52 protein-coding genes and 1 tRNA gene (2 of these 53 running past the window's edge) are annotated in these 56,176 nt (G+C 66.1%); 29 read left to right on the top strand and 24 right to left on the bottom strand.

Translation table 11 applies throughout. The features are described 5' to 3' along the window. Positions 1-441 carry the 3' portion of a protein-export chaperone SecB gene (secB, locus tag BGO82_RS17315; protein WP_291306873.1) on the top strand. Its footprint begins 60 nt before the window's first position, so only the last 441 of its 501 coding nucleotides appear in the window; its start codon lies off the left edge, out of view; its stop codon occupies positions 439-441. A 337-nt stretch (positions 442-778) separates the two neighbouring features. Here secB and dnaQ read toward each other — a convergent pair whose 3' ends face one another. From dnaQ to BGO82_RS17300, 3 genes are read right to left on the bottom strand one after another with little or no spacing between them, the layout of a single operon-like run. Further along, positions 779-1,483: a DNA polymerase III subunit epsilon gene (gene dnaQ / locus BGO82_RS17310; RefSeq protein ID WP_291306872.1), complete on the bottom strand. Its 705-nt coding sequence runs from the start codon at positions 1,481-1,483 to the stop codon at positions 779-781. Next, entirely contained in the window at positions 1,480-2,091 is a 612-nt protein-coding gene (coaE, locus tag BGO82_RS17305) for a dephospho-CoA kinase (RefSeq protein ID WP_291306871.1), read from the bottom strand. The genes dnaQ and coaE overlap by 4 nt, the downstream gene beginning before the upstream one ends. Beyond that, positions 2,091-2,912 (bottom strand): shikimate dehydrogenase, encoded by an 822-nt coding sequence (locus BGO82_RS17300; protein ID WP_291306870.1) that lies wholly within the window; start codon positions 2,910-2,912, stop codon positions 2,091-2,093. The genes coaE and BGO82_RS17300 overlap by 1 nt, the downstream gene beginning before the upstream one ends. A 550-nt stretch (positions 2,913-3,462) precedes the next feature. On the opposite strand from BGO82_RS17300, the gene hemE reads away from it, so the two are divergent. The 8 genes from hemE to BGO82_RS17260 all read left to right on the top strand — a co-directional run bounded on the left by hemE (position 3,463) and on the right by BGO82_RS17260 (position 12,164). Beyond that, positions 3,463-4,485, top strand: a complete 1,023-nt coding sequence (gene hemE / locus BGO82_RS17295) for a uroporphyrinogen decarboxylase (RefSeq protein ID WP_291307568.1) — start codon at positions 3,463-3,465, stop codon at positions 4,483-4,485. A gap of 3 nt (positions 4,486-4,488) precedes the next feature. Next, the gene (gene hemJ, locus BGO82_RS17290; protein ID WP_291306869.1) at positions 4,489-4,935 is read left to right on the top strand and encodes a protoporphyrinogen oxidase HemJ; all 447 of its coding nucleotides are present in this window, start codon (positions 4,489-4,491) and stop codon (positions 4,933-4,935) included. 248 nt (positions 4,936-5,183) lie between these two features. Continuing rightward, positions 5,184-6,449, top strand: coding sequence for a transcription termination factor Rho (gene rho / locus BGO82_RS17285; protein WP_291306868.1), 1,266 nt, complete (start codon positions 5,184-5,186; stop codon positions 6,447-6,449). A gap of 188 nt (positions 6,450-6,637) precedes the next feature. After that, positions 6,638-7,939, top strand: a complete 1,302-nt coding sequence (gene mnmE / locus BGO82_RS17280) for a tRNA uridine-5-carboxymethylaminomethyl(34) synthesis GTPase MnmE (RefSeq protein WP_291306867.1) — start codon at positions 6,638-6,640, stop codon at positions 7,937-7,939. A gap of 68 nt (positions 7,940-8,007) precedes the next feature. Continuing rightward, complete coding sequence (mnmG, locus tag BGO82_RS17275; RefSeq protein WP_291306866.1) at positions 8,008-9,879, top strand: tRNA uridine-5-carboxymethylaminomethyl(34) synthesis enzyme MnmG; 1,872 nt, start codon at positions 8,008-8,010, stop codon at positions 9,877-9,879. After that, positions 9,876-10,463, top strand: a complete 588-nt coding sequence (rsmG, locus tag BGO82_RS17270; protein WP_291306865.1) for a 16S rRNA (guanine(527)-N(7))-methyltransferase RsmG — start codon at positions 9,876-9,878, stop codon at positions 10,461-10,463. The genes mnmG and rsmG overlap by 4 nt, the downstream gene beginning before the upstream one ends. 10 nt (positions 10,464-10,473) lie before the next feature. After that, positions 10,474-11,274, top strand: a complete 801-nt coding sequence (locus BGO82_RS17265; protein ID WP_291306864.1) for a ParA family protein — start codon at positions 10,474-10,476, stop codon at positions 11,272-11,274. An 8-nt stretch (positions 11,275-11,282) separates the two neighbouring features. Further along, positions 11,283-12,164 carry a ParB/RepB/Spo0J family partition protein gene (locus tag BGO82_RS17260; protein ID WP_291306863.1) on the top strand — a complete coding sequence of 294 codons (882 nt, stop codon included), beginning with the start codon at positions 11,283-11,285 and terminating at the stop codon, positions 12,162-12,164. On the opposite strand, the gene holA is transcribed toward BGO82_RS17260, so the two are convergent. From holA to leuS, 3 genes are read right to left on the bottom strand one after another with little or no spacing between them, the layout of a single operon-like run. Next, on the bottom strand, positions 12,165-13,187 hold the full coding sequence (gene holA / locus BGO82_RS17255) for a DNA polymerase III subunit delta (RefSeq protein WP_291306862.1): 1,023 nt from the start codon (positions 13,185-13,187) through the stop codon (positions 12,165-12,167). A 10-nt stretch (positions 13,188-13,197) separates the two neighbouring features. Further along, positions 13,198-13,707, bottom strand: coding sequence for an LPS assembly lipoprotein LptE (gene lptE, locus BGO82_RS17250; protein WP_291306861.1), 510 nt, complete (start codon positions 13,705-13,707; stop codon positions 13,198-13,200). Then, positions 13,694-16,312 (bottom strand): leucine--tRNA ligase, encoded by a 2,619-nt coding sequence (gene leuS / locus BGO82_RS17245; RefSeq protein WP_291306860.1) that lies wholly within the window; start codon positions 16,310-16,312, stop codon positions 13,694-13,696. Before leuS ends, lptE begins: the two co-directional genes overlap by 14 nt. Positions 16,313-16,413: 101 nt before the next feature. Here leuS and BGO82_RS17240 point away from each other — a divergent pair, with 101 nt between their 5' ends. The 3 genes from BGO82_RS17240 (at position 16,414) to BGO82_RS17230 (ending at position 18,589) form a co-directional block, all read left to right on the top strand. Continuing rightward, complete coding sequence (locus tag BGO82_RS17240) at positions 16,414-17,079, top strand: YggS family pyridoxal phosphate-dependent enzyme (protein WP_291306859.1); 666 nt, start codon at positions 16,414-16,416, stop codon at positions 17,077-17,079. A 124-nt stretch (positions 17,080-17,203) separates the two neighbouring features. After that, complete coding sequence (locus BGO82_RS17235; RefSeq protein WP_291306858.1) at positions 17,204-17,887, top strand: response regulator transcription factor; 684 nt, start codon at positions 17,204-17,206, stop codon at positions 17,885-17,887. A gap of 246 nt (positions 17,888-18,133) precedes the next feature. Continuing rightward, entirely contained in the window at positions 18,134-18,589 is a 456-nt protein-coding gene (locus BGO82_RS17230) for a cyclic nucleotide-binding domain-containing protein (RefSeq protein WP_291306857.1), read from the top strand. 23 nt (positions 18,590-18,612) lie between these two features. Here the strand turns inward: BGO82_RS17230 and BGO82_RS17225 are convergent, their stop codons facing one another. Beyond that, the gene (locus BGO82_RS17225) at positions 18,613-19,416 is read right to left on the bottom strand and encodes an exodeoxyribonuclease III (protein ID WP_291306856.1); all 804 of its coding nucleotides are present in this window, start codon (positions 19,414-19,416) and stop codon (positions 18,613-18,615) included. A gap of 81 nt (positions 19,417-19,497) precedes the next feature. Next, a complete protein-coding gene (locus BGO82_RS17220; RefSeq protein WP_291306855.1) occupies positions 19,498-20,139 on the bottom strand; it encodes an outer membrane lipoprotein carrier protein LolA in 642 nt (213 codons plus the stop codon). Positions 20,140-20,250: 111 nt separating this feature from the next. Between BGO82_RS17220 and BGO82_RS17215 the strand changes: the two genes are divergently transcribed. Next, complete coding sequence (locus BGO82_RS17215) at positions 20,251-21,123, top strand: hypothetical protein (protein ID WP_291306854.1); 873 nt, start codon at positions 20,251-20,253, stop codon at positions 21,121-21,123. 77 nt (positions 21,124-21,200) lie between these two features. On the opposite strand, the gene BGO82_RS17210 is transcribed toward BGO82_RS17215, so the two are convergent. From BGO82_RS17210 to BGO82_RS17195, 4 genes are all read right to left on the bottom strand, one after another. Then, on the bottom strand, positions 21,201-23,750 hold the full coding sequence (locus BGO82_RS17210; protein WP_291306853.1) for a DNA translocase FtsK: 2,550 nt from the start codon (positions 23,748-23,750) through the stop codon (positions 21,201-21,203). 138 nt (positions 23,751-23,888) lie between these two features. Then, positions 23,889-25,097, bottom strand: a complete 1,209-nt coding sequence (locus BGO82_RS17205; RefSeq protein WP_291306852.1) for an ammonium transporter — start codon at positions 25,095-25,097, stop codon at positions 23,889-23,891. 510 nt (positions 25,098-25,607) lie between these two features. Next, positions 25,608-26,921: an ammonium transporter gene (locus tag BGO82_RS17200; protein ID WP_291306851.1), complete on the bottom strand. Its 1,314-nt coding sequence runs from the start codon at positions 26,919-26,921 to the stop codon at positions 25,608-25,610. Between the two features lie 24 nt (positions 26,922-26,945). After that, positions 26,946-27,284 carry a P-II family nitrogen regulator gene (locus tag BGO82_RS17195; RefSeq protein ID WP_291306850.1) on the bottom strand — a complete coding sequence of 113 codons (339 nt, stop codon included), beginning with the start codon at positions 27,282-27,284 and terminating at the stop codon, positions 26,946-26,948. Between the two features lie 273 nt (positions 27,285-27,557). Here BGO82_RS17195 and BGO82_RS17190 point away from each other — a divergent pair, with 273 nt between their 5' ends. Both BGO82_RS17190 and BGO82_RS17185 read left to right on the top strand, forming a co-directional pair. Then, complete coding sequence (locus tag BGO82_RS17190) at positions 27,558-28,775, top strand: FAD-dependent monooxygenase (protein WP_291306849.1); 1,218 nt, start codon at positions 27,558-27,560, stop codon at positions 28,773-28,775. Between the two features lie 33 nt (positions 28,776-28,808). Next, positions 28,809-29,204, top strand: coding sequence for a tautomerase family protein (locus tag BGO82_RS17185; protein ID WP_291306848.1), 396 nt, complete (start codon positions 28,809-28,811; stop codon positions 29,202-29,204). Positions 29,205-29,314: 110 nt separating this feature from the next. Here BGO82_RS17185 and BGO82_RS17180 read toward each other — a convergent pair whose 3' ends face one another. From BGO82_RS17180 to BGO82_RS17170, 3 genes are read right to left on the bottom strand one after another with little or no spacing between them, the layout of a single operon-like run. After that, positions 29,315-29,554 (bottom strand): Trm112 family protein, encoded by a 240-nt coding sequence (locus BGO82_RS17180; RefSeq protein WP_291306847.1) that lies wholly within the window; start codon positions 29,552-29,554, stop codon positions 29,315-29,317. 5 nt (positions 29,555-29,559) lie between these two features. Next, positions 29,560-30,225: an LON peptidase substrate-binding domain-containing protein gene (locus BGO82_RS17175; RefSeq protein WP_291306846.1), complete on the bottom strand. Its 666-nt coding sequence runs from the start codon at positions 30,223-30,225 to the stop codon at positions 29,560-29,562. Further along, entirely contained in the window at positions 30,226-31,164 is a 939-nt protein-coding gene (locus BGO82_RS17170) for a co-chaperone YbbN (RefSeq protein WP_291306845.1), read from the bottom strand. A 180-nt stretch (positions 31,165-31,344) separates the two neighbouring features. Between BGO82_RS17170 and BGO82_RS17165 the strand changes: the two genes are divergently transcribed. Further along, positions 31,345-31,419 (top strand) — tRNA-Gly (locus BGO82_RS17165). A 220-nt stretch (positions 31,420-31,639) separates the two neighbouring features. Here BGO82_RS17165 and BGO82_RS17160 read toward each other — a convergent pair. Next, the gene (locus BGO82_RS17160) at positions 31,640-31,789 is read right to left on the bottom strand and encodes a hypothetical protein (protein WP_291307591.1); all 150 of its coding nucleotides are present in this window, start codon (positions 31,787-31,789) and stop codon (positions 31,640-31,642) included. Positions 31,790-31,960: 171 nt separating this feature from the next. Between BGO82_RS17160 and BGO82_RS17155 the strand changes: the two genes are divergently transcribed. Further along, positions 31,961-32,209 carry a cyclic nucleotide-binding protein gene (locus BGO82_RS17155; RefSeq protein ID WP_291306844.1) on the top strand — a complete coding sequence of 83 codons (249 nt, stop codon included), beginning with the start codon at positions 31,961-31,963 and terminating at the stop codon, positions 32,207-32,209. 3 nt (positions 32,210-32,212) lie between these two features. On the opposite strand, the gene BGO82_RS17150 is transcribed toward BGO82_RS17155, so the two are convergent. Then, positions 32,213-33,103, bottom strand: coding sequence for a LysR family transcriptional regulator (locus BGO82_RS17150; protein ID WP_291306843.1), 891 nt, complete (start codon positions 33,101-33,103; stop codon positions 32,213-32,215). 219 nt (positions 33,104-33,322) lie between these two features. On the opposite strand from BGO82_RS17150, the gene BGO82_RS17145 reads away from it, so the two are divergent. The 9 genes from BGO82_RS17145 to BGO82_RS17105 all read left to right on the top strand — a co-directional run bounded on the left by BGO82_RS17145 (position 33,323) and on the right by BGO82_RS17105 (position 43,027). Next, positions 33,323-34,102 (top strand): IclR family transcriptional regulator, encoded by a 780-nt coding sequence (locus tag BGO82_RS17145; protein WP_291306842.1) that lies wholly within the window; start codon positions 33,323-33,325, stop codon positions 34,100-34,102. Between the two features lie 97 nt (positions 34,103-34,199). After that, a complete protein-coding gene (locus tag BGO82_RS17140) occupies positions 34,200-35,456 on the top strand; it encodes an extracellular solute-binding protein (protein ID WP_291306841.1) in 1,257 nt (418 codons plus the stop codon). A 119-nt stretch (positions 35,457-35,575) separates the two neighbouring features. Further along, complete coding sequence (locus BGO82_RS17135; RefSeq protein WP_291306840.1) at positions 35,576-36,385, top strand: sugar ABC transporter permease; 810 nt, start codon at positions 35,576-35,578, stop codon at positions 36,383-36,385. Further along, complete coding sequence (locus BGO82_RS17130) at positions 36,385-37,212, top strand: carbohydrate ABC transporter permease (protein WP_291306839.1); 828 nt, start codon at positions 36,385-36,387, stop codon at positions 37,210-37,212. The genes BGO82_RS17135 and BGO82_RS17130 overlap by 1 nt, the downstream gene beginning before the upstream one ends. 50 nt (positions 37,213-37,262) lie before the next feature. Then, entirely contained in the window at positions 37,263-38,201 is a 939-nt protein-coding gene (locus BGO82_RS17125) for an ROK family protein (protein WP_291306838.1), read from the top strand. Between the two features lie 4 nt (positions 38,202-38,205). Continuing rightward, the gene (locus BGO82_RS17120) at positions 38,206-39,204 is read left to right on the top strand and encodes a Gfo/Idh/MocA family oxidoreductase (RefSeq protein WP_291306837.1); all 999 of its coding nucleotides are present in this window, start codon (positions 38,206-38,208) and stop codon (positions 39,202-39,204) included. Next, entirely contained in the window at positions 39,201-40,226 is a 1,026-nt protein-coding gene (locus BGO82_RS17115; RefSeq protein WP_291306836.1) for a Gfo/Idh/MocA family oxidoreductase, read from the top strand. The genes BGO82_RS17120 and BGO82_RS17115 overlap by 4 nt, the downstream gene beginning before the upstream one ends. Beyond that, positions 40,219-41,370 (top strand): N-acetylglucosamine-6-phosphate deacetylase, encoded by a 1,152-nt coding sequence (gene nagA, locus BGO82_RS17110; RefSeq protein WP_291306835.1) that lies wholly within the window; start codon positions 40,219-40,221, stop codon positions 41,368-41,370. The genes BGO82_RS17115 and nagA overlap by 8 nt, the downstream gene beginning before the upstream one ends. A gap of 40 nt (positions 41,371-41,410) precedes the next feature. Continuing rightward, a complete protein-coding gene (locus BGO82_RS17105; protein ID WP_291306834.1) occupies positions 41,411-43,027 on the top strand; it encodes an amidohydrolase in 1,617 nt (538 codons plus the stop codon). A gap of 265 nt (positions 43,028-43,292) precedes the next feature. Here BGO82_RS17105 and BGO82_RS17100 read toward each other — a convergent pair whose 3' ends face one another. The 6 genes from BGO82_RS17100 to BGO82_RS17075 all read right to left on the bottom strand — a co-directional run bounded on the left by BGO82_RS17100 (position 43,293) and on the right by BGO82_RS17075 (position 50,742). Then, positions 43,293-44,453 carry an ROK family transcriptional regulator gene (locus tag BGO82_RS17100; protein WP_291306833.1) on the bottom strand — a complete coding sequence of 387 codons (1,161 nt, stop codon included), beginning with the start codon at positions 44,451-44,453 and terminating at the stop codon, positions 43,293-43,295. 375 nt (positions 44,454-44,828) lie between these two features. Beyond that, on the bottom strand, positions 44,829-45,608 hold the full coding sequence (locus BGO82_RS17095) for a sugar phosphate isomerase/epimerase (protein WP_291306832.1): 780 nt from the start codon (positions 45,606-45,608) through the stop codon (positions 44,829-44,831). An 8-nt stretch (positions 45,609-45,616) separates the two neighbouring features. After that, complete coding sequence (locus tag BGO82_RS17090) at positions 45,617-47,674, bottom strand: GMC family oxidoreductase (RefSeq protein WP_291306831.1); 2,058 nt, start codon at positions 47,672-47,674, stop codon at positions 45,617-45,619. Continuing rightward, positions 47,671-48,489 carry a carbohydrate ABC transporter permease gene (locus BGO82_RS17085; protein WP_291306830.1) on the bottom strand — a complete coding sequence of 273 codons (819 nt, stop codon included), beginning with the start codon at positions 48,487-48,489 and terminating at the stop codon, positions 47,671-47,673. Before BGO82_RS17085 ends, BGO82_RS17090 begins: the two co-directional genes overlap by 4 nt. Next, positions 48,489-49,406: a sugar ABC transporter permease gene (locus BGO82_RS17080; protein WP_291306829.1), complete on the bottom strand. Its 918-nt coding sequence runs from the start codon at positions 49,404-49,406 to the stop codon at positions 48,489-48,491. Before BGO82_RS17080 ends, BGO82_RS17085 begins: the two co-directional genes overlap by 1 nt. A 58-nt stretch (positions 49,407-49,464) precedes the next feature. Then, positions 49,465-50,742 carry an ABC transporter substrate-binding protein gene (locus BGO82_RS17075; protein ID WP_291306828.1) on the bottom strand — a complete coding sequence of 426 codons (1,278 nt, stop codon included), beginning with the start codon at positions 50,740-50,742 and terminating at the stop codon, positions 49,465-49,467. Between the two features lie 366 nt (positions 50,743-51,108). On the opposite strand from BGO82_RS17075, the gene BGO82_RS17070 reads away from it, so the two are divergent. The 3 genes from BGO82_RS17070 to ugpC are packed head-to-tail and all read left to right on the top strand — an operon-like array spanning position 51,109 to position 55,111. Beyond that, the gene (locus BGO82_RS17070; protein ID WP_291306827.1) at positions 51,109-52,602 is read left to right on the top strand and encodes a M81 family metallopeptidase; all 1,494 of its coding nucleotides are present in this window, start codon (positions 51,109-51,111) and stop codon (positions 52,600-52,602) included. A gap of 10 nt (positions 52,603-52,612) precedes the next feature. Continuing rightward, the gene (locus BGO82_RS17065; RefSeq protein WP_291306826.1) at positions 52,613-53,977 is read left to right on the top strand and encodes a Xaa-Pro aminopeptidase; all 1,365 of its coding nucleotides are present in this window, start codon (positions 52,613-52,615) and stop codon (positions 53,975-53,977) included. 33 nt (positions 53,978-54,010) lie between these two features. Next, positions 54,011-55,111, top strand: coding sequence for a sn-glycerol-3-phosphate ABC transporter ATP-binding protein UgpC (gene ugpC, locus BGO82_RS17060; RefSeq protein WP_291306825.1), 1,101 nt, complete (start codon positions 54,011-54,013; stop codon positions 55,109-55,111). Positions 55,112-55,331: 220 nt separating this feature from the next. Here the strand turns inward: ugpC and BGO82_RS17055 are convergent, their stop codons facing one another. Then, positions 55,332-56,176, bottom strand: partial view of a Gfo/Idh/MocA family oxidoreductase gene (locus BGO82_RS17055; protein WP_291306824.1) — the 3' portion only. Its footprint extends 4 nt past the window's final position; the window shows 845 of its 849 coding nt (coding positions 5-849); the start codon falls outside the window, past its right edge — the gene reads right to left on this strand; it ends in the stop codon at positions 55,332-55,334.

The following is a 56,176-nucleotide window of genomic DNA, read 5'->3' as shown; positions in this document are numbered from 1 at the left end:
ATCCGCGACATGAGCTTCGAGAACCCGGGCGCCCCGGCTTCGATCATGCTGGGCGGACCCAACCCGAACTTTCAGGTTGGCATCAATGTCGGCGTCAAGAAGCAGGCCGACAACCTCTACGCCGTCGAGATCACCCTCAACGCCAAGGCCGACCGCGAAAAGAACGTGCTGTTCAACGTCGAGCTGATCTATGGCGGCGTGTTCCGGATGAACAACATCCCGGAAGCCAGTCTGGCCGAGCTGCTCCTGGTCGAATGCCCGCGGCTGATCTTCCCGTTCGCCCGCCAGGTGCTCGCCACCATCACCCAGCAGGGCGGCTTCCCGCCGCTGATGATGGAGCCGGTCGATTTCCGCGCCATCTACGTGCAGAACCTCAAGGCCCTGCAGGACGCGCAAGCCGCGTCGCCCGACGGCACCCCGACCCCGACCGTCACCAACTGATTTTCGCCAGACGCGAACGAAAAGGCCGCCCCTCGAGGCGGCCTTTTGTTTTGGCAGTCGGGATTCCTCTCCCGTTTACGGGGGAGGGGGTGCCGCCGGCGCGGTGCCAGACAAATGCGCCGGACGACGACGCGGCAAGCAAGACCCTGTCCAACCACCGGGTCATCCCCGCGTAAGCGGGGACCTCTGTTGGCCGGGCAGCGTGCCGGAACTGGATGGATCGGGCCGGGCGTTGCCCGGCTCGTCCCCGCACCGCCGACTGCACCAGGGCAAACGGAGGTCCCCGCTTGCGCGGGGATGACCCGGTGAAAAATGGGATTTCCGGGGGGAAATCTGCCTACGCCGCTTCGTCCTGGTAATACCCCCACAGCGCCGCCTCGCCCATGGTCTTGATCAGGCCCAGATGCGCGGCGAGCTGGTCGGCGTCGAGCCGGGGCGGCAGCGGGGTCGGGCGCTGCGGGGCGTGGTGCGCGACCAGCGCGGCGCCGGCGGTGGCCACCCGGGTCTCCTCGACCAGCGCCAGCGTCACCTGGCGGCCGCCGATCAGCTCCAGATAGACGTCGGCGAGGATTTCGCTGTCGAGCAGCGCCCCATGCAGGGCGCGGCGGGAATTGTCGATGCCGTAATGCTTGCACAGCGCATCGAGGCTGACGCGGGCGCCCGGATGCTTTTCGCGCGCCAGCACCACGGTGTCGACGATGGCGTTGCCGAGGCTCGGCCGGCGTGCCTTTTCCAGCTCGAAATTGAGGAACTGCACGTCGAAGGGGGCATTGTGGGCGATCAGCGTGGCGTCGCCGAAGAACTCCAGCATCTCGTCGATGATCTCGGCGAAGCGCGGCTTGTCGGCGAGGAACTCGTCGGAAAGCCCGTGCACCTGGAAGGCTTCCTCGGTCATGCGCCGTTCCGGGTTGATGTATTTGTGGAAGTGCCGGCCGGTCGGGACGTGGTTGAACAGCTCGACGGCGCCGATCTCGACCACCCGGTCCCCGGTCAGCGGGTTGAGCCCAGTGGTTTCGGTGTCCATCACGATTTCGCGGCTCATCTCGTCGTCCTCGCACCGGTCTTCGGCGTTGCGCGCAGCTCCTCGACCAGCGCCGCCACGTCGGCGCGGGTCTGCGCCAGCGGCCGGTCGGTGTCGAAGATATAGTCGGCGCGGCGTTTTTTCTCGGCCTGGGGCAGCTGCCGGGCAAGGATGGCGTCCAGCTTTTCCACACTCATGCCCGGTCGCGCCAGCGCCCGCGCGCGGATGGTGGCGTCGGCGGCGACGGCCACCGCCACGCGGTCGAGCCCATAGGGATGGCCGCCCTCGAACAACAGCGGGATATCGACCACCGCCAGCGGCGCGCCGCCCGCCTCGGCCGCGGCGAGGAAATCGGCGATCTTCGCCCGGACCAGCGGATGGACGATGGCCTCGAGCTCGGCCAGCCGGCGGGGCTCGGCGAGCAGGCGGGCGCTGAGGGCGGTGCGGTCCACCTCGCTTTTGCGGGTGGTTCCGGGAAACGCCGCCTCGATCGGCGCAACGGCCGCGCCGCGATAGAGCGCATGCACCGCCGCATCGGCGGAAAACACCGGCACGCCCAGCTCCTCGAACATCCGGCCGACGGTGGATTTGCCCGAGGCGATGGAGCCGGTGAGCCCGAGCCGCCACATCAGAGCGTTGCCTCGACCAGCGCCCGCAGCTCCGGCGTCACCTCGGGCCTGACCCCGAACCACGCCTCGAACCCGGGCACCGCCTGGTGCAGCAGCATGCCGAGCCCGTCCACGGTGCGCAGGCCGCGCTGCCGTGCATCGGCCAGCAGCGGGGTGACGAGCGGCACGTAGACGAGATCGGTCACCACCGCATCGGCGGGCACGACCGACAGGTCGAGGCCCTCGAAGCGCGTGTCCTTCATGCCGACCGAGCTGGTGTTGACGATGAGCCTGGCGCCGCCGGCCCGGGCGGCGAATTCGTCGAGCCCGCCGCAGGCGATGGGCCCGCCGAGCTCGATCGCCAGGTCCTCGGCCTTGCCGACGGTGCGGTTGAGCAGGTGGATCTTGCCGACGGCGCGCGATTTGAGCGCCACGAGGATGGCGCGCGACGCGCCGCCCGCGCCCAGCACCACCACCTCGTCGAGCCCCAGGTCCCAGCCGGGGGCGTTCTGGTCGAGATTGCCAAGAAAGCCCATATAGTCGGTGTTGAACCCCCGGACCCCGGCGTCGCGGAGCACCAGCGTGTTGACCGCGCCGATCTCCTCGGCCAGCGGGTCGAGCTCGTCGACCAGCGCCACCACCTGTTCCTTGTGCGGGATGGTGACGTTGCCGCCGACGAACTCGCCGCCCTTCAGACGCTCGAAGAAATCGGGCAGCGCCGCCGGCGCCACGTCGATCGCCTCGTAGCTGCCGCCGACCCGGTAGGTGTCGATCCAGTGGCCGTGGATCAGCGGCGAGCGCGAATGGGCGATCGGGTGGCCGATGACGAAGGCGCGTTTCACGTGAATCCTTTCCACAGGGTGCAGGCGGCGCGCGGCGCCGACTCGACACGACTCGCAATTTCGAGTCCGCCCCGCAATCCCTTCCCCCCGCGATCGTGGCGGCCGATCTCGCAGCCGGGCGGGGCGGCCAATCCACAGAGTCGTTGCTGGCGGATAATCCGGCCAGGGGAAATCCGGCGGCGGCCGGGGGCGCTGGCGGGTTGTCCCCCTCCCCGGGATCGGCGTCCACACCCTGACCCGCCGGGACGGTTAACAAAAGCTTAACGGCGGAATCGGGGATAACATGATTCCAGGCGGGCCCTGCCGTCCCCAGCTTATCCCCAGCCGCCCGGGGCGGATGGAAATGGTTAACGCTTCGTTAATCCGCCCGAGTCCGGCGATGTTCTTCGCCCTCAACCGCCGGCAATCCCCAGCTTGCGGATGCGACTCTTGGTATCTGCCGGCTGGCGCCCTTCCGGCTATCCGGCGCCGAAGAATTCCTGCAAAACACGGCTATGATACTGATGATAAAAGAATCTTATCTCTTTGAGGGAACCCGGTCGTGAGCCCGGTGGCCAAACCGCTGCTCGACACGATCCGCGGTGCGCGCCAGGCCCGGCCGCCGCTCTGGATCATGCGGCAGGCCGGCCGCTATCTGCCGGAATATCGCGAGCTACGGGCTCGCGCCGGCAGCTTCCTCGAGCTCTGCTACACCCCGGCGCTCGCCGCCGAAGTCACCCTGCAGCCGCTCCGCCGTTTCGACCTCGATGCGGCGATCCTGTTCTCCGATATCCTGGTGATCCCGGACGCGCTGGGTCAGGAGGTGCGGTTCGAGGCCGGGGAGGGTCCACGGCTCGAACCGATCACTCCGGAAGGGCTGGGGAAGCTCAGGCCGGATGCGGTGCTCGAGCGGCTGGCTCCGGTGTTCGAGACGTTGGAGCGGATCAGGGGCGCCCTGCCCCCCGGCAAGACGCTGATCGGCTTTTGCGGCTCGCCCTGGACGGTCGCCACCTACATGATCGCCGGCGCGGGCTCCACCGACCAGGCCGCGGCACGCATCTTCGCCCTCACCCAGCCGCAGGCGTTCGCGGCGCTCATTGATATCCTGGTCGAGGCCTCGATCGCCTATCTGGTCCGCCAGTTCGAGGCCGGTGCCGACGTGGTGCAGCTGTTCGAGAGCTGGGCCATGAACCTCGACGAGCAGCAGTTCCGCGATTACGTCATCGCGCCAAACCGGAAAATCGTCGAGGGCGTGCGGGCCCGCATCCCGGACGCCGCTTTCATCGGTTTTCCCCGCGGCGCCGCGGCGATGCTGCCGGCCTATGCCGCCGCCGTCCGCCCGGATGCGCTCGGACTCGATTACGGAACGCCGCCGGATTTCGCCGACAGGGCCTTGCCCAGATCGCTGCCGGTGCAAGGCAATCTCGACCCGATCCGGCTGCTCGCCGGCGGCCCCCAGCTCGATCTGGCGATCGACGGCATCATCGCGGCCTTCGGCAATCGGCCGCATATCTTCAATCTCGGGCATGGGATATTGCCGCAAACGCCGATCGCCAACGTCGAGCGGCTGGTCAGGCGCGTCAAAGGGGGCTGAGCGATGGATTGGGTGCTGTTTGCGACGACGTGGGTCAAGGCCCTGCACGTCATTTCGGTGATCGCCTGGATCGCCGGCATGATGTATCTGCCGCGGCTCTTCGTCTATCACAGCGCCGCCGAGAAGGGCTCGATCCAGTCGGAAACCTTCAAGATCATGGAGCGGCGGCTGTATCGCGGCATCATCCGGCCGGCGATGGTGCTGACCTTCGTGTTCGGGCTGATGATGGTGTTCACCCCGGGCCTCGTCGACTGGTCGCAGGGCTGGCCCTGGGTCAAGGCGGCGGCGGTGCTGCTCCTTACCGCCATCCACGGCTTTTACGGCACCCAGATCCGCAAATTCGCCGCCGACCGGAACGACCGCCCCACCCGCTTCTGGCGCATCGTCAACGAGCTGCCCTTCGTTCTGGTCATCATCATCGTGATCATGGTGATCGTGAAGCCGTTCTGAGGCGGCGAATGGGAAGTGGTGAACGGTCGCGCGGACCGGCGGCGCCGTTCGACCATTCACCATTTTGCCATTCACCATTCACCACGGGCGTTTCACGTGAATCCGTCCCGAGACCAGCCGGCTCTTGAATACGACACCGCTTCGGGCTATCTGAGGCGCGTCGCACCGACAAACGCGCGCCGCCCGGCGAAAGCGCGGTGCAAACCCCCCTCACACATCTCCAGTCTATCTCCAGGGTCATTCGCCGCATGGAAAATCTGAAGCTCAGCGAGCTCAAGGCCAAATCTCCCGCTGAATTGCTCACCTTCGCTGAGGAATACGAGGTCGAGAACGCCTCGACCATGCGCAAGCAGGAGCTGATGTTCGCCATCCTCAAGGAGCTGGCGGCACGCGAGGTGGAGATCACCGGCGAAGGCGTGGTCGAGGTGTTGCCCGACGGCTTCGGCTTCCTGCGCTCGCCGGATGCCAACTACCTGCCCGGCCCCGACGATATCTACGTCTCGCCCAGCCAGATCCGGCGCTTTTCGCTGCGCACCGGCGATACGGTCGAAGGCGAGATTCGCTCGCCCAAGGAAGGCGAGCGCTATTTTGCGCTGCTCAAGGTCGCGACCATCAATTTCGAGGATCCCGAAAAGGTCCGGCACAAGGTCAATTTCGACAACCTCACCCCGCTCTATCCAGACGAGCGGCTGAAGCTCGAGCTGCCCGACCCGACCAACAAGGACAAGTCGGCGCGGGTCATGGACCTCGTCGCGCCCATCGGCAAGGGCCAGCGCGCGCTGATCGTGGCGCCGCCGCGCACCGGCAAGACCGTGCTGCTGCAGAACATCGCGCAGTCGATCGCGGTCAATCACCCCGAATGCTACCTCATCGTGCTGCTGATCGACGAGCGCCCCGAGGAAGTCACCGACATGCAGCGCTCGGTGCGCGGCGAGGTGATCTCCTCCACCTTCGACGAGCCGGCGAGCCGCCACGTGCAGGTGGCCGAAATGGTCATCGAGAAGGCCAAGCGCCTGGTCGAGCACAAGCGCGACGTGGTGATCCTGCTCGATTCGATCACCCGGCTGGGGCGCGCCTACAACACCGTGGTGCCGAGCTCGGGCAAGGTGCTGACCGGCGGCGTCGACGCCAACGCGCTGCAGCGGCCGAAGCGCTTCTTCGGCGCGGCGCGCAACATCGAGGACGGCGGTTCGCTCACCATCATTTCGACGGCGCTGATTGATACCGGCAGCCGCATGGACGAGGTGATCTTCGAAGAGTTCAAGGGCACCGGCAACAGCGAAATCGTGCTCGACCGCAAGGTTTCCGACAAGCGCATCTTCCCGGCGATGGACGTCACCAAATCCGGCACCCGCAAGGAAGAGCTGCTGGTCGAGCCGGATATCCTGAGGAAGATGTACGTCCTCCGCCGCATCCTCAACCCGATGGGCACGGTCGACGCCATGGAGTTCCTGATGGACAAGATCCGCCAGACCAAGACGAACTCCGACTTCTTCGATTCGATGAATACCTAACGGGGAAAGGGCGTGTCCTGCGCGGCCCCTCACCCGGCCGCTGCGCGGCCACCCTCTCCCCAAAGGGGCGAGGGGGGTCCCGACTGCAAGACCCGCGGCTCCGCCCTCCCCTCTCCCCTCTGGGGAGAGGGTGCCTCGCGTAGCGAGGCGGGTGAGGGGCGGCCATGCAAGCCCCGCGCCGTCACCCCATGACCGCCCCCGCTGCCGACACCATCGTCGCCCTTTCTTCCGGCGCCCTTCCGTCCGGCGTGGCCATCGTTCGCATTTCCGGCCCGCACACGAGCGCCGTTCTGGAACATCTTTCCATAGCGCGTCCGCCACCGCGCCACCTTACCCTCGCCGCCATCCGTCTCGACAACCAGCTCATCGATACCGGCCTCGTCGCCTGGATGCCCGCGCCGCATTCCTTCACTGGCGAGGACACCGCCGAGCTGCAGGTGCATGGTTCGCCTGCCGTGGTTAGAACGCTGCTCCGAACCATCGCCGCACTTCCCGGCGTGCGCCTCGCGGAGGCGGGCGAGTTCACCCGCCGCGCTTTCCTCAACGGCAAGCTCGATCTGACCGAGGTCGAAGGGCTTGGCGATCTCATCGAGGCCGAAACCGAAACGCAGCGGCAGCAGGCGGTGGCGCGGCTCGCCGGCGGCGTATCGGCCGAGATCGGCCGCTGGCGCGAGACGCTGCTCGACGCGCGTGCCGAGATCGAGGCACGACTCGACTTCTCCGACGAGAGCGATGTGTCCGACGTGCTGCCGGACTCGGTGCTGCGCAATATGGAGCGGCTTTCCAGCGAGCTGACTTCCGCCATCGACGCGGTCGGCCGCGGCCGTATCGTGCGCGAGGGGTTGCGCGTCGCGCTGGCCGGCCCGCCCAATGTCGGCAAGTCGTCGCTGCTCAATGCGCTCAGCCGCTCGGACCTCGCCATCGTCTCGGACGAGCCGGGCACCACGCGCGACGTGCGCGAGGTGGCGCTTGATCTTGGCGGGCGGCTGGTGGTGCTGGTCGACATGGCGGGCCTCAGGCCCACCGATAGCCGCGCAGAGGCGGAGGGCGTGCGGCGCGCCGAGGTGGAGATCGCCCGCGCCGATCTGGTGCTGTGGCTCGTTGCCCCCGATGTGCCGCCGCTCGATCCGCCGCCGCAGCCGGCGCTGTGGACGGTGGGGACCAAAGCCGATCTGGGGCCGGTGCCGGCGCAGTACTCGCTGTCGGTGCAGAGCGATGTCGGCGTCGACGAACTGCTGGCGGCGCTGGCCGGGTTTGCCGCCGCTGCTGCGGGGTCCGGTCCCCCTGCCCTCGTCAGCCGCGAGCGCGACCTGGCGGCGCTGCAATCGGCACAGGCGGCGCTCGATCGCTTCCTCTCCGAAGGCGCCACCGACGAGATCGCCGCCGAGCATCTGCGCCAGGCCTCGCTGGCGCTCGAGCGCCTGCTCGGCCGCATCGATACCGAGCACGTACTTGACCGGCTGTTCGCGAGCTTCTGCATCGGCAAATGATTCACGTGAAACAGTGCCGCCGCGCGCACCATTGAACTTGCCCGCCGCCTCCACTACACCCGCCGGCCATGAGTAACTCACGCGATTTCGGCGTCATCATCGTCGGCGGCGGCCATGCTGGTTCGGAAGCGGCGGCGGCCGCGGCGCGGCTCGGCGTGCCGACGGCGCTGATCACGCACCGCTTCGCCACCATCGGCGAGATGAGCTGCAACCCGGCGATCGGTGGGCTGGGCAAGGGACATCTGGTTCGCGAGATCGACGCGCTGGACGGTTTGATGGGCCGCGTCGCCGATGCAGCGGGCATCCAGTTCCGCGTGCTCAACCGGCGCAAGGGGCCGGCGGTGCGCGGACCGCGCGCCCAGGCCGACCGCAAGCTCTATCGCCAGGCGATGCAGGCGGCCCTGGCGGCGCAGCCGAACCTCACCATCATCGAGGGCGAGGTCGACGACCTGGTCGTCGACGCCGGTAATATAACAGGAGTCATCCTGCTGGACGGCCGCCGCTTCAGTACGCATTCGGTCGTCTTGACCACCGGCACCTTCCTGCGCGGGCTGATCCATCGCGGCGAGGAGACCATTCCGGCCGGGCGGGTCGGCGAAGCGCCGGTGCTCGGCCTGTCGACGCGGCTGGAGGCCCTGGGATTGCGGCTCGGTCGCCTGAAAACCGGGACGCCGGCGCGACTCGATCGGTCGTCAATCGACTTTACCGTGCTCGAGGCACAGCCCGGCGACGATCCGCCGGAGCCGTTCTCGTCGCTGACGACGGCGATCACGACGCCCCAGATCAGTTGCTATATCACGCATACGACGGGCGAGACGCACCGCATCATCGCCGACAATCTGCATCGCTCGGCCATGTACTCCGGCCGCATCCAGAGCCGTGGGCCGCGCTATTGCCCGTCGATCGAAGACAAGATCGTGCGCTTCGCCGACCGCGACAGCCACCAGATCTTCCTCGAGCCGGAGGGGCTCGACGATCCCACCATCTACCCCAACGGGCTCTCCACCTCGTTGCCGGCCGAGGTGCAGGAGGCGTTCCTCAAGACCATGCCGGGGCTCGGCGCGGTGCGCATCCTCAGGCCGGGCTATGCCATCGAATACGACTATGTCGATCCCCGCGAGCTGAAGGCGACGCTGGAGCTAAAGCGGCTGCCGGGACTGTTCCTCGCCGGCCAGATCAACGGCACCACCGGCTATGAGGAGGCGGCGGCGCAGGGGCTGCTGGCCGGCGCCAATGCGGCGCTCCGGGCCAGAGGCGACGAGCAGATCATCCTCTCGCGCACCGACTCCTATCTCGGCGTCATGGTCGACGACCTAGTCACGCGCGGCGTGGCCGAGCCTTATCGCATGTTCACCTCGCGCGCCGAGTTCCGGCTGCATTTGCGCAGCGACAATGCCGACCAGCGGCTGACGCCGCTCGGCATCGCCAGGGGCCTCGTCGGCCGTAATCGTCAAGATGCTTTCCGAACAAAGGTCAAGGCACTTGATGACGCCAAAACGCTGCTCCACGGGCTGCGCGCCACGCCATCGGTCGCCCGCAAAGCGGGGATTGTCGTCAATGCCGACGGGCAACACCGCAGCGCCTTCGATCTACTGGCCTATCCCAATGTCGGGCCCGCCGAGATCACGGCGCTATGGCCGGAGATCGGCAATATTGGAACGCCGATTCTGGAACAGCTCTCCATCGACGCCCAATATGCCGTCTATCTCGAGCGGCAGCGGGCCGATGTCGAGGCGCTGCGGCGTGACGAGAGCGTCGCCATTCCGGATTGGCTCGATTACGCCCAAATTCCAGGGCTTTCCAACGAGATCCGGCAGAAGCTGATGGCGGCGCGTCCGGCCACTCTGGCGCAGGCGCAGGCGCTCGAAGGCATGACGCCGGCGGCCGCGACGTTGTTGCTCGCCATCATCCGCCGCGGGGCGCTGCGCAAAGCCGGATGAGCCAGCGCGACGATCTCGAAGCCTTCGCCGCGCTGCTGCGCAAATGGAATGCCGTCCAGAATCTCGTTTCACGTGAAACAGTGGACACGCTGTGGCCCCGTCACATCGAGGACAGTCTGCAGCTTCTGCCGCTGCTCCGGCCCGAGGATCGCGACATCATCGATCTCGGCTCCGGCGGCGGCTTTCCCGCGATTCCGCTGGCCATCGCCTCACGCGGAACGGAACGGCGATTCACCCTGGTCGAGCCCATCGCCAAGAAGGCCGCGTTCCTGCGGACCGTGGCGCGGGAGCTGCGGCTGCCGGTCATTGTAGAGGTCTGCCGCGCCGAGCAGATTGATTCACGTGAAACATTCGATCTGGTGACGTCGCGGGCGCTGGCGGCGCTGCCCGACCTCCTCGCTCTCGCGGCTCGTTTCCTCCGTCCGAATGGCCATCTTTTGCTGCACAAGGGCCAGACATATCGTGAAGAAGTGTCACGGGCCGCTGCCCATTTCGACTTCGATATGCTAGTCCACCCCAGCGAGACCGACTCCTCCGGCGTCATTCTCGAGATTTCACATCTGCGTGCGAAGTCAGTCGCTTAGGAGGCCCTTATTGGCGCCGCGCATCATCACTCTCGCCAATCAGAAGGGCGGCGTGGGCAAGACCACCACCGCCATCAACCTCGCCACGGCGCTGGCCGCCATCGGCGAGCGGGTGCTTATCGTCGACCTCGACCCGCAGGGAAATGCGTCGACGGGGCTTGGGGTTAGCCGCACCGACCGCGAGGTCTCGTCCTACGATCTGATGGTCGGCGATGCCACCGTGGCGCGCGCCGCGATCATGACCGACGTGCCGCGGGTGGCCATCGTGCCGTCGACGCTGGACCTGCTCGGGGTGGAGCAGGTAATTTCGCAGCAGCCCGACCGCGCCTTCAAATTGCGCAACGCCTTCAAGGCCCTGGGCGAGCTCGCCATCGAAGAGCAGCCGATCTCCTATGTCATCATCGACTGCCCGCCCTCGCTGAACCTGCTGACGGTGAACGCGCTGGTTGCGGCCGACGCGGTGCTGGTCCCGATGCAGTGCGAGTTCTTCGCGCTCGAGGGCCTCAGCCAATTGCTGCAGACCATCGAGCAGATCCGCACCAATCTCAACCCGCGCCTCGCCATCCAGGGCGTGGTGATGACCATGTTCGACCGCCGCAATTCGCTCAGCGAACAGGTGCTGAACGATGTGCGCGGGACCATGGGCAATTTGGTCTATGATACTGTTATTCCACGCAATGTCCGGCTGAGCGAGGCGCCGTCCTACGGCAAGCCGGCGCTGCTCTACGATCTCAAATGCGCGGGGAGCCAGGCGTATTTGCGGCTGGCGACCGAAGTGATCCGCCGCGAACGCCAATTGAATGCCGCGTGAGGCCGACCATGAATGAAAAATCGAGACTTGGCAGGGGGTTGGCGGCGCTGATCGGCGACATGGCGCCGATCGAGGCGCCGCGCCTGGCCGAGAACGTGCAGGCTGGACAGCGGCGTTTACCGGTCGAATTCCTGATTGCGAACCGCGCCAATCCGCGCCGCGATTTCGACAGCGACCAGCTCGACGAGCTGACCAGCTCGATCCGCGAGAAGGGCGTGATGCAGCCGCTGCTGGTGCGGCCGACCAGCGACCCCGACCAGTTCGAGATCATCGCCGGCGAGCGGCGCTGGCGGGCGGCGCAGCGGGCCGGGCTGCACGACGTGCCGGTGGTGGTGCGCGAGGTCGACGACAAGGAAGCGCTCGAGCTCGCAATCATCGAGAACGTGCAGCGGGTGGACCTCAATCCGCTGGAAGAAGCACAGGGTTATGAACAGCTTATTGAGCAGTTTTCCTATACGCAGCAAGACCTTGCGCAGGTCATCGGAAAATCCCGCTCGCACGTCGCCAATACGCTGCGGCTGCTGAAGCTGCCGCGCGAGGTGCGCGACATGGTGACCAATGGCCAGCTCACCGCCGGCCATGCGCGCACGCTGATCACGGCCGAGGACCCGGCGGCCGTCGCACGTGAAATCGTCGAGCGCGGCCTGTCGGTGCGCGAGGCGGAGGCGCTCAGCCAGCGCGGCGCCAGCAAGGACGGCGTGCCCAAAAAGCCCTCCGCGCACCTCGAACGCGACGCCGATCTGATGGCGCTCGAAAAACGGCTGTCGGACGCGATCGGCCTCAAGGTGGCGGTGGCGGCCAAAAAGGACGGTTCGGGCACGGTGCAGATCGGCTATCGCACGCTCGAACAGCTCGACACGGTGCTGGCGCTGTTGACCGGCTCGAACTGATCAGTGCTGCGCGGCCATCTGGGCCAGCGCCAGGAAGGTGCGGCGGGTGAGGGTTTCGGCGCTGCCGTAGCTCTTGCGGCTGTCGCCGGTGGCGCGCAGCAGCCGGTCGAGGGCGAGGGCGAGGGAGGCGTCGGACCACAGGCGAAGCTGCTGCTCGAGTGCGGCGCGGCGGGAAAAATGCGGCTTCGGCCGGGCGCCGTCGAGCACCTCGCGCACCGACGCGCCACTGTCGACCACCGTGCGCCAGCGGCGGAGCTGGGTGAAATGCTGGGTCAGCGACGCCAGCAATTGCTGCGGATTGACGGCGGCGGCGAGGGCCCGGCTCAGCGCCGCGTCGAGCCGGTCGGGATGGCCGGTACCGATGGCGTCGGCCACCTCGTCGAGCACCAGGGCGGCATTGTCGGCGCAGAGCGTCAGCACGTCGGCGGCGGTGAGCAGCTTGCTCTCGGCGGCATAGAGGCTGAGCTTTTCGAGCTCGCGGCGGGTGACCTCGCGATCGTTGCCCAGAATGTCGCGCAGCAGCGCCGGCACGTCGGGTTCGGCGCGGATCTGGGTGGCGTTGAAGGTCTCGGTGATGAGCCGCAGGATGGTCTCGTCGCTGTCGGCATAGCAGGGCAGGGCACGACCGGCCCTGGCGCCCTCAACCAGCGCCCGCAGCGCGTCGCGCGGCGGCAGATTGCCGGCCTCGACGATGATCACGGCCCCCGAGGGATCGGCCGCGAGCTCGCTCAGCGGCACGGCGATCGATTTGCCGGCGCCGCGCACGCGCACCACGCGGCGCTCGCCGAACAGCGACGAGGTGCGGGCTTCGACCAGCAGCCGCCCCGGATCGGCGTCGATCTCGCCGCCGTCGAGTGTCACCAGCCCCATGCCGTCGCCGTCGCGGCCGGCATAATGCGCCGCCAGCCGCTGCGCCGTTTCGCGCACGAGGCCGGTGTCGGGGCCATAAACCAGAATCACCCCGGCCTCGAGGTCGGGCCGCCTGACGAAACGCTCGACCTCATGCGCCTTGAGCGCGGTCATGCGGTCCCGATCATTTGGCGAGGGCGCCGAGGACGGAGAGGCGGATGGTGTCGGCGAGGAGGTGGGCGGCGCGGGCCTGGGCGTCGGTCGCGGCCTGGTTGTTGGCGATCACCTGCGAGCCGGAATTGTAGTCGGCGCTCTGCGAGCGGGTGCCCGAGAGCAGCACCTTGCCGTCGCTGCCGACCAGCGTGACGCTGGCGCTCACCACCATTTCGTCGGGCCGCTGCGCGGTGGTGACGACGTTCTGGGTGTCGGTGAGCTGGCGCGCGCCGGCGCCCGCGGTGACGGTGAGCTTGGGGGCGCCCGGACGGCTGACGCGGGTGAAATGCAGCGCCAGATCCTGATAGATGATCTGTTCGACGCGGTTGGTCGGCGGCGACATCGCGAGCTCGACCCGGTCGGTGGTGAACTGGCCCGGGCCATAGACCGGGGTCAGGCCGCTGCAGGCGCCGAGCGCCGGCAGCAGCGCCAGCGCCACCACGGCTCCGGCAGCCCGCACGGTCCGGTTAGATGACCACATTCACGATCCTGTCGGGCACGATGATGATTTTCCTGGGCGGCTTGCCGTCCAGCATGCTGGCAATCGCGTCCAGTGACAAGACCTGCCGCTCCACCTCGGGTCCGGCGGCACCCTTGGGCAGGGTGATCTCGGCGCGGCGCTTGCCATTGACCTGCACGGCGACGGTGACCGCCGAATCCACCAGCAGCGCCGGATCGATCTCGGGCCAGCCGGCGTCGGCCACCATGCCCGAGCCGCCGAGGGCGGCCCAGCAGCTTTCGGCCAGATGCGGCATCATCGGGGCGATGAGCTGCACCAGCCGGGTGACGCCGTCGCGCAGCACGGCGACGCCATTGGCGGTGGGCGCCGTCTCGAGCGTCGCCGCGAACTTGCCCAGCCCGTTGCTGAGCTCGTAGATCTGGGCCACGGCGCTGTTGAAGCGCAGCGCCTCGATGTTGTCGCCCACCGCCTTGACGGCGCGATGCACCAGCTTGCGGGTTGCCTCGATCTCGGCCGGCGCGGTATCGCCGCTGGCGGGCAGCTCGGCGATCTGCAGCGTCTCCTGCACCAGCTTCCAGATGCGCTGCTGGAAGCGCGAGGCGCCCTCGATGCCGGCCTCGGTCCACTGCACGTCGCGCTCGGGCGGGGAGTCCGAGAGCATGAACCAGCGGGCGGTGTCGGCGCCATAGGTGCGGACGATCTCGTCGGGATCGACCACGTTCTTCTTGGACTTGCTCATCTTTTCGATGGAGCCGATGACGACCGGCGCGCCGGTGGCGGTGAGCCGGGCCTGGCGGGTGTCGCCCATGCCCTCCAGCGTCACGTCGGCCGGCAGCACCCAGTCGCCGTTCTGGTCGCGATAGGTTTCGTGCACCACCATGCCCTGGGTGAACAGGCCCTTGAACGGCTCGTCGATCCCCAGATGGCCGGTCTTGTGCATGGCCCGGGCGAAGAAGCGGCTGTAGAGGAGATGCAAAATAGCGTGTTCTATGCCGCCGATATACTGATCGACGGGCAGCCAGCGATCGGCGATGGCGGGCACCGTGGGCGCCGCCGCGTGCGGTTCGGTGAAGCGGGCGAAGTACCAGGACGAATCGACGAAGGTGTCCATGGTGTCGGTTTCGCGCCGCGCCGGCTTGCCGCAGATCGGGCAGGGCACGTGCTTCCAGGTCGGATGGTGGTCGAGCGGGTTGCCGGGACGGTCGAAGGTGACATCGTCCGGCAGCTTGACGGGCAGGTCGGCGTCCGGAACCGGCACCACGCCGTGCTCGTCGCAATGGATCACGGGGATCGGGCAGCCCCAATAGCGTTGCCGCGACACGCCCCAATCGCGCAGGCGGTAATTGGTCTCGACCGTGCCCTGCGGGCGGTTGCCCACCTGGCGGGCGCCGAAATAACGCGCGATCTCCCGCTTGGCCGCGTCCACTGGCAGGCCGTCGAGGAAGTCTGAGTGATAGAGGGTGCCGGGTCCGACATAGGCTTCGTCGGCCACCGCGAACTCGTCCGGGTCGGTGTCGGGCGGCAGCACCACGGGGATCACGTTCAGCCCGTATTTGCGGGCAAAATCGAAGTCGCGCTGGTCGTGCGCGGGACAGCCGAAGATGGCGCCGGTGCCGTAGTCCATGAGCACGAAATTGGCGACGTAGACCGGCAGCGTCTCGCCCGGCCTGACCGGGTGACGCACCCTGAGCCCGGTGAAGACGCCCTGCTTTTCGGCCTTCTCCAGCGCCTCGGTGGCGGTGCCCTGGCGGTGGAATTCGTCGATGAAGTCGCGGATCGCCGGGCGGCGCTGCGCCAGCTCGGCGGCCAGCGGATGGTCGGGCGACAGGGCGATGAAGCTCGCCCCGAAAATCGTGTCGGGACGGGTGGTGAACACCTCGATGGCGGTGGCCGAGACGTCGGGCGACGGCTCGAGCTCGAACAGCAGGCGCAGGCCCTCGGATTTGCCGATCCAGTTGCGCTGCATGGTGCGCACCTTGTCGGGCCAGCCGGCGAGGCCGTCCAGCGCCTCCAGCAGCTCCTCGGAATAGTCGGAGATCTTCAGGAACCACTGGGTCAGCTCGCGCTGCTCGACGATGGCGCCGGAGCGCCAGCCGCGGCCGTCGATCACCTGCTCGTTGGCGAGCACGGTCTCGTCCACCGGGTCCCAATTGACCTTGGCGGATTTGCGCGTCACCAGCCCGGCCTTGAGGAAATCGAGGAACAGCTGCTGCTGGCGCTGGTAATATTCGACGTCGCAGGTGGCGAATTCGCGCGTCCAGTCGAAGCTCAGCCCCATGGATTTGAGCTGGGTGCGCATGGTATCGATATTGGCGTAGGTCCACGCCTTGGGGTGGCTGCCGGTCTGCTTGGCGGCGTTCTCGGCCGGCAGGCCGAAGGCGTCCCAGCCCATCGGATGCAGCACGTTGAAGCCCCTGGCGCGCTTGTAGCGGGCCAGCACGTCGCCCATCGAATAATTGCGCACATGGCCCATATGGATGCGCCCCGAGGGATAGGGGAACATCTCGAGCACGTAATAGGGCTCGCGCGGATCGTTGTTGGCGACCACGAAGGATTTGCTGTCCTCCCAGGCCTTCTGCCAGCGCGGTTCCTCGACCCGCGGGTTGTAACGCTCGATGGGTTTCACGTCCGGATACGTCCTTGCGGCGGCAAAGGCCTTGCTTTGCCGGGGAATTTCAGCGTAGCGGACCATCATCAGAAAAGACGAATCCGGTCAACAGCAAGGCGATGGACAACGCGGCGGAACGGCTCGATATCATCCGCACCCGTATCGAGCGGGCGCGCCGCCGCTTCGGGCCGCCGCCCGAGACGGTGACGCTGGTCGCGGTCAGCAAGACCTTCCCGGCGGCGGCGATCGTGCCGTTCCTCGAGGCGGGCCAGCGCGTCTTCGGCGAGAACCGGGTGCAGGAGGCCGAGGCGAAATGGCCCGGATTGCGGACCTCCTATGACGGCATAGAATTGCACCTGATCGGGCCGCTGCAATCCAACAAGGCGCGCGAGGCGGTGGCGCTGTTCGACGTGATCGAAACCGTCGACCGCGACAAGATCGCCGGCGCGCTGAAGGCCGAGATGGTGCGACAGGGGCGGACGCCGCGGCTCTTGGTGCAGGTCAATATCGGGCTCGAGCCGCAGAAGGCGGGGATCGCGCCGGCCGAGGCGGTGGCGTTCGTCGCCCGCTGCCGCGACGTGCATGGTCTCACGATCGACGGGCTGATGGCGATCCCGCCCGACGGCGTGCCGCCGGGGCCGTATTTCGCGCAATTGGCGATACTGGCGCGCGAGGCTGGCGTTGCGCTGCTGTCGATGGGGATGAGCGGCGATTTCGAGACGGCCATCGCCATGGGCGCCACGCATGTGCGGGTCGGCAGCGCGCTGTTCGGGCACCGCGGCTAGTTTCGGCCGCCCACCGAAACTATATGATGTCAAATCACGTTGCTGGCCGCGTCACCAGGATGTGATTGGCCGGTGTCCGGCGGCCAGCCTACTCACGGACCACCAGACCCAGAGGTTTCGAGCCATGATCCGACGCCGGATTTTCCTCGTCGACGACGACGCCGAGCTCAGGAAAACCCTCGTCGACCAGCTCATGCATTACCGCGAGTTCGAGCTCAGCGAGGCCGGCACGGCGGGCGACGCGCTGCGCATGGTGCGCGACGGCCATGTCGACCTGATGATCCTCGACGTCGGGCTGCCCGACATGGACGGGCGCGAGGCGGTGAAGATCCTCCGCCGCGACGGGTTCAAGAGCCCGATCCTGCTGCTCACCGGGCACGACAGCGATTCCGACGAGATCCTGGGGCTCGAATCGGGCGCCAACGACTACATCACCAAGCCGTTCCGCTTCTCGGTGCTGCTTGCCCGCATCCGGGCGCAGCTCCGGCAGCACGACCAGTCCGAGGACGTGGTGTTCACCATCGGGCCCTACAGCTTCCAGCCGGCGGCCAAGCTGCTCGAGGCGGCGGACGGCGGCAAGGTGCGGCTCACCGACAAGGAAACCTCGATCCTCAAATATCTCTACCGGCAGGGCCCCAAGACCATCACGCGCGACGTGCTGCTGAAAGAGGTGTGGGGCTACAATAACCGGGTCACCACGCATACGCTCGAAACCCACATCTACCGGCTGCGCCAGAAGATCGAGCGCGATCCGTCCAACGCCCGGCTGCTGGTGACGGAGGAGGGCGGCTACCGGTTGGTGCCCTAGATCAGCTCGCCGATCCGCCGGATCGGATCAGTTGATCCAAGGTCTTGTCCGGTCGCGTTTTCCGACGCGGAAAACCGGAGCCACTTTTCGCGGAAAGGCGCCGGCGCGCCACGGCGCGCTTTTAGGGTTAAGTCCCAGAAATCGGGGCGGAGCGGGCAAAAAGCCTTCTTCCGAACGCCTCCGCATGGTCTATATCAGGCGCCGAGCCGTGGCGGCGGCTCGCCGTGACCATGGATTCGGGGCCAAATGCAGCTCGACGACGCGACCACGATCCTCGGGCGCGCGGACTTCTTTGAGGTCTGCGACGCCGAGCAGCGTCGGCTGCTGGCCTTCGCCAGCGAGCGCAAGAAATACCGCGCCGGGAACGTGCTCTATACCGCCGGCGACGTGCCCGAGGGCGCGCATGTGCTGGTGCGCGGCACCGTCGCCTCCTACCAGGAGGGCGACGAGGCCAACCCGTTCGTCATCACCACGCCGGGCGCGGTGCTGGGCGCCATGTCGCTGGTGGTGGCCAGGCCGCGGCCGGTGACCATCAAGGCGGTGGACAATGTCGAGACGCTGTTCGTGCCGCGCTCGGCGTTCATGAAGCTCGCCAACCAGGCGCCCGACCTCGCCCGCCGTGCCGCCGACCGCATCCGCGCCGAGCTCACGGGGTATCTGAGCGCGGTGGAGCAGGTGAAGGGCAAGATCGGCAGTCGGTGAATGGCAGCGTGGCCATTCAGCATTCACTGGAAATGCGCGATCACCGGCACGTGGTCGGAGGGCTTGCTGCCCCAGCCGCGGGCGGGGGCGATGATCTCGGCGGCGGTCGAGTGCGCGGCGATATCGGCGGTGGACCAGATGTGGTCGAGGCGGCGACCGCGGTTGGAGGCCTGCCAGTCGGCGGCGCGATAGCTCCACCAGGACGACAGCTTTTCGCCGAACGGATGGTGCTTGCGCACCAGATCGGTCCAGCCGTGATTGGCGGTCAGCAGATCGTCGAGCGCTTCGGTCTCGACCGGGGTGTGGCTCACCACCTTCAGCAATTGCTTGTGGCTCCACACGTCATCGGGGTGCGGGGCGACGTTGAAATCGCCGCAGATGAGCTGGCGGTCCCTGAAATGCGCCTCGCCGAACCAGGCCTTCAGCTCCTTGAGGAAGTCGAGCTTGTGGCGGAATTTCGGGTTGAGCTCGGGGTCGGGGATGTCGCCGCCGGCCGGGATGTAGATCGAATGCACCGTCAGCGGGCCGCGGCCGAAATCCAGCATGGCCGAGACGTGCCGGCAGTCGGCGATGTCGCAGAAGACGCGGCTCGAAATGTCGGCCAGCGGATGGCGCGAGACGATGGCGACGCCGTGATAGCCCTTCTGCCCGTGCACCGCCTGGTAGGGGTAGCCGGCCCTGGCCAGCGGCTTGGCCGGAAACTGTTCGTTGAGGCATTTGATCTCCTGCAGGCACAGGACATCGACGGGGTGGGCCTTGAGGAAGCGCAGGACCAGCGGCAGGCGCAGCCGGACGGAGTTGATGTTCCAGGTGGCGAGGGAGGGCATGAGGGATGGCAGTCGGCAATGGGCAATCGGCAGTCGTACTAACCCATCGTCTGCCGGTTGCCTATTGCCGACTGCCTCACGTCATCCGTTGGGGCCCTGCACTTTGTTGTAGTCGTTGATGTTGAGGTAGAACGTCGCCTTGGGGATATCGACGCCCTTCTGCACATCGTAGATCGAGAAGGTGAGCTCGGTGCGGTCGGGGTTGGTCAGCACCCATTGCACCAAATCGAGGCTCTGCTTGTCGAACACCAGCGCCACCTTGACGGTGCCGACCGGCGTATCGTCCTGCAGCGTCAGCTCGAGATAATTGGCCGACTGGTCGATGGCGACGAGCCCGGCATGCAGCAGGTCGATGTTGCTGTCGAGGAACTGGCGCAGCGGCACCTTGTCCTGCGGGTAGGCGTATTGCGTCTTCTCCTCGCGGTCGATGACGTAAAAGCCGTTGCCGATCGACAGGATCTCCTGGTGCGAGGGCGGGGCGTAGCGGAAGCGGATCTTGCCCGGCCGCTGCAGATAGAAGGTGCCCTCGATGCGCTGGCCCTGGGTGTCGACCTGCAGGAAGCGGCCGACCATGGTGGTGATCGCCGAATTGTGCGCCGACACCTTGTTGATGAGGTCGATCTCGTCCTGCGTCAGCCGCCGCGGCTCGCCCTCGGCGAAAACCGGGGCAGCGGGCAAAGCGGCGGCAACCGCGATCAGGGCCAGGACGGAACGACGACGCATGGGCAAATCCTCTGCTGGTCACTTGAGCTAAGCATCTCAGGCAATTACGGCAAGAGCGGGATTCGGTTCCCCCGGCCGCGGCGCCTGCCGCGCCGGCACCTCCTGTCCAGCATGTTCCGCCTGCTCCGTTCGCTCCTCGATACCGCCCGCGCCCGCTGCCCGACCGAAATCCTGGTGGTCGGCTCGAACGGTCCGGCCTGGGCCGCGGCGCTCGGCCCCGAGGCGCCGACCTGGCGGCGGCTCGGGCTCAGGCCCACCGAGCGGCCGCTGCGCCCCGGCCAGTTGCGGCGAATCGTCAGCATTCCGCTGCTTGAGGCGCATGTACCGGCGGTGGGGCCGGGCACCTGGACGCTGCTGCCGCCGCCGGAGGCGATGCGCGTCCTGGCCGACAAGGGCCGGTTCGCCCGCTATGCCGCCGCGCAGGGGCTGGGCGCGTTCGTGCCGGCGACCTACGCCTCGCCCGAAACCGCAAGTTTTCCGGTCGTGCTGAAGCGGTGCGACCTCAATGCCGGCCACGGTGTCGCGGTGGTCTCGAGCCGCGCCGAGCTTATGGCCCGGCTGGCCGAGCCGCCATGGGCCGGTGAGCCCGTGCTGCTGCAGGAGTGCGTCGAGGCGGAGGTGGAGTACGTGGCGCATCTGGTGCGCGCCGGCGGCCGCATCGTCTGGTCGCGGGCCTATGCCTATCCGCTGGCGCACAGGCGCGTGGTGCGCGGGCCGGTGGAAGGGCTCGCCATCGAGCCGGCGCGCCTCGGCGCCGCCGACCTCGCGGTGTTCGAGCGCTTCCTTGCGCCGCTCGACTATCAGGGCCCGGCCAATATCGACTTCCGCCGGCGTGCCGACGGGCGCCTCGCCCTCCTCGAGATCAATCCGCGGCTCGGCGGCTCGCTGATGCGGCCGGAGTTTGCGGCCGACCTCGACGCGGCGCTGGGGATCATCGTGCGCGAGGCGCAGCCGCCGGTGCGAGGTGGCGGCCGGAGCCGGTAAGCGGGGCCGCCCCTTCCGGTCAGCTTTGCTGACCGAACGACCCGAAGACGGCTCGTTCGGCCAACCGCTGGTTGGGGCTAATACGCGTCGTTGCCGACAAGAATTTCGCGCTTGCCGGAGTGGTTGGCGGGGGAGATGACGCCTTCCTTTTCCATGCGCTCGATCAGGCTCGCCGCCTTGTTGTAGCCGATGGCGAGGCGGCGCTGGACGTAGGAGGTGGAGGCCTTCTTGTCGTTGAGCACGATGTTGACGGCCTTGTCGTAGAGCTCGTCGCCGGAGCCGCCGCCATCTTCGCCCAGCGCCGAGGCGGGATCGAACTCGTCGTCCTCGTCGGCGGTGATCGAGTCGAGGTAGTCGGGCGTGCCCTGCATCTTCAGATGCTTGACGATGCTCTCGACCTCGCCGTCGGAGACGAACGGGCCGTGCAGGCGCCGGATGCGGCCGCCGCCGGCCATGTAGAGCATGTCGCCATTGCCCAGCAATTGCTCGGCGCCCTGCTCGCCCAGGATGGTGCGGCTGTCGATCTTGGAGGTCACCTGGAACGAAATTCTGGTGGGGAAATTGGCCTTGATGGTGCCGGTGATGACGTCGACCGAGGGACGCTGCGTCGCCATGATGACGTGGATGCCGGCGGCACGCGCCATCTGCGCCAGGCGCTGCACGGCGCCCTCGATGTCCTTGCCGGCGACCATCATCAGATCGGCCATCTCGTCGATGACGATGACGATGAAGGGCAGCGGCTCGAGGTTGAACTCCTCGCTCTCGTAGATGGCCTCGCCGGTGTCGCGGTCGAAGCCGGTCTGCACGGTGCGGGTGATGGTCTCGCCCTTCTGCGCCGCTTCGGTGACGCGCTGGTTGAAGCCGTCGATGTTGCGCACGCCGATCTTGCTCATCTTGCGATAGCGGTCTTCCATCTCGCGCACCGCCCATTTGAGCGCGGTGACGGCCTTGGCCGGATCGGTGACCACCGGCGTCAAGAGGTGTGGAATGCCGTCGTAGATCGAGAGCTCCAGCATCTTGGGGTCGATCATGATCAGCCGGCATTTCTCCGGCGTCATCTGGTAAAGCAGCGACAGAATGAAGGTGTTGATGCCCACCGACTTGCCCGAGCCGGTGGTGCCGGCGATGAGCAGATGCGGCATGCGCGCGAGGTCGGCGATGATCGGCTCGCCACCGATGGTCTTGCCGAGGCAGATGGGGAGCTTGCCCTTCATCTTCTCGAAATCGGAGCTGGCCAGCATCTCGCGCAGATAGACGGTCTCGCGGTGCTCGTTGGGCAGCTCGATGCCGATGGCGTTGCGGCCGGGCACCACAGCGACGCGGGCGGAGATGGCGCTCATCGAGCGGGCGATGTCGTCGGCGAGCGAGATCACCCGGCTCGACTTGATGCCGGGGGCCGGCTCGAGCTCGTACAGGGTGACCACCGGGCCGGGGCGGACATTGATGATGTCGCCCTTGACGCCGAAATCCTCGAGCACGCCTTCGAGCCGGCGGGCCATGGCCTCGAGCCGCTCGGGCCGCATCTCGTCGGACATGCCGCGCTGCCTGGGCTCGGCCAGCAGGCTTAGCGCCGGCAGCTCGAAGCCGCTCGGATCGTCGAGCAGCGAGCCCTGCGCTTCGCGCCCGGCGCGGGCGCCAGGGGCAGGACGGCGGGCGGGCGGCGCCACGCGCGGGCTGCGCGCCGGCGCGATGGGGGGAAGCTCCTCGTCGTCGTCCTCATCCTCGGCGTAATCGTCCTCGGCGGCCGGCTCGGCGACGGGGGCGAAGATGCGGCGCTCGACGGTCAGGCCGGCGCCCAGCGAGGGCTCGCGCCGCTCGTCGGGCAGCACCGACACCGTCGGCGCGCGGGCGGCGAGGCTCGGCTCGGCGGCGCCGTCGCGCCATTCGGCTGCCTCCGCCTCGCGCTTGGCCGCGGCGTTGGCGCGGGCCTGCGCGATGGCGCGGCGGAAAGCGGTCTGGGCGGAAAAGCCCAGATGCACCAGCGCGCCGATGGCGACGTCAAGAATGCCGTTCCGCTCGGGGACGTCCTTACCCCTTGCCTTGCCCTGGGCCTTGGGCATGGCGATGGCGCCGAGGCCGAGCGCCAGCCAGAACAGCGCCAGGGTCGGCGCCATCAGGATGATGGCGAACAGCCAGGCCGTCACCGGCTGCGGCTCGGCGCCGGTGACCAGCGCGGCGAGGTTGGAAAAGCCGGTGCCGATCAGGCCGCCGAGGCCGGTGGGCAGCGGCCAGCTGGCGGGCGCCGGCAGGAAGGTCAAGACGCCGGTGGCGAGGCCGCTGGCGCCGATCCAGGCGATGAGGCGCAGCCCCATGCGCGAGGGCACGCGGCGGCGCAGGAAGCTCCAGCCCCACAAGGCCGGCGGAATCAGCAGCACGATGATGCCGAGGCCGAGCACCTGGAAGCTGAAATCGGCGATCACGGCGCCGGGAAAGCCGAGCCAGTTGGCGACAGGCTTGCTGGTCGCATAGGAAAAGGACGGATCGTCCACCGACCACGAGGCGAGCGCCACCATCATGACGGCGACCAGCGCCAGGACGATCATGCCGATCAGGCGGACTGGAATGGTGATGGCGATGGCGGGCGCTGGCGCAGCGGATTGGTCTTCGAGCAGGGGACGAGCCGGCATCGCAACACTCTGAACTAAACTTGAGCGCCGATCCTAGGTGGACGTGGTTAATCCCGAGCTAACCATGTGGCGGTGAATGATGCGTGGCGAATGGCAGGTATCCGGTGCCGCCCTGCCGCCATTCACCATGCACCCCACTCAGATTTCCCCCTCCGGCAGGGCGCCGATGGAGTGCACGGTGAGGTCGGCGCCGCGGCGCTGCTGCTCGTCGCCGAGGCGGATACCGACGGTGCGCCGGGCGATGGCGTAGATCAGGCTGCCGAGGGCGAAGGCGTAAGCGGAGACGGCGAGCGCGCCGACGAGCTGCACCGGCAGCGACACGCCGCCCATGCCGCCGAGCTGGGCGAGGCCGAAAATGCCGGCGGCGATGCCGCCCCACAGACCGCACAGGCCGTGCAGCGGCCAGACGCCGAGCACGTCGTCGAGCTGCAGCCGCTCCTGCGTCAGGGTAAAGCCGCGCACGAAGATCACGCCGGCGATGGCGCCGGTCGCGAGCGCCCCGAGCGGATGCATGACGTCGGAGCCGGCGCACACGGCCACCAGTCCCGCCAGCGCGCCATTGTGCACGAAGCCGGGGTCGGCGCGGCTGGCGATGGCCGCCGCGGCGATGCCGCCGACCATCGCGAGCAGCGAATTGATGGCGACGAGGCCGGAGACCGCGGCGGTTGATTGCGCCGACATGACGTTGAAGCCGAACCAGCCGATCGACAGCATCCAGGTGCCGAGCGCCAGCCAGGGGATCGACGAGGGCGGGAAGGGCCGGCCGTGCGGGCCGTAGCGGCCGATGCGCGGGCCCAGCGCGCGCACCGCGGCGAGCGCCAGCCAGCCGCCCACGGCGTGGACGACGACCGAGCCGGCGAAGTCGTGGAACGGCGCGCCGAAGCTGGCGGCGAGCCAAGCCTGGATACGGTAATTGCCGTGCCAGACGATGCCCTCGCTCAGCGGATAGACGAGGCCGACGATCAGCGAGGCGATGGCCACCTGCGGCCAGAATTTCGCGCGCTCGGCGATGCCGCCGGAAATGATGGCCGGCACCGCCGCGGCGAAGGTCGCAAGAAAGAAGAAGCGCACGAGGCTCAGCCCCTGCAGGGCGAAGCCGCCGCCATCGCCGGAGAGGGTTCTGGCGCTGGCGAAGAATTCGACGCCATAGGCGATCCAGTAGCCGACGAAGAAGTAGGCCAGGGTCGAGAAGGCGAAATCGACCATGATCTTGACCAGGGCGTTGACCTGGTTCTTGCCGCGCACGGTGCCGAGCTCGAGGAAGGCGAAGCCGCCATGCATCGAGAACACCAGCACGGCGCCGACCAGCAGAAAAAACACGTCGAGTCCGATGGCGGACTGAGTCATCACGGCCTCCCCCACGCGGCCACACGTGCCGCTTTGCTTCCCAAGTCCGGCTCGCAACCGGTCATGTACCGGGCAGGCACTCAAGGATCGTGCCAGCGGCTGGGTCAGGAAAAAGCCGTGTCGATGGAGGGAGTTATGCGGGGGTGGCGGTCGACGGGGCGGCGCCGGACGGCAGGACGCCCAAAAAACCGGCACGAACGATGACGAGAATGCCCACGCATTGGGCGCACTCTCCTGTCATCCGTCGGCGGTGTGGTGACTTGCCGGGCGACGCCCGGTCTTATCTACCCTGCTCATCTCGACGTCAGCCAACGGAGGTTCCCGCTTGCGCGGGAATGACCCGGTGGGCGGGGACGCCGGCGCGGGCGATCGTCGATTCCGTTCGATCGGGGGTGCAGTCCACGCGGGTTGCGAGTGGGAAGCCTCTGTGGCGGGCCAAGAGGCGCGCGGACTGCACGCCGGATCGAACCGGCGGTCCGGCGCGGACGGCTGCCCGCGCCGGTGGGGTGCCTATTCGTTCACCGATTCGCCGTGCTGGGTGATGTCGAGGCCCTCTTCCTCCTCCTGCTCGGAGGGGCGGAGGCCTCCCACCAGGACCTTGACGATCATCAGGATGATGAAGGAGGCGATGGCGGTCCAGGCGATGGTGGCGACGATGCCGTAGAACTGGGTGACGATCGAATGGTTCTCGCCCAGCGGGTTGATGGCCGGATCGGCGAAGACGCCGGTCAACAGCGCGCCGATGATGCCGCCGACGCCGTGCACGCCGAAGGCATCGAGCGAATCGTCGTAGCCGAGCCGGCGCTTCACATGCGCGGCGGCGACGTAGCAGAGGACACCGGCGACGAGGCCGATGACCAGCGCGCCGGTCGGGTTGACGAAGCCCGCCGCCGGGGTGACGGCAACGAGGCCGGCCACGGCGCCCGAGATGATGCCGAGGACGGAGGGCTTCTTGACCACGATCCATTCGGCGAACATCCAGGCGAGCGCCGCCGCGGCGGTGGCCACCTGGGTGTTGATCATCGCGGCGCCGGCAAGGCCGTCGGCCGCCAGCTCCGAGCCGGCGTTGAAGCCGAACCAGCCGACCCACAGCAGCGCTGCGCCGATCACCGAATAGACGAGGTTGTGCGGCGCCATGTTGGTGCTGCCGAACCCCTTGCGCTTGCCGAGGACGAGGGCGCAGACGAGGCCGGCGACGCCGGCGTTGATGTGCACCACGGTGCCGCCGGCGAAATCGAGCACGCCCAGGCCGCCGAGGAAGCCGCCGCCCCACACCCAATGGGCGATGGGCGAATAGACGAAGATCGACCACAGCACCATGAAGATCAGCATGGCCGAGAACTTCATGCGCTCGGCGAAGGCGCCGGCGATGAGCGCCGGGGTGATGATGGCGAAGGTCATCTGGAAGGTGGAGAACACGTATTCGGGGATGCTGCCCCAGAGCGAGCTCACCGTGACGCCGTTGTGGAACAGCTTCGAGAAGCCGCCGAGCCACGCCTGGGTCGGGCCGCCATCGGTGAAGGCGATGGAATAGCCGACGACGAACCAGACGATGGTGATGGCGCAGGTGATGGCGAAGGACTGCATCACCGTCGCCAGGACGTTCTTCTTGCGCACCATGCCGCCGTAGAACAGCGCCAGGCCTGGAATGGTCATCATCAGCACCAGAAGGGTGGAGGTGAGCATCCAGGCGGTGTTGCCGGCATCGAGCGTGGGCGCCGCCGGGGCGGCGGGGGCCGCGTCCTGGGCGAAGACGGGAAGCGTCGCCAGCGCAAAGGCTCCCAGCGCCGATCCCGCCGCGGTCAAAGTCGTGTTGAGTTTCATCATGTTCTCCTGGGATCGCACCGGCTAGAGGGCCGCCGCGCCGGTCTCGCCGGTGCGGATGCGGGTGACTGCGAGCAGATCGAGGACGAAGATCTTGCCGTCGCCGATGCGGCCGGTCTGGGCGCTGTCGCGAATGGCGGCGACGATGGCGTCGGACTGGCCGTCGTCGACGGCGATCTCGATCTTGAGCTTGGGCAGGAAGTGCACCGCGTATTCGGTGCCGCGGTAGATTTCGGAATGGCCCTTCTGGCGGCCATAGCCTTTGACTTCGGTCACGGTCATGCCGTGCACGTCGAGCGAATTCAGCGCCTGACGCACCTCCTCAAGCCGTGACGGCTTGATGATTGCGATCACCAGTTTCATGGATGCCCCTTTCGACTGACTGCTTGGTCTGCAATGCCGGCAAGAGACTCAAACGCCGTGCCAAGCCCGGCGCCGGTTCGCCAAGTCCATGATTCCGCTTCGAGAATCGGCCCGGTGGCGATATCGATGGGAAACGAAGCCCGGTTCACGCCCGCGATTGCGCCTATTTTTTGAGCGGATGATGTCTCGCTGCACAAATGTTGGGCATCGCCGTGACCCTTGCGCCGGCCGGGCCCGCGCGGCACAACCGTCGCACGCGGCGAGACGAGAGCGATGAGCGACAAGCCCTATGACGTCATAATCGTGGGCGGCGGGCCGGTCGGCCTGTCGCAGGCGCTGGCGCTGACCCGCTTCCAGAAGGACATGCGGGTGGCGCTGGTGGACCGGCGGCCGTTCAGCGTGCCCGACGACAAGCGGGCCTTCGCGCTCAGCGCCGGGGTGCGGCGGGTGCTCGAGGCACTGGGGGTCTGGGGGGCGCTGGGCGACGAGGCGACGCCGATCCGCGCCATGAAGATCTCCGATTCCGGCGCGGACGATCTGTCCCGCCCGGTGTTCCTAAGCTTCGAGGGCGACGTCGCGCCCGGCGAGCCCTATGCGCATATGGTGCCCAACCGGGTGCTGACGGCGGCGCTGCTGGCGGCGGCCGAAGCGCGGGTGGAATTCATCGCGCCGGCGGAGGTCGCCGGCTACAGCGCCGAGCCGGCGCTGGCGACGCTCAGCCTCAAGGACGGCCGCACGCTCGCCGCGCCGCTGCTGATCGCCGCCGACGGCGCCATGTCGGGGCTGAGGCAGATGGCGGGGATCGGGGTCGTCAGCCACGACTACCGGCAGGCGGGCGTGGTCACCACCATCGCGCACGAACTGCCGCACGAGGGCACGGCCTACGAGCATTTCCGCCCGGCGGGGCCGTTCGCGAGCCTGCCGCTCAGCGGCAACCGCTCGTCGCTGGTGTGGACCGAAGCGACGGCGGAAGCGGTGCGGCTCAAGGCGCTGCCGCCCGAGGCGGCGGCGGCCGAGATCGAGGCGGCGATGGGCTCGTGCCTCGGCGCGGTGCGGCTCGAAGAGCCGCTGCAGAGCTTTCCGCTGCGGCTGCAGCTGGCGCGCAGTTTCGTCGCGCCGCGGCTCGCCATCATCGGCGATGCGGCGCATGTCATCCATCCGCTGGCCGGGCAGGGGCTCAATCTCGGGCTCAAGGACGTGGCGGCGCTGAGCGAGGCGGTGATCGACGCGCTGCGGCTCGGGCTCGACCATGGCGCGCCCGACATGCTGGCCCGCTACCAGGCGTCGCGCCGGCTCGACACGGCGCTGATGGCGGCGGTGACCGACAGCCTCAACCGGCTGTTCTCCAACGATCTGGCGCCGCTCAGGGCGCTGCGCGACGTCGGGCTCGGCCTCGTCGATCGCATGCGCCCGGTCAAGTCGGCGCTGATCGGCCGCGCCGCCGGCCTCGACCATCACGGTCCGCGCCTCACGCGTGGATTGCCGCTCTAGAGCGGCGCCCCGATCCAGCCAGGAGAGACTGCCATGCCGCTCGCCCGCATCGACATGCCGGCCGGAACATCGGCCCAGTACAAGCGCCACGTCTCCGACGTGATCTACGAAGCGATCGTCGGCGTGCTGAAGGCGCCGGACGGCGACCGCTTCCACGTCATCACCGAGCACCAGCCCGAAACGCTGTTCATCGACCGGCACTTCCTCGGCATCGAGCGCAGCGGTGAGGCGATGATCATCCAGGTGACGCTGCGCGAGGGCCGCAGCAACGAGGTCAAGCAGGCCTTCTTCAAGTTCATCGCCGATGGCCTGCACGAGCGGGTCGGCATCCGGCGCGAGGACGTGATCATCAACCTCGTCGAGGATACGCTGGGCGACTGGTCGTTCGGCAATGGCGTGGCGCAATATCTGGTGCAGCCGCCGAAATAGGCGCCGACGCCGGCCGCATCGCCGAGATCCACGCCGCCGGCTGGCGATCCGCAGCGTGCTCTATTGCTAGCCCGACCCGCGCGTGCTGCTGCCGGACAGGGCCTGAGCCGTCACACCGCCGGGGGGAATTGCACGCGCATTTCGTCGGGGTCGACGTCGCGGGCTTCGTCGAGGCTCAGCATCGGCACGCCGTCGCGGATGGGGAAGGCGAGGTGCGCCGCCACCGAGATCAGCTCGGTGCGGTCGGCGCTCAGCACCAGGCGGGTCTTGGTCAGCGGGCAGACCAGCATTTCGAGGGTGCGCGGATCGACCTCGTAGCGGCGTCCGGAGGTGTCGGCCACATCAGCCATGACCGTCAGTTCAGCGGCACGCCGGCGCTCGAGCCCTTGGCCATCTCGAACTCGGCGAGCGCGATCAGGGTTTCGGCGCGATCCTGCAACGAGGTCGCTTCGAGCAGCACCTGCTTTTCACGGGCGCCATAGGGCGACACCATGCAGCAGAAATTCACCAGATCGGCCGTGCCGGTCTTGTTGATCTCGTCCCAGTTAAGCTCGAAATTGGCGAACTCGGCATAGTCCTTCATCATCTTGAGGAAGCGCTCGCGGTCGACCTTATCCTCGCCATGGGCGTGCTCGAAATCGAGGGCGAAGCGTTCGGCCGAGATGCTCGCCTGCCGGTACGGCGTCATCACCGTGAGCTCGGTGCCCAGCTCGAAGCGGGTGACGCCTTCGAGGATGATGAAATAGCGGCCCTCGCCATGCTCCTCCCAATGGGTGAGGCGGCCGAGCGTGCCGATCTTCTGGAGCGGCGCTCTCCCGCGCGGGCTCTCCTCGCTGGTGTCCTCGGGCTGGATCAGCCCGATCAGCCGGTTGCCGGCCAGCGCATCGTCCACCATGGCCAGATAGCGCGGCTCGAAGATGTTGAGCGGCCGGTGCGAGAACGGCAGCAGCAGCGCGCCGCTCAGCGGGAACAGCGGGATGTGCTCGGGCAGCTCGGCCGGCGCGGTCGGAGTCTTGACCATCTACGAAAACAGCAGCGACGACAGCAGTCGCCGTCCCTTGAGCGTGGCCGGGTCCTTGGCGCCCCAGGCCTCGAAAAATTCCAGCAGCTTCTTGCGGGCGCGGTCGTCCTCCCAGGTACGGTCGCGGCGCAGCAGCGTCACCAATTGCTCGGCGGCCTCGGCGCGCTTGCCCTCGGCGTTGAGGGCGATGGCGAGATCGAAGCGGGCCTGGTGGTCGTCGGGCGCCGCCTCGACCTTGTGGGCGAGATCGGCGGTGCCGCCCAGCGCCGCCGCCTCGGCGAGCAGCTTCAGCTCGGCGGCGATCGAGAGGTAGTCGGCGCCGGTGCGCGCCGCCTCGGGCACGGTGTCGAGCACGGCCTGCGCCTGCTCGGCCTCGCCGGCCTTCAAATAGACGCGGGCCATGCCGAGCAGCGCCTCGCTGTTGTCGGCCTGATGCTGCAGCACCATGCCGTAGATCTGCGCGGCGGTGCCGAGGTCGCCGCCATCTAGCGCCGCCTTGGCCGCACCCAGCGCGTTCTTGATCTCTTCCTCGATCGAGCCGGCGCGCGGCTTGCCCGGCCCGGCGGCGGCGATCACCCGGTCGGCGAATTTGCGCACTTCGGTCTCGGGCAAATTGCCCAAGAACATGTCGACCGGGCGGCCGCCGGCGAAGGCGAAGACGTTGGGGATCGACTGCACGCCGAGCTGGCCGGCGATCTGCGGGTTCTCGTCGATGTTGATCTTGACCAGCCGGATCTTGCCGGCCTTTTCCCTGATCACCTTCTCGATGGTGGGGGTCAGGGCCCGGCAGGGGCCGCACCAGGGGGCCCAGAAATCCACCAGCACCGGCGCCTCCAGCGAGGCGTCGATGACGTCGGCCTTGAAGGCGCGGTCGGACGATTCCTTGATCAGCTCGGCCGGCGGGGCGGCGGGCGTGGGCGAAGACAGATTGACGTTCACGGGTCGGCTCTTTCCGAACGGGCCCACCCTTGTCGCATGCCGCCGGGGGCTCGCGCCAGCGGCGCCCGGAGACGATGCAGCCAGAGTGGGATTCAGGGTTGCAAAGGCGGTTTCGATTGGGCATATAGGCCGCGCTTCGGCCGCTGCCAAGAGATTGGCGGCATGGACGGGGCGTGGAGCGCGGGTGTAGCTCAGGGGTAGAGCATAACCTTGCCAAGGTTAGGGTCGAGGGTTCGAATCCCTTCGCCCGCTCCAAAAACATAATTGAAATCAATGACTTAGCAAACGCCCTTCGGGGCGTTTTCTGCTTCCCCGGCTCTCTTGGCGAAACGTGGGGAGGCACGGGAAAGCAAGTCGCAGCGCATCCCGACGGGCCATCGACGCTCCTGCGATGCCCAAATGCTCTATCCCTGCCTTCAAAGGCCTGACGCGTTTTGACGTGCTCGGCCGAAACTCCGACCGCGAGCTGATCCGGTCACTGGCGAAGCGACTCGCCGACGACATGGCGGAAGCATCGCGCCTTCGCGTTGGCATCCATCTCGGCGATGGCCGGCATGATGTCGTTGAACTCGGCGTGGTCGGCATCGCCAAACAGTATCAATACATTCTGCGCGAACGAAAGCATCCACCTCACCTTCGGCATCGATGTCATCAATGATCAAAGCCGAGAGTTCGGCGAGCAAGGGTTCGAAGAGACATGACTGGTTTTCATATGGTCATACGAAATTGGCCGTCTGATCTTGTCGGTCCTGCCGCTATATTGACCCGCGCGAGAGGTGCAGCGGAAGGACGCGGGATGGACGCGGCAAACCTGGTTGGGCTCATTGGTGCCGGTGCCTATCTACTGGCCTATGCGTTGCTTCAAATGCGCGTTCTGTCGCTAGGGGACGGCCGCTACGCGTTGCTCAATATCGTTGGCGGGGTGGCGTTGGTCTATTCCCTGAGCTGGAATTTCAACCTCGGATCGTTCATCACGCAGATTGCCTGGCTGCTATTCACCGTGGTTGGATATGTCCGAGGGCGGCAAGTGTCCGGGCCGGCTTGACGTCTAGTCCAGCGTGCCGCCATTGCTGGCGACGAGCCAATCCGAGACCTCGCGCACGATCCGACGTTGATGTCGGTCGAGCGGGCGCATCAGATAAAACCGGCCTTCCGAACGCATGACATGAGCGTGCTTGGGCAGCAGTATCCCGCTGGCGAGTTGATCGCGGATCAGCCAGGTCCAGCCTAGCGTCAGGCCGACTCCCTGTACTGCCGCCGTCGTGCAGAGTCCGTAGTCGCCGAGCAGCCAGCGGCGCATGTTTGCCGGCGGCGTCAGCTGGGCGCTAGACCACCAGTGCGGCCAGTCCTGCCATTCGCGCATAGAGTCCAGGATGCCGATCAGGATGGGGTCGTCTGTCGCCCCGAGCATCGGCGTTGTCTGTGCGCCGACCGGCACGATTTCCTCATGGCCAAGCGTAGTCAACTGCACACCCGCAGGCCGCTCGCTGCGATAAAAGATGGCAAGGTCGAACTCGTCGAGACGCAGATGGGCGATGTCGTCGGTGACCTTGAGCTTGAGTTCGAGCTCGGAAATCTCGAGCTTCAGTTGGTTGAGCCTGGCCATGAACCATTGATCGGCAATGCCACGCGAGCAGGCGATGGTGATCTGTCGGGGCCCCGACCAGCCACGGAAATCTTCAGTGACAGCGGCGATCTCGCCAAGCAGGCGGCTGATATCGGCCGCATAATGCTCACCGGCGGGGGTCGGGCACACCCCATGCGCTTCACGCATGAAGAGCTTGGTGCCAGTGTAGGTCTCGAGCTTGCTGATCTGTCGACTGACGGCGCTCTGAGTCAGACCCAGCTTGAGCCCCGCGCGCGAGAAGCTGCCGAATTTCACCGCCGCCTCAAACACCTCAAGCGCGTTGAGCGGAGGCAGCTTCTGTCGGAGCGACATGAAACTCGTTTCCAGCTATCGAGGCCTCAGCCATGTCCAAAGGCTGAACAAACTGCTTTGAAACGGCCTCTACCACAACGCCATCGCTACAACAACGCGCCTCAGGCGCTCGTCAATCGCAACGCCGCCATAGGACCGCCAGCCCTGCCGCGGCCCTTGTCGCGGAGATCGCTCGTCGGTTACAGCGAGGCGACGGCAAGAGGACCTGGAGGACATCGCGTGGAGGAAGACGACGACGTCGTCGTGAGCGACGACGGCCGGCGGTTGCGGCCGGTGAAATCGCTGCTGCGCGCTCTGGATATCCTTTCGGCGCTTGCCCAGAGTGACCGTCCCCTGACGCTGAGCGAGATCGTCACGCGGACGGGTTTCTCGCGCACTGCGGCCTACAACGTAGTCACCACCTACGAGATTCGCGGCCTGGTCCGCCGCGACTCGCATAGCCGGTACGAACTCGGCTGGGGACTTTTCGAACTCGGCGAGAAAGTCCACTCCCGTTCCGATCTGAACGACGTCGCGCGCCCGGTCGTCGAGGATCTTGCCGAGGGCACCGGCGAGACCGTACTGCTCGGCGTGCTCGACCAGGACTCGGTGATATACGTCGAGAAGGCAGAGAGCCGCCGGTCGGTCCGAATGGTCGAGGCGCCAGGGCGCCGGCTGCCGCTGCACGAGTCGGTCACTGGCATGGTGCTTCTTGCATACGCCAGTCCGGCGCTACGCGAACGATACATGATCGAGCACAAGGCAAGCCGGCGCAAACTGGAGCAGCGTATCACCGAGATCGTTGCGCGCGGGTTTGTCACCTCGGTACAGGACCTCGACCCCGACCTGTCCAGCGCCTCGGTGCCTGTGCACGGCCCGGACAATCAGACCATCGCGGCCCTCACCGTGGCGGGCCCGGCGAGCCGGCTCACGCAGGAGCGGGTCGAGGCCTTCCTGCCCGACCTACTAAGCGCTGCCGCCACGATCAGCAAAGCGATCGGAGGTCGCGCTCGCTATTGACGATCAAAAATCTGGCTCTTAGGGTGCGTCGTCTGTTTTACAGACACAGTGTCTGCAATACAGACATTGTTGGACAGCAGCCCGGAGGAGGGTCCAGATGCGCCTAAACAGCATAAGAGTAGTCGTCGTTCTCCCCCTTGCGCTCAGCATGGCCGCTATTCCGCTCTCGCCAGCAGCCGCGGCCGATGTGACCATCAGCCATTGGCAGCACCAGAGCGACGCACGCGCCAAGATGGTGCAGGAATTCGCGGATAGCTATGGAGACGCCAAGATCGATTTTCAGTCGATCCCCTATTCGTCTTACTTCCAGAAACTGGGCGCCGCGCTCGAGGCCGGCAACGGCCCGTGCGTTTTCCAGCTTCCCGCCAACATTCTCGCCGAATTCTACAAGCGCGGTGAGCTCGACCCCGTGCCGGCCTCCATCATGTCGACTGCGGACATTGAATCGACGTTCACGCCGGCCTCCATCAAATTGCTCAAGATCGATGGCTCGTACTACGCGCTGCCCACCGACGTGCAGACGTTCATGCTCTTCTATAACGACGATCTGTTCAAGCAGGCCGGTCTCGATCCGTCCAAGGACTTCGCGACCTGGAGCGACCTGGTCGACGCCGCCAAGAAGCTGACGACGGTCGAGAACGGCAAGATGACCCAGGCCGGCATCGACATCGCGGCCTCGCCGTACCAGTGGTTCTACGCCGTGCCGACGCTCGCTTATGCCGACGGCCTGGTCAATGACACCACCGGCGACATCAACTACGATTCCGACCCCGGTTACCTGGCGTGGGACCGGATCACCAGCCTGGTGGCCAAGGACCACGTGGACGACCCGCAGTTCCTCGCCGAGCAGAGCAAGTTCACGATCGGCAAGGCCGCCATGACGTTCAAGGAATTCACCTTCGACGGCGTCTACCGCCTGGCGTCCGACGATCTGCACTTCAGTGTCCATCCCGCGCCGCCATTTGCCGACAATGCTCCCGGCAAGGTGGCGAGCACCTCATGGTCGTACGCCGTGTCGTCCAAGTGTGCCGTCAAGGACGACGCCTGGAAGTGGGTTGCCTATCTCACCTCCGAGGACGCCCAGAAGAAGTGGATCGCGGGTGGCGCGGAGCTGCCGTCGCGGATAGCGCTGCTCAGCGACCAGACCCTGCAGCAAGACCCCAATGTTGCCGCCGGCTTCAAGGCACTGCAGAGCGCCATGCCCTATGACTCCAAAGGCTGGGATGACGCCTATGCGATCCAGCAGGAGATCTGGGACGAGATCGTCCTCAAGGGAGTCGACGTGAAGACCGCCGTCGACAAGGGCGCTGCCGACGAGCGGGCTCTGTACCGCAGCAAGGGCCTGCTGAAGTGATATTGCGGCGAGGGCGGGGGACTGGGACGGGTGGTGCGCTGCGTCGTCATGAGACACGCTGGGCCTTCCTCTTCCTGGCTCCTGCCCTCATCCTTCTTGGGCTGACCGTCTTCTATCCGATGGCGCGGGCCCTGCAGTTCAGTCTCTACAAATGGCTTCTCGGTGCCGAAAAGACCTTCGTTGGGCTGGACAATTATCGCCGGCTGATCTTCGAAGATGGCGACTTCCACAAATCGGTCCTGGTGACGCTGTACTTCACGGTACTCAGCGTGCTGCCCGCGATCGCGCTGGCACTGTTCGTGGCGGTGCTGCTCAACGGTGCCGGCCTGCGGTTTCGGGGGATCTTCCGGACGATCTATTTCGTCCCCGTGGTGACCTCTCTGGTCGCGGTCGCGTTTGTTTGGCGCGCGCTTCTCGAGCCCTCGTTCGGGCTGGTCAACACCGTGTTGGGCTGGGTCGGCATCAACGGGCCCGGATGGCTCGCGTCGCCCGACTGGGCGCTTCCGGGCATCGCGCTGATGACCATCTGGCGCGACATGGGCTTTTACATGGTGATCTTCCTCGCGGGCCTGCAGGCGATCCCGCGCGAAGTGACCGATGCGGCGCGCATCGACGGGGCCGGGCCGTGGCGCAGCTTCTGGTATGTCACGCTGCCGCTGCTCAACCCGAGTATCGTTCTGGCGGCCGTGATCGGTGTCATCAACGGGCTGCAGCTGTTTACCCAGACCTACGTTATGACCGGCTCGCCGCAGCGGCTTCCCGGTGGTCCGCTCGGCAGTACACGTTCGGTGGTCCTGTACATCGTCGAGCAGACGTTCCGACCGCTCGAGATGGGTTATGGCTCGGCCGCGGCGTTCCTGCTCTTCGTCCTCATCATGATCGTCACGCTCATCCAGTTTCGCCTGATCCAACGGAAGTTCGAGTACTGATGCAAACCGGAGCGAAGCGATCCGTTGACGTCGCCAAGTACATGCTGCTGCTCGTGGGCGCGGTCACCATGCTCACGCCGCTCATCTGGATGGTGCTGGCCTCGTTAAAGACGTTGCCGGAAATTCTCGCTTTTCCGCCGACCATCCTGCCCAAGCATGTCAATCTTGACAACTACAAGGCGGTCTTCAAGACCGCCGATTTCGTCCGCTATTTCATCAACAGCGTGATCATCTCGGCGATCAGCGTCGTGAGTGTCCTGCTGACCAGTTCGCTGGCGGGATATGCGTTTGCCAAGTTCCGCTTTCCCGGCCGCGACGTGCTCTTCGTCGTCGTTCTGGCAACGCTGATGATCCCGTTCCAGGTGCGGGTGATCCCGCTCTATGTGCTGGCCAGCGACCTCAATCTGCTCAATACCTATGGCGGCATGGTGCTGCCGTCGCTCGTCGATGCGTTCGGCATCTTCCTGATGCGGCAGTACATGATGTCGATCCCGACTCAGCTGATCGAGAGCGCCCGGGTCGACGGCGCCGGTGAGCTCCGAATCTTCTTCCAGATCGTGCTGCCACTGACGAGGCCCGCGCTGTCTGCGCTCACGATCTTCACGCTGGTGACGAGTTGGGAGTCGTTTCTCTGGCCGCTGCTCGTGGCCTCGTCTCCCGACATGTACACCCTGCCGCTGGGGCTGGCGCAGTTCGCGGGACGGTTCCTCACCCGCACCGATCTGCAGATGGCAGCGGCCACGATGACGGTGCTGCCGCTGCTCATCGTTTTCCTGTTCATGCAGCGGCGCTTCATCGAAGGCATGGCCACGACGGGGTTGAAGTGAGACCCGGGAACATCGCCGCAGCGCGCAAAGGGAGCGACATAGACGTGACTATGACAGAGACGGGATCGCCGTCTGGCGGGATCGGCATCGATGTCGGCGGTTCGAAGATCGCCGGTGTCGTAATAGAACCGTCGGGCTCGGTGGTGGCCCGCAAGTGGATGCCGACGCCGAAGGAAGGCGGTCGCGCGGTGGTCGAGGCCTGCATCTCGGTCGCCTCGGGGCTGCTCGAGGTGGCCAGGGCCGGCGGCATCGCGGTGGGTCCGGTGGTGATCGGGATGCCGGGGACCGTCGATTCGGTCCGCGGCATCGTGCGCGACGCGCCGGTCCTCAAGATCGTCAACTACGAGGTCGTAGCCGAGGTGCAGAGCGCCGTGGGCCACCCGACCACGGTGATCCACGACGTGAAGGCCGCGGCGTTCGGCGAGTTGATCGCCGGTGCGGGGATCGGCCAGGCCGACGTGGCCTATCTCAACATCGGCACCGGCGTGTCGATGTCCTTCGTCTTCGACTGGCAGGTGTACCGCGGCGTCAGGGGCCTGGCTGGCGAGATCGGCCATGTGCGCGCCGTCGCCGACGGCATCCAATGCAACTGCGGCCGCTATGGCTGCCTCGAAACCGTCGCGTCCGGACCGGCGATCGCGCGGGCCGCCGGCATCACGGTCGGCGGTGTGGAAGCGGTCGCCGCCGCGGCCGCCAAAGGCGACGCGCGGGCCATCAACGCCATCCATGATGCTGCGGGACATCTTGGCCGCGTGCTGGCCGACTACATGACCGTGCTCGACCTGCAATTGCTGATGGTGGGCGGCGGGGTGTCCGAGGTCGGACCGCTCCTGCTCGACCGGCTGCAGGAGGTATTCGACGAACAGCTCGCCGACGTCGAGGCGACGGTACGGGTCGTCCCCGCGGCGCTTGGCGGAGAGTCCGGCGTTCTTGGCGCCGCACATCGCTCGCAGCTGCTGCGCGACGACCGCCGCAGAACCCGGTGGTGATATCATGGTGAAGATCGGAATAGTTGGCGCGGGCTATATCGCGCAGTCTCATGCCCGCGGCTATGCCGCCGATCCGCGTGCCGAACTGGCCTACGTCGTCGAGCCCGTGGCCGAGAAGGCAGCCGCCCTCGCGGGGAAATATGGCGCGCGCGTCCTTCCTTCTCTCGATGCCCTGCTCGCCTCCGATGTGGAGGTGGTCAGCATCTGCACGCCCTCGCCCACCCACGCCGACCTGGCGGTCGCGGCGCTTGGAGCCGGTAAGCACGTGCTCTGCGAGAAGCCCGTGGCCCGCACCATGGCCGATGGCGAGCGGATCGTCGCGGCCGGACGGCGCGGACCGGGGCTGCTGATGATCGGGCACGTCTCGCGTTTCGAGCCCGACCATGACGCGGCCTATCGCGCGGTGCGCGCCGGGCGGATCGGCGAGCTGCGGATGATGTCGCAGTCGCTGGTTGGCGAGCGGCCGACATGGAGCGAGCATGACTGGCTCGGCGATGCCGACCAGTCAGGCGGACCTCTGGTCGATCTGGCGATCCATTCCTTCGACTATCTCAACTGGGTCAGCGGCGCCCGGCCGGTGCGCGTGCATGCGATCGGCTCGGCCCGGGCCGACGGCGTGGTCGACTACGCCATCGCCACCGTGCGCTACGACAATGGCGCGATGGCGGTGGTCGAAACCAGCTGGGGGCACCCCGCCGGCCATGGGCTCGAGCTGACGACCGAGCTCACCGGCAGCGCCGGCCGGATTACCTGGGATTACGCCGGCACCGCGGTCGCCAGCCTGAAACGCGCCGGAGCTCCGGCGCGGGCCATGAGCCAGCTCGGCAATCGCGGCTTCGTCGCCCAGATCAAGGCGTTCCTCGATGCCGTCGAGTCGGGCGGGCCGAGCCCGGTGCCGGCCGAAGACGGCCTGCTTGCGCTCGAGGTGGCGCTGGCAGCGGTCGAGTCGCTGCGCACCAGGCGCGTGGTGCACCTCACGGGCAGCAAGGAGGCAGCGCGATGATCGATGTTGTGATCTTGGGCGTCGAGCACGGCCCGCACGCCAGGTCCTACGCTGGCGCCCTCGGCCGCAGTGGGCTCGGCCGGCTGGTTGGCGTCTACGATTCCTCGCCCGAACTCGGGACGCCGGTGGCGTCCGATCTGGGCGTCCCGTATTTCGCTGATGCCGTGCAGTTGATCGAGACGACGCATCCGGCCGCCGCGATCGTCTGCAGTGCAACCAACCGGCATCGCGAGCTTGTCGAGTTGGCGGCCGCGCGCGGGCTGCACGTGCTGAGCGAGAAGCCGCTCGCCACCAATGTTGACGACGCCGCGGCGATGGTCGAGGTGTGCAGGACGCACGGCGTGCAGTTGCACACGGCGTTCGTCACCCGGTTCTATCCCATTGTGATGCAGGCGCGCGATATCTTGGCGCGCGGCGAGATCGGCACGTTGCGCGGCATGGTCGGCGGCAATCGCGGCCGCCCTCCGCTACCTCCACGCTATCCCGCCTGGATCACGGACGCCGAAGCGGCCGGCGGCGGCGCGCTGATCGACCACTCGGTGCATGTCGTCGATGCCATGCGGTTCGTCTCCGGCCTCGAGGCGAAGGAGGTGCTGGCCGAAACCGGCACGCTCTTCACCAATCTCAAGGTAGAGGACAGCGCGCTGGTCTCGGTGGTGTTCGGCGACGACGTGCCGGCTAGCGTCGATCCGAGCTGGTCGGTGACGCCGACCAATGTGTGGGACTACGATTTCTACCTGCGCCTGGTCGGCACCGAGGGATCGTTGACCATCGCCAGCGGCCGCGAGGCGCTGCAGATATCAGGTCAGCACGGTGTGCGCACGCACGCGCTGGCACCGTTCGAGCCGGACGTTGACCAAGCGATGGTCGAGGGGTTCCTGCAATCGCTGGCCGAAGGACGGGTGCTCCACCCCTGCGCCACCGGCGAAGACGGACTGCGCGCCGTCGAGGTCGCATGCGCGGCCTATGTCTCGGTCAAATCCGAGGCTTTCGTGCCGACGGCCGGAGGCGATCTTGGCTGATCTGGCAGTCTTGGCCGGCCAGGCTGTCGTCGATGGCCAGCTTACCGGGCCGGTCACGCTGACGATCGCGGACGGCCGCATCGCATCGATTGATCCGCCACGCACCGAGGGCGTCATCGATGCGTCCGCAGCGACGGTTGTGCCGGGTCTGCTCGACATCCACACGCATGGCGGCGGCGGCGTTCAGGTCATCGACGGTCCGGCCGCCGACATGGATCGGCTCGCCCGATTCTACGCCGCGCACGGCGTCACCGGCTTCCTCGCGACGATTGGCGGCAGCCGGGAGCACATCCTGGCCGGCCTGGGCGCCGTCCGCTCGTATCTCGCGGCATCGCCGAGCGGTGGAGCGCGATGCCTCGGGGTGCACCTCGAAGGTCCCTTCATCAGCCCGCACGCGCTCGGCGCTTTCCGTCCGGAGTCGGCTCTCGCCCCTGATGCCGAGCTTTTCGCCGAGGTGCTGGACGCTGCCGGCGGACATATCCGACTGATGACGATTGCCCCCGAACTCGAGGGGGCGGATGCCATCATCGAACGCGCTCTCGCCGAGGGCATCGCCTGCACCATCGGACACTCGGTGGCGACCCTCGCCCAGGTCGATCACGCGGTCGACATCGGAGCGCGGTCGGTAACCCACTTCTTCAACGGCATGAGCCCGTTCCGGCATCGCGAACCAGGGCTGATCGGCGCCGGCCTCACCGATCCCCGGCTGGTCTGCGAGCTGATCGTCGACGGCATCCATGTCCATCCCAGAGCAGTGGCGCTGGCGGCCGTGGCCAAGGGGATCGACGGTGTCGCCCTCGTCACCGATTCGATTTCCGCAGCCGGAATGCCGGACGGCGAATACGAGCTCGAGGAGCAGCACGTCATCATCTCGGCCCGCTCCGCGCGGCTGGCGGACGGCACGCTCGCTGGCAGCATGCTGACTCTCGAACGAGGGGTCGCCAATTTCGCCGAATGGGCCAAGGTGCCGCTCGCCGATGCGGTGCGGTCGGCCACTGAAGTGCCTGCCCGTGTGATCGGCCTGTCGTCGACACGCGGACGGATCTCGCAGGGCCGCGATGCCGATCTGACGGCGTTCGACTCCGACCATCGCCTGCTCTGGACGATGGTGGGTGGCGCACTGCACGAGCCGGCAGCGGCGTAAGTCGGCCGAACAGAATGCCAGGATCGGGAGGATGGGTGTGATGGGCTTCAAGCTGGATCTGCTGTTGCGCGGCGCGACCGTGCACACGATGGACACTGCTCGCCCCGCGGCGCGCAGCGTTGGAGTCTGGAACGGCCGAATTGTCGGCGTGGACGAGCAGGTCGACTCGCTTCCCGCGACGCGGGTGATCGACCTCGATGGCGCGACGCTGCTGCCCGGCTTCCACGACGCGCACTGTCACCCGACCTCCTACGGCGTTGCGGCCAAGCAGCTCGAGCTCAGCGACGCCCCGACGATCGATGTGGTGCTCGACCGGGTGGCCGCGTATGCTTCCAAGCTCTCGAAGGAGAGCTGGGTGATCGGCGTCGGCTACCTCGACCGGTCCGGTCTGGGCCGGCACCCCACGGCGGCTGAGCTGGACCGTGCGGCCGGCGGCCGGCCGGTGTGGCTGACGCACCGGTCCGGGCATATGTGCGCGGTCTCGTCTGCGGTGCTGCAGTTACTGCCGTCGCCCCTGCCGGAAGGCGCGGAAGAATACGTCCATCGCGACGCTTCGGGCGTCCCGACCGGCCTCCTTGAAGAGGCCGCGATGGAGCCGGTGAAGGTCGCTGTTGGCCCAGGTTCGGTGGCGCAGATCGTCGACGCGATCGAGGTGGCGACGCGGCAATACGCCAGCGAAGGCGTGACCAGCCTCACCGACGCCGGCATCGGCTGCCCCGGTGTCGACCATAGCCCGCAGGAGATTGGTGCCTGGCAACTTGCCGCGCGCACCGGGCGTACGCACACCCGCGCCAATCTGATGGTCTACAACGAGCTCTTTCACGATGTTCTCCACCATCCCGACGATCCAGGATCATTCGGGCTCGACCTGGGATTGCACACCGGGATGGGCAGCGATCGTGTCCGAATCTCGGCGATGAAGGTCTGGCTCGACGGGGCCGGTTCGGCCGGCAAGCACGCCACCAATCACGACGACACCGCGCTGGTCGACGACCCGGCCCGGTTGCGCCGCCACATCATCGAAGCCCATCGTTCGGGCTGGCAGGTCGCCGTCCACGCCATGGGCGACCACGCGGCCGACCTCTTCCTCGATGCAATTGAGGCGGCCGGTCCGGAGGCCGAGGTGCGTTCCAGGCGGCACCGCATCGAGCATGGGGGCCTGCTCCGGCCCGACCAGCTCGCACGGATCAAGCGTCTTGGCGTCGTGGTCGTGATCCAGCCGGTGTTCATTTCGGAGTTTGGCGATGCGCTCGCACATCACTTCGGCGCGAACCACGTTCCCTGGTCGATCCGCGCCCGCAGCTTGCTCGACGCCGGCATAGCCGTGGCCGCGAGTTCCGACCGCCCCGTGGCCCCCGGTGCGCCTCTGGTCGGCATCCAGGCTCTGCTCGAGCGCCGCACCGCGTCTGGCGCCGCCTACGGGGCCGACGAGATTATTACAGCGGCGGAGGCGTTGCGCCTTTATACCCAGGCTGCAGCCTATGCGGCCGGCGTCGAGCAAGAGGTCGGTACCATCGCGTCTCGCCAGCTCGCCGACCTGGTTGTGCTAGACGCCGATCCGTGTGTTGTCGCCAGCTCCGCCATCTCTGACATCGGCGTGCGGGCGACTGTGGTGGGGGGCGAAGCATCACACGACCCCGACGGGCTTTTCGGCTGACGGAAACTGCTGGGTTGCCCGCGTCGACGATGATGCGGCGCTTCGGTAGCTCGAAGAGGGGCCGCCGGCCCAAATATCTGTCCCATAGCCGATCTCTCCAACAAGGATCGGCCAAGCTGATTCCATCACACACAACGAGACACCTAGCGGACAGGCGGCTGAGCAGCCTTTTGGGCCACCAGACTCAGGCGTTTTTATCGATCTGTCCTATGCACTTCGCTTTAGTCGCGAACCGGTGCGGAAACCGATCGCCTGAATGCGCTCCTCAGGGAAGGACGTGCGATGCGTCCAGGCCCGTGACGCCATCCAAGGCGAGGGCAACGCCGCCGAGATAGGACTTCGATGCGGAGATCTTGGAGAAGGTGATCCGCGTTTGTGCGAACATCGAAGGATGCGCAAGTCGGCGAGCCTCCTGCTCCGTGGCCGGACGAAGATATGCTTCGGCGCGAGCGAGGTCGCCACCGAGCATCACCAGAGGAGGGTTGAAAATATTGATAAAGTTGGCGATGCCGGCGCCAAGCATCAACGCCGCGCGATTCAGGACGTCGAGCACGACGAGATTGCCGCCCGCGGCCTGCTTCAGGACATCTCCAAACTCCGAAACGCCCTCGATCCCAAGATGCTGGACCTCGGAGGTCATCGCATATCCCGCGACGTAGGCGGACAAGCAACCGTAGGACCCGCATGAGCACGGCCGCCCCTGTGGCACCACTTTAACGTGCCCCAGTTCGCCGGCCAGGCCAGTCGCTCCACCATACATCTCGCCCCCCAGGAAAAGGGCGCCGCCGACACCGGAGCCTGAAAACAGGTAGATGAAATCATCCTCGTCAACGCAATCGCCAAACATGTGCTCGGCCATCGCGGCCGCCTTCACGTCGTTGCCGATGAACAGCGGGTAATGCACCTTGGAGCTGAGCAGGTCGAAGACTGGAACGTCGTGCCAGCCAACGATGGGCGCATGAACGAGCAGGCCCTCATCCGTCACCAGGCCAGGCAGAGAGACACCCACCCCGAGGATCTCTCCTGGTCTGTCGCAGGCCGCGCGCACCTTGGCGATGCCCCTAGCGATCAGAGTGTCGAGCTTGCCAACGCCACCATCGAACCGCTGCTGCTGGGTGACGAGCGGTTGTCCATCCAGCGCGGAAATCACGAACGAAAGCGCTGTCCTCTCGACCTGGACGCCAATCAGCAGGCCCTTATCGGGAGAGATCGACAACCCTTCGGCCGGGCGACCCCGTTTCGAGCCAGGACCATTGGACGATCTGCGGATCAGACCCAACTCGTCGAAGCGGTTGACGATGGAGGACACCGTAGACTTGTCGAAGCCCGTCCTGGCAATGATGTCCCGCTGGGAGATCTGCGGTTCAATCCGGATCCGGTGGAAAATCTCGTTCGCGTGAAATCGGCGGATATAGGATTTATGCATCGATCAAATAGCTCTCTTCAGAATCTGTACCGCCATTCTAGATAGTTGACGTGAAGCATTCTGCGTCGCAGGTCGCGATACAGGCCAACGCGGACAATTGACAAGAATAGCAGTACGACATCATATTCTTCATTCAAGAATAAAGAGGTCAACCGACTTGCACACGCTTCTGTGGATTGGCGCCGCCGTTGAGAACGCCAGGCTCGATCGTGAGCCGGGAAGGTTCGCTGTCCCGCTTGCATCAGCGCCGGGCCAGCCCGTGGATGCGAAGACAGTTCGTGGCGCTGGCGAAAGGATCGAGAGCTCCGTCGGCCGTCTTGGCGGGAAAGATGGTCCGCGCTTCGGGAATGGTGGCAATTCCGGGAGCTTGCCCGACTAGACAGTCGGATTTTCCACCTCGACACGTTGAAGGGACTTCATTCTGGCGGCGCTTTCGCGCGCAAAGCGGGCATAGTCTAAGGGTTGATCGTGCTCGGCAACCATCAGCCAGGCTCCGGCACGGATACATTGGTTCCAGAGCATATCCCACGGGACAACGCCCGCACCGATGGTCGTCTGCCCCAACTCTTCCGGGATGCCTTGGCCAGGTGCCGGGACGTCCTTGACATGGATAGCCGGTATTCGCCCTGCGTAGCGGTCGAGCCAGGTGGATGGGTCTGATCCCGCGGAAACGGTCCACCCGATGTCGATCTCCCACTGCAGGTCGTCACCGAGCAAATGCTCGATGGGATATGTTCCATCCGGCAATGCCGTCACTTCCGCGCCGTGATTGTGCCAGGCAAAGCTCAGCCCCTCGCCGGCCAAACGCTTTGCGGCGACCGCCATCTCCCTGCCGATGGCACGCCATCCGGCGGCGTCTGTAGGAATGAGCGGATTCGGAAGCCAGGGCATGATTACCAGCTCGGTCCCGATCGTGCGCATTGTCCTTACTGTCTCGTCAAAGCTCGCTTCGCGCAGCATGTCGTAGTGGATGTGCGAGGACTTGGCGGTCAGCCCCACCTCGTCGAGCTGCCGGCGCAGCTCCGCCGGATCGCCATACTGCGCATGATGGGGCTGCACGTCCGTGTATCCCGCGCTTTTGAGGACATCGAGCTGCCGGCGCAGCGAAGGATCGTCGCGCGAGGACCAGAGCTGAAACGAAAGCGTGGACGGCATCGAGATTCTCACGTGGAGCGCAGGATATGATCGGCGTTGCGGAACGCCATCGCCATGATGGTCAGCACTGGGTTGAAGCCGCCATTGGTCGGATGCAGCGATGCGTCGCAGACGAAGAGGTTTTCGTGTCCCCAGACGCGACCATACGAGTCGGTGACCGAGGTCCGGGGATCGAGGCCCATGCGGCATGTTCCGGCCTGATGCTGGCCGGCCGACATGTGAAGCCGCGGCTCCGCGCCCCACACGGCGCGGGCGCCCGAGGCCTCGATCCATTCCTTGGCTTTGCCGAGGATGAAGCGCGCCGTCCTGACGGTTTCGGGGTGGGTGGTTCCGTGCAGGTGCGCCACGGGCATGCCGCATCGATCGGTGAGCGCGGCCAGGGTCACCCGGCAATCCGGGTTCGGTATTTCATGGACGGGCCCTTTGACCTGCAGAACCCGCTTGTAGTTGTCGCGCATGAAGCGGTGAGCTTCGGCTCCCCAGCGGGGAAGAGCCGGGGGCAAAGCGTTTTCCCAGAACATGATCGGCGGCATGACGAAGTCGTCGGCCAGCATGGCGCCGCCAATGACGCCGGGATTGCCGTGGTTGTAGTCACAGGTCGCGATCGTCACACCCGGTCCGCGCGAGCTGTGAACCTCGTCATCGAACAGCCCGAACGCTGTTGGGTAGGTGTGTCCCTGCAGATGCCGGCCCACCTGATCGTGATCATTGCCAAGGCCGTTCGGGTAGAAATCGGACCGCGACGCCAGCAGGAGCCGCGCCGTTTCAATCGCGCCGGCGCTGACGACGACGAGACGGGCCCGCACCGAGGTCGCCACCATGCTGCCATCGGCCTGCGGCTGAACGAGCCGTACCCCGGACACCTGACCCGTGTCGTCATGCTCGATCGAGGTCACCATGGCCTCGGTGATCAGATGGCATCGCCCGGTCGCGAGCGCCCTGGGGATCGCGGTGGCGTAAGTGCCGTTCTTGGCATTGGAGGGGCATTGGAAGCCGACACAGCTGCCGCATTCGATGCAGGCGCCGCGGCCGTCGCGCGGAACGCTATTGACGAGCAGCGGCGGATGGAAGGTATCGAGCCCCAGCCGTCGCGCGCCTTCGGCCAGCCGGTCGCCGGCAAGCCGACGCGGCAGCGGCGGCATTGGATAGCCGCGGCTCCGATGCCCTTCGTGAGGATTGCCTGCCTCGCCGCTGACACCGATGTCGTTTTCTGCCCTGTCATACCAGGGCTCAAGATCGGCGTATCCGATCGGCCAATCGGCGAGCGAGGACCCGTCGGGCACGCCATAGCGGCTGGCCATTCGAAAGTCGTCGGGATGAAAGCGCCAGGCGAGCCCACCGAAAACCGTCGTGCCGGAGCCGACGCCGCCGGCACTGTGATGATAGGCCCATTCATACGGACGGGCGACAACCGCCCGGCCCTCGGGGTCGATCCCGATACGGGGATTGCCTTCGAGGGCCGGATCCGTGTTCATTCCGTATCGGGCGTATCGCTGGTTGCGCAGATGGTCGCGATACCCACCCTCGGCGTAGCCCCGCTCGTGTCCGCGCTCGACCAGCAGAACCGTTCGGCCTGCCTGCGCCAGGCTGTGGGCGACGATGCCACCCGCGGCGCCGGCTCCAACGACGATGGCGTCGAAGTCCAGCTGGTCGGCGTCGAGCCGCCGTATGGGGAGAGGGCGAGACGGCGGCGGTCCGTCAGGGCCTTCGGGCAGCCCATGCTCATAGCCGATCACGTCCCAGGATGCCGCATTCCGGTTGCCGCCATTGCCCGGGTTCGCATAGACGCCCTCTGCGACGAGGCGAGCGAGGCTCGTAAACCAGGGCTCGCGTGCGTGCGCCTCGAGCTGGGCTTCGGTCGCGACAGCGTGCGTCCCCTCCCCGACGATCTTTTGCAGCCCCGCCACGATCTCGGCCGCTTCGGGGGCGTCGCCCGCCAGCAAGCGATCGAGGACGTATCCCCCAACCCCCAGCTCATGCGCGGTGAGTCCAAGTTCCGTCGAAGCCATTCTGTCAATGAGACGATCCAACAGGGTGGCGATCGCCGGTGAAATCATCCTGCTCATTTGCCGGCTCCGCCCAGCAGGCCACGCACGAACGATTTTTGAAAGATCAGGTAGGCGGCCATGACCGGCACCACGGACACCAAGGTGGCAGCCATCAGGGGACCGTACTGAACCTGGACGCCACTGACGAAGCCGGCGATCGCCACCGTGGCCGGCTGCGCCTCATCGCCGTTCGTCAGGGTGATGCCGAACAGCAGATCGTTCCAGATGTAGCGGCTTTGAATGATCGCCAGCGCCGACAGACCAGAGGTCGAGGCAGGCAGCAGCAGACGCCAGAAATAGCCGAATGGGCCGCATCCCTCGATCAGCGCCGCCTCGTACATCGAGCGCGGAACCGACGCGAAGAAGTTGCGCATGAAGAACGTGCAGAACGGCACGGAATAGGCCGTGTGGGTGAGCCACATGCCGGGAATGGTATCGTAGAGGCCAATGGTGCGAATGAAGATGAACAGCGGGATCTGCACGATCTGAAACGGTACCAGCATACCCGTCAGCAGAAAGAAATAGATCCAGCGGCTCGAGCCGCCCCGCATATAGGCGAGCGGATAGCCGCCGATCGCGCCGAGGACGACCGAGAAGATTACCGCCGGTATCGTGATCGCCAGCGAGTTGAGGAAGCTACGCCCCATCTGGTTCGCCGCCACCACGAAATTGTCGAGGTAGAGCTGAGTCGGGAACGACAGAACCTGCGTAATCTCGCGCGGCGACTTGAACGCCGTCAGCGTTGCGACGACCAGAGGCGCGAGGAAGATCACTGCGACCACTATGGCGATGAAATAGGCCGAGACGCGGCCGGCCGAAACGCGCGTCGCCATCACTCCGCCTCGCTGGCCTGCACGCGCAGGGACATATAGTAGAGGTATGGCATGATTACCGCGCCGGCGAGGATCAGAAGGTAGACCGAGATCGCGCTTGCCCGGCCCATGTCGAAGCGGCCAAAGGCAACGTCGTACATCTGGGTGGCAAGCACCTCGGAGGCGTAGGCGGGGCCGCCATTGGTCGTTGCCCACACGACATCGAACAGGCGCATCGCATCCACGGCCGATATTCCCAGCACGACGATGGTCGAGGGCCACAGCAGCGGGAAGCTCACCTTCCAGAAGATCTGCCAGGGCGTGGCTCCCTCGATCCGCGCCGCCTCGATGCATTCGACCGGAATGTTGCGCAGTCCGGCAAAGAAAACGAGGAACGAGAAGCCCGTCATCCACCACATGACGGCGCCCATCAGGGCGAAATTGACGACATGCGGATCGCCGAGCCAGTTCTGCGCCAGACTGCCGAGGCCAACGACGTTGAGCACCGTGGTCAGCAGGCCGCTCGTCGGTTCGTAGACCCAGCGCCAGATAGCGGCGACCGCGACGGCGGGGATGGTAAACGGCAGGAAATAAACGATGCGAAACACACGCTCGCCGCGCAGGCCGCGATCAAGAATCGCGGCAAGCAGCAAACCAAGTCCGGTGGGACCGAGCAGCAGGAAGATCAGCCAGGTGACGTTGTTCAGAACCGCATGAAAGAACCGCGGCTCGTGCAGCAGCTCGACATAGTTCGCCATGCCGATGAATTTCATGGATTTCGAAATGCCGTCCCAGTCCTGCAGGGACAGGTAGAACGTCGAAATGATGGGATAGATGAAAAAGGTGACGAACAGCAGGACGGGCAGCACCAGAAACAGCAAATGCACGGCGCGCTGCGAGAAATAGAACCGGCGGCGTGCAGGAGCGACGGATGTCATGTGTGTCTCTGCTTCAAAACGTGTAGTCGGGCGCCCGGCGAGGCCGGGCGCCAGATAATCACCAACTGGTATAGGCGTTGTCGGCCATCGCCTTCTGGCGAGCGGCTTCCAGGGTGCTGATGACGTCGTGCTCCGTTGCATCGGACGGATCGATGGCAAACTTCTCGATCTGGTTGCCGAGCTCGGTGCCGACATCAGTGGGCAGGAGGAAGAAGAGATTGGGGAGCACGGCATTCGCCTTGCTCGCAGTGGCGAGTTGCGTCGCGAACTTGGCAAAATCGACGTCGTAGACCGAGGGGTCGACCTCGGTGCTCGGCGAGATCGAACCCTTGTTCGTCGCGAAGGCCTCCTGTGCTTTCGCCGACGCCACGGTGGTCACGAATTCCTCACCGGCCTTGATCATCTCGGGTGTCCCCTCCGGCACGGCGAAAAGGTCCATCTGGAAGATCGCCTTGTCGCCGGTTCCGGGCGCAGGGAAGGTGTCATAGCCGGTATCGGGCTTGAATCCGGCCTGCTTCATGTAGCCGGCCACCCACACGCCCATACCGTACATGCCCACCTTGCCGTTGATCAGGTCGTCCGCGGTCTGCGTCCAGCTCTTGCCGCTCCAGTTCTTGGCGTAGCACTTGACCTCAGTATCTCGATAGAGCTCGAGCGCCTTGCGGAACTCCGGCGAGTCGAAGGCGAGCTCGCCGCGTGCAATCTTGTAGTAGCCGTCGGTGCCGACAGTCGAAATCAGTGGCGCATAGAAATTGTAGAGGCTCCAGAACGGACCGCCGGCATCGCCCAGGGGCTCGATGCCGGCCGTGCGCAGAGCGTCGCAGGTCTTCACGAAACCGTCCCAGTCGGTCGGCGGCGTCAGCCCGAGTTTCGCAAAGATCGCCTTGTTGTAGAAGATGTTGTTGATCTCGGCGAGATCGAAGGGAAGTCCGTAGGGTACGCCATTGATCTTGGCGACGCGCTGGATGCCTTCAGGGAAGATCTTGTCCCCATCGATCTTTGCCCAGACGTCGGTCAGCGGATGCAGGCGGCCACCATCCACAAAGGTCTTCAGTTCCGACGCCATCGACGTCTGGTAAGCCGCCGGCGGCTTGTTGCCGATGAAGGCGGTCTGAAGCTGCCGACGCATCTCCACGACATTGCCCGGAATGACCTTGCTCACGAACTTGGTGTCCGGGTTGGCGGCATTCGCCTGATCGATAAGCGCCGTCATCCCGGCCAGCTCGGAGCCGGCAGCATAGTAATTCCACACTTCGGCAGTGGTGCTCTGGGCATAGGCGCCGCCGACACCGGCAAGCATGGCGACCCCGAGAGCGATCGAACCGACTTTCCACATAGGATTTCCTCTCCTCACGAACGGACTCCCCCGTCGTTTTCGCCCAGAGCCGGGCGGCGGATCGAGGCAATAGTCCGGTTACGAGAAAAATTCATCGCCGGAATTTGCGATGTTGTCAACGCAGTGCCGCGTTCGGCCGATCCATGCTTGCGCGCCAGAACATCGGTTTACTAGATAATATGCTGAAATATCACGACTATTCTGACGATGATGATCCGCTGACTGGTTGACCGTGAGAAAACCCTGGTCGGTACAATGGTCGTTTGTCCCTCTTGCGACAGGCTTCTTTTTCTGTAATCAAGATAAATAGAAGGCCGCAGCATGCTCCGGAGTCCGGGCTTGCATGCCCAAAGGACGGAGTTTCATATGCGGATCGGAATTGTTGGGCTCTCGATCGAGATCATGTTGGCATCGCCACTGCCCACTGCCGCTCGCGACATTCAGCACTACACGCCTCGGCAGATGCGCGACGACGACCTGTGGATGATCCGCGGCATGCTTGCACGCCTGGGCGAAGACAAGGATGTCGAGGCCGTTCCGCTGTACTGGGCGACGGCGCTTCCCGGCGGCCCGATGACGGCCCAGTCTTATGCGGACGTGAAGGAAAGGACGCTCAGGCTGCTCGACGAGAAGGGACCTTTTGACGGCGTACTGGTCGCCAATCACGGCGCGCTCGAGGTCGATGGGCTCGATGTCGATGCAGACAGCGACTTCATCACGGCCATCCGCAGGCAGATTGGTCCGGAAGTTCCGATTGGCGTCTCTCTGGACCTGCATGGCGACATGACGCCCGAGCTGTTGGAGGCCGGTACGGTGTTTTCCGTGCTGCGGACGGCGCCGCACCGCGACGACAAGCAGACCGGCTATCGCGCGGCAGACATGTTGCTGCGGGTGCTGCGTGGCAAGCTCGTGCCGAGTAAGGCAGCGGTTCGTATTCCCATGCTGATTCCCGGCGAAATCGCAGTGACCTCCAGAGGGCCTGCCAAGGACCTCTACGGCTCGCTGCCTGAGTATGATGCCAGGCCGGGCGTGCTGGAAGCCAACATCCTGGTCGGGTTCGCCTGGAACGATCGGCCGTGGACCGCCGCTACGGCGTTCGTGGTGACCGAGAACGATCCGAACCTCGCCCGCGCCGAAGCCATCCGCCTCGCCCGCAACATCTGGGATCGCCGCAGGGAGTTTAAGCTCGGCATGGAGACGGCTGAGGTGACGGAGGGCCTCAAACTGGCTGCGGCCGCCAAGGAGCATCCCGTCTACATTTCCGACTCGGGCGACAACACCACCGCCGGCGCTGCCGGCGACCTGACGCTGGTTCTACAGGCGGCGCTGGACGAGCCAGCGATCAAGGACCTGGTTGTCGCCGGCATCACCGCGCCGCAGACGGTGAAGGAACTGCTCGCGGCCGGCGTCGGCAACACCACAGAGATCGAGCTGGGCAGCGAGCACATCTCTCGTCCGAAGACCGCGCGAAAAGTCCTCGCGTTGGTCGAGGCCGGCGGCGAAGAGCTTCAGCTGAGCGGCTTTCAGCCCTACCGCTCGGTGGAAAGTGCGTGGGCACGGGTTCGGATCGGCAACGTCATCGCCACCTTCCATGCGCAGCCGATCGGCATCGTGACGCCCGAACATCTGTCATCCATGGGGATCGACCCCCGAGGCCACCAGGCCTATGTCGTCAAACTCGGATATTTGCATCCCAGGCTCGAAGACATTGCCGCAAGGCACATCCTGCTGCTCAGCGATGGCACATCGCAACTGGATATGCGTCGGTTGGCCTGGTCGGCGCTGCATCGTCCGACCTATCCAATCGATGCCGAATTCGACTGGTCGCCGGAAGGCGCCGTCTACGGCGACGCCAAATAGGGAGCAAGCCATGCGAGTTTCGTTGCGCAACGTTCAGCTGCCCGCATTCCCCGTGTCCGGCGATCAGCCGCGAGTGCCTGCAGCCGTGTTCGACCGTCGTGCCAGAGACGCTTATGCGCGCGGTAAATCCGATTGGATGGTCGTCTATGCCGACCGCGAGCATTTCGGCAACATGGCGTTTCTGACCGGCTTCGAGCCGCGCTTCGAGGAGGCCTTCCTCCTGCTTGGTCCGGGCGGACGCCGGGTTCTCATCACCGGCAATGAATCGGAGAGCTATGCCGCGCTGGCCGTGCTGCCGGGCCTGTCCGTGCTGCGGTCGCAGACTCTCAGTCTCATGGCGCAGGATCGTTCCGAGTTTCCTCGGCTCGTCGATCGCCTGCGTGACGCGGGCTTGAAGTCCGGCGATTCGGTGGCGTTGGTGGGCTGGAAATATCTTGAGGTCGAGGAAGATGCCGACCCCTCGACGGCCTATTTTGTTCCGGCCGCGTATGCGCGGATGCTGCAACAGGCCATCGGGGCACACGGCGAACTTCGCGATGCGACGCCCGTCCTCATGCATCCTGAGCACGGCTTGCGATCGATCCTCGACGTCGACCAGATCGCGGCGTTCGAATGGGCCGCGACGCGCTGCTCCAGCGCCTTGTGGCGCATCGTCAGTGGTGTCGCTGAAGGCGATACCGAGTTCGACGCGGTTGCCCGCATGCAATATGCCGGCGACCCGCTCAACGTACACACGATGTTTGCTTCGGCGGGAGCTGGCGAAGCGGTCATCGGGCTCCGCAGCCCGACGGGTCGCCGCCTGCGCCGTGGTGACGGTGTCACGACGGCTTTTGGGCTTTGGGGAGCACTTTCATCGCGCGCGGGGCTGCTCGATACCAGCAATGACGACTTTCTGGCACACGCGATAGCTTACTTTCGCGGTCTTCTCAGGTGGTACGAGACGGCCGACATCGGCGTGACTGGCGGCGATCTCTACGAGGCAGTTGCTGAGACTCTGGCCGAGGGCGGACTTCGCTCGGCACTCAATCCCGGTCATCTGACTGGGCACGAGGAGTGGCATCATAGCCCGGTGCGACCAGGATCCCGGGAGAGACTAGCCTCCGGTATGCCGTTTCAGATCGACGTCATCCCGACGCCCTTGCCGCTCGGGCAAGCCCTCAATTGCGAAGACCCGATCACATTCGCCAATGCAGAGCTGCGGCAGGAGCTGGCGGCGAAATATCCGGAAACCAGCGGCCGCATCGAGGCACGCCGATCCTTCATGCGCGATGTCCTGGGCGTCGAGGTCAAGGCCTCCATACTGCCCCTCTCTTCGACGCCGCTGTGCCTCCCTCCGTTCTGGCTGCGTCCCAACGATCTGCTGGTTCGCGACTAACGGTCGGCGTCTCCAACTGAGAAAGCAATTCGCATGGCAGGAGTGATCCTCGACAAGATAGTCAAGTGCTACGGCGAAATCGAAACTGTTCACGGCATCGACCTGCAGATCGAGGAGGGCGAGTTCATCGTGCTTGTGGGGCCGTCAGGGTGTGGAAAATCCACGACCTTGCGCATGATCGCCGGCCTCGAGACGATCACAAGCGGCGAAATCCGGATTGGCGATCAGCGCGTGAACGAGCTGCAGCCCGGCGAGCGCGACATCGCCATGGTCTTTCAGAACTATGCGCTCTATCCGCACCTGTCGGTGGCCGACAACATCACCTTCGGCCTCAAGCTCAGGAGAACGCCGCGCGCCGAGATCGCAAAGCGGCTTCAGACGACCGCTGATATCCTCGAGATCACGCCGCTGCTCAAGCGCAAGCCGCGACAGCTTTCGGGCGGTCAGCGGCAACGTGTGGCGATGGGGCGCGCCATCATTCGAAACCCGCAGGTCTTTCTGTTCGATGAGCCGCTCTCGAACTTGGACGCCAAGCTTCGTGTGCAGATGCGCACCGAGATCAAGCAATTGCACGCAAGAATCCCGACGACGACAGTCTACGTCACCCACGACCAGGTCGAAGCGATGACGCTCGCCGATCGCGTGGTCGTCATGAACGACGGCCGGATCGAGCAGATTGCGGCACCGCAGGAATTGTATCTCAATCCGGCGAGCAAATTCGTCGGCGGGTTCATCGGCTCGCCCGGCATGAATTTCATCGGAGCGGAGCTCCGGCACACGGATGAAGGGACCGTTGCCGCGATCGGTGACAAAACGGTGATCTTGTCACCCGATCAAAATGGCCGAGGCGTGGCCTATGTCGGCAAGCGCGTATCGCTTGGCGTGCGGCCGGAGCACTTCGCCCTCGCCCAGGCTCATGGTCCGCGCGAGAACGTCTATGACGTGGTTCTCAAGATTGTGGAGCCACTGGGGGTTGAAACCCTGGTGCACTTTGAAATGGGGGGCGTAGACGTCGTCGCCCGTCTCGACCCGGATGAGCGCCTGAGCGTCGGACACACTGTTCCAATCTACCTCAACGCGAGCCGCGTTCTGCTTTTCGACGCCCAGTCGGGACATAGACTGCCTGAGCGCTGACCGCACCATGAATGTGCTGATAGCTTCGGAGCAAACTCGCTTAAAGAGCCTAAATATCGTTTTTGGATTGGCGTGGCGTAAGCTGGCCAAAAGCCACCCTGCGGGGTGGTTTTGCTTATCAGGCCCGATCACGCCGCGCTGGCCGCGGCCGCTGCCTCGATCCGCGCGAGGATCTGTCGCCGGGGTGGGCCGGGGAGATGAGCCTGCGTCGTCCGCGACGCTAGGTCGCCCGCAGCAGCGCGTCGATCTCTTCCATCAGCGCCAGCGGCGCGATCAGCTCTTCGCGGGACATCGGCGAGACGCCGGTGCGCAGCATGATGGCGATCCGGTCGACCACCGGCAGCATGTAGTCGTCGCCGAGCACGATCGGCCGGCGGAATGCGACGCCCCTGCCCGATATTTCGACGCCGAACTCGGCGTGGCCCGACGCGCCGGGCGGCTGGAAGCTCAGCGTCACGGCGGTGTCGCCGCAGCGATAGGCGATCGCCGGGTCGCCGGTCCGGCACCGCTTCACCTTGCGGAAGTGCGGGCCGAGCAATTCCTGCGCCAGCTCCACCGTGTGGATGGCGTAAAAGATCGCGCCGCCATAGTCGCTGTGGGGATGCCACGTGCCCCAGGCGTGCAGCTCCGTCGCGCCGTCGACGCCGGCGAGGCGGGCCTTGATGCGCCGGGTCTCGGCCTGCCAGCGCAGCGCGCTGCCCGACAGCAGCGCCACGCCCGCGCGCCCGGCCGCGTCCACGATCGCCTCGGCATCGCTGCGCGTGTTGGCCAGCGGCTTGTCGACGAAGACCGGCCGCGATGCCGCAAGGCAGGCGATCGCCGCATCGCGATGCAGCGCGCCGTCGCGGTGGCCGACGATCACCGCATCGACCTTGCCGAGCAAGTTCTCGACAGTCGGACAAACGACAAGGTCGCGGTCCAGGGCCTGCAGCTCGGCCATGCGCGCCTCGCGTCCACCCTGCAGCGCCGTGATGCGCAGGTCGGGGTGCCGGCCTTCGCGGTTGAGGTGGCGAATGAAGTCGTCGGCGTGGCTGCTGTCGAGGCCGATGAGGCCGATCCTGGTGC

Source organism: Devosia sp. 67-54 (assembly GCF_001899075.1).
Taxonomy (GTDB): Bacteria; Pseudomonadota; Alphaproteobacteria; order Rhizobiales; family Devosiaceae; genus Devosia_A.
The sequence above is the reverse complement of the archived record's forward strand: the minus strand, read 5'-3'. Positions and strand labels throughout refer to the sequence as shown.

Coding starts and splice junctions, on each gene's coding strand:
- mnmG (WP_291306866.1), top strand. CDS start 8,008: ATGAGTAACTCACGCGATTTCGGCGTCATCATCGTCGGCGGCGGCCAT.
- BGO82_RS17215 (WP_291306854.1), top strand. CDS start 20,251: ATGTTCCGCCTGCTCCGTTCGCTCCTCGATACCGCCCGCGCCCGCTGC.
- BGO82_RS17095 (WP_291306832.1), bottom strand. CDS start 45,608: ATGCCGTCCACGCTTTCGTTTCAGCTCTGGTCCTCGCGCGACGATCCT.
- lptE (WP_291306861.1), bottom strand. CDS start 13,707: ATGTGGTCATCTAACCGGACCGTGCGGGCTGCCGGAGCCGTGGTGGCG.
- BGO82_RS17190 (WP_291306849.1), top strand. CDS start 27,558: ATGAGCGACAAGCCCTATGACGTCATAATCGTGGGCGGCGGGCCGGTC.
- BGO82_RS17070 (WP_291306827.1), top strand. CDS start 51,109: ATGCGGATCGGAATTGTTGGGCTCTCGATCGAGATCATGTTGGCATCG.
- BGO82_RS17185 (WP_291306848.1), top strand. CDS start 28,809: ATGCCGCTCGCCCGCATCGACATGCCGGCCGGAACATCGGCCCAGTAC.
- BGO82_RS17120 (WP_291306837.1), top strand. CDS start 38,206: ATGGTGAAGATCGGAATAGTTGGCGCGGGCTATATCGCGCAGTCTCAT.
- BGO82_RS17075 (WP_291306828.1), bottom strand. CDS start 50,742: ATGTGGAAAGTCGGTTCGATCGCTCTCGGGGTCGCCATGCTTGCCGGT.
- BGO82_RS17160 (WP_291307591.1), bottom strand. CDS start 31,789: ATGCTTTCGTTCGCGCAGAATGTATTGATACTGTTTGGCGATGCCGAC.
- BGO82_RS17195 (WP_291306850.1), bottom strand. CDS start 27,284: ATGAAACTGGTGATCGCAATCATCAAGCCGTCACGGCTTGAGGAGGTG.
- mnmE (WP_291306867.1), top strand. CDS start 6,638: ATGACCGCCCCCGCTGCCGACACCATCGTCGCCCTTTCTTCCGGCGCC.
- BGO82_RS17200 (WP_291306851.1), bottom strand. CDS start 26,921: ATGAAACTCAACACGACTTTGACCGCGGCGGGATCGGCGCTGGGAGCC.
- BGO82_RS17220 (WP_291306855.1), bottom strand. CDS start 20,139: ATGCGTCGTCGTTCCGTCCTGGCCCTGATCGCGGTTGCCGCCGCTTTG.
- BGO82_RS17115 (WP_291306836.1), top strand. CDS start 39,201: ATGATCGATGTTGTGATCTTGGGCGTCGAGCACGGCCCGCACGCCAGG.
- BGO82_RS17085 (WP_291306830.1), bottom strand. CDS start 48,489: ATGGCGACGCGCGTTTCGGCCGGCCGCGTCTCGGCCTATTTCATCGCC.
- BGO82_RS17230 (WP_291306857.1), top strand. CDS start 18,134: ATGCAGCTCGACGACGCGACCACGATCCTCGGGCGCGCGGACTTCTTT.
- BGO82_RS17080 (WP_291306829.1), bottom strand. CDS start 49,406: ATGACATCCGTCGCTCCTGCACGCCGCCGGTTCTATTTCTCGCAGCGC.
- BGO82_RS17240 (WP_291306859.1), top strand. CDS start 16,414: ATGGACAACGCGGCGGAACGGCTCGATATCATCCGCACCCGTATCGAG.
- hemJ (WP_291306869.1), top strand. CDS start 4,489: ATGGATTGGGTGCTGTTTGCGACGACGTGGGTCAAGGCCCTGCACGTC.
- BGO82_RS17155 (WP_291306844.1), top strand. CDS start 31,961: ATGGACGCGGCAAACCTGGTTGGGCTCATTGGTGCCGGTGCCTATCTA.
- BGO82_RS17210 (WP_291306853.1), bottom strand. CDS start 23,750: ATGCCGGCTCGTCCCCTGCTCGAAGACCAATCCGCTGCGCCAGCGCCC.
- BGO82_RS17135 (WP_291306840.1), top strand. CDS start 35,576: ATGGCGCGGGCCCTGCAGTTCAGTCTCTACAAATGGCTTCTCGGTGCC.
- BGO82_RS17205 (WP_291306852.1), bottom strand. CDS start 25,097: ATGACTCAGTCCGCCATCGGACTCGACGTGTTTTTTCTGCTGGTCGGC.
- BGO82_RS17065 (WP_291306826.1), top strand. CDS start 52,613: ATGCGAGTTTCGTTGCGCAACGTTCAGCTGCCCGCATTCCCCGTGTCC.
- rho (WP_291306868.1), top strand. CDS start 5,184: ATGGAAAATCTGAAGCTCAGCGAGCTCAAGGCCAAATCTCCCGCTGAA.
- BGO82_RS17100 (WP_291306833.1), bottom strand. CDS start 44,453: ATGCATAAATCCTATATCCGCCGATTTCACGCGAACGAGATTTTCCAC.
- BGO82_RS17140 (WP_291306841.1), top strand. CDS start 34,200: ATGCGCCTAAACAGCATAAGAGTAGTCGTCGTTCTCCCCCTTGCGCTC.
- BGO82_RS17175 (WP_291306846.1), bottom strand. CDS start 30,225: ATGGTCAAGACTCCGACCGCGCCGGCCGAGCTGCCCGAGCACATCCCG.
- BGO82_RS17150 (WP_291306843.1), bottom strand. CDS start 33,103: ATGTCGCTCCGACAGAAGCTGCCTCCGCTCAACGCGCTTGAGGTGTTT.
- rsmG (WP_291306865.1), top strand. CDS start 9,876: ATGAGCCAGCGCGACGATCTCGAAGCCTTCGCCGCGCTGCTGCGCAAA.
- ugpC (WP_291306825.1), top strand. CDS start 54,011: ATGGCAGGAGTGATCCTCGACAAGATAGTCAAGTGCTACGGCGAAATC.
- BGO82_RS17235 (WP_291306858.1), top strand. CDS start 17,204: ATGATCCGACGCCGGATTTTCCTCGTCGACGACGACGCCGAGCTCAGG.
- BGO82_RS17260 (WP_291306863.1), top strand. CDS start 11,283: ATGAATGAAAAATCGAGACTTGGCAGGGGGTTGGCGGCGCTGATCGGC.
- BGO82_RS17125 (WP_291306838.1), top strand. CDS start 37,263: ATGACAGAGACGGGATCGCCGTCTGGCGGGATCGGCATCGATGTCGGC.
- holA (WP_291306862.1), bottom strand. CDS start 13,187: ATGACCGCGCTCAAGGCGCATGAGGTCGAGCGTTTCGTCAGGCGGCCC.
- dnaQ (WP_291306872.1), bottom strand. CDS start 1,483: ATGAGCCGCGAAATCGTGATGGACACCGAAACCACTGGGCTCAACCCG.
- BGO82_RS17130 (WP_291306839.1), top strand. CDS start 36,385: ATGCAAACCGGAGCGAAGCGATCCGTTGACGTCGCCAAGTACATGCTG.
- BGO82_RS17180 (WP_291306847.1), bottom strand. CDS start 29,554: ATGGCTGATGTGGCCGACACCTCCGGACGCCGCTACGAGGTCGATCCG.
- BGO82_RS17090 (WP_291306831.1), bottom strand. CDS start 47,674: ATGAGCAGGATGATTTCACCGGCGATCGCCACCCTGTTGGATCGTCTC.
- coaE (WP_291306871.1), bottom strand. CDS start 2,091: ATGTGGCGGCTCGGGCTCACCGGCTCCATCGCCTCGGGCAAATCCACC.
- BGO82_RS17105 (WP_291306834.1), top strand. CDS start 41,411: ATGGGCTTCAAGCTGGATCTGCTGTTGCGCGGCGCGACCGTGCACACG.
- BGO82_RS17225 (WP_291306856.1), bottom strand. CDS start 19,416: ATGCCCTCCCTCGCCACCTGGAACATCAACTCCGTCCGGCTGCGCCTG.